Genomic DNA, 54981 nt, shown 5'->3' with positions numbered 1-54981 from the left:
CGGATCTCGGCGAGCTCCCGCGCGTTGGCCAGCCGAACCGCTCCAACACTGTCGTCGCGCGCCAATAGGGTCTCGAATTCGTCCGCCGTTTCGCCGCTGAGCTCACCTCGATGCCTTGCCCACGCCTCGTCCCGGGCGCGGCGAATGGCGGAGGCCGCTTCATCGTCGGTTACATCGACCGAGGCACGAAGTGCATCCAGGCGCGCCGAGAGCAGATCGTGACTGTCTTGGTGTTCGACGAGACGTTCGCAAAGGACAGTCCTGCCCTTTCCCAGCTCGGCTGCCCGCACCTTCCATGCACCAACCTGCCTGACACTCGGGACGGGCAGCCTGGCCAGTGCCCGGGCATCTCCGGACCAGGGATGCAGGCGAGCGATTGCGGCCTCCCATCGAACCGTGCTCGCGTCCTCCGCCTCGCGCGCCATCTTGACGTCTTTCAGGTGCCCGCTGGCTCGCGCTTTCGACAAAGCCGAGGCCAGCCTTGCCCTGGCAGGTTCGGGTACAGCCCTCTCTTGCCCAACCCGCTCGCGTGCCGCCTGCAGTGCTTCGAGCGCCGCCGCGGCTTCGTTGCGGGCAACGCGCACGCTGGTGGCGATTCCCGATCGCTCCTCGAGCATGGCGCGGACAGCGCCGACGGTGGCAGCAGGCAAAAGCAGCGCAGTCGGATTTGCCTCGGACGACCTCCCAAGGGCGGCAAGGGAAGCCGCCACGGCTTTGTCGAGTATCTGCAGCTCGGTCCTGCGACTTGGCAGGTCCAGCCCTGCGGAGACATAGCGCACTTTGCGGTCCGCCAGCGCCCGAACCCGCTCGGAGATTGCCAGGATCGCCTCGTCCACATCGACTGAGGCGATTCTCATTGTCACGCGCTCGGCGTCGTCGATGTTCCCGGACAGCCGCGTTCTGAGGCTCGCGTCCTCATCGATCAGTTCGGCGACGCTGCCTGTCCAGGTCCGCAGTGGTGAGGCGGTGTCAGGCAACTCGGCAAGCTGGGCCACCTTGCGCCGGATGTCGGCGAGGATCGGGATCGCGCGAAGATAGCTGGTAATCGTGTCGAGCCGAGCCGACAACAACGACCGTTCGGCGATACTGCGGTCATACTTTTCCGCCGCGTCGAGACATTCGGCCTCAAGGCTCTCAAAAGTAGAGGCCAAGGTGTCGATCGCGTCCCTGCGTGACTTGAGTTCCGCAAGGCGTTTCTTGAGCAGCGCAAGTTCGGTTCCGTGCGCCTGCTTGCGATAGAGCCTGTCCGCTTCTGCCTCCAGTGCGCTTAATGTGTCGCTCGCATGCCCAAGACCGGCGCTGGCCGTGAACAGGAGCTTGCCCAGGTCGCCGCGCGACTCCAGGATCGATTTTCCGCCTGCCTCCAACGTTTCGTCGTCCAACGAGAACATGGTCTCGTATGCATCACGCGACAGACCTGCGAGATGCGCCGTTATCGCCACCTCGCTCACCGGTTGGTCGATTGCGTTCAGCAGCGAATTGGTGCGCTGTTTCGTGCGCGTGAATGTGTGCTCAGTGCCGGCGAGTTCGAGCACCCCGCCGATACGCATCGCGCTATATTCGTGCAGGAAATTATAGCGGCTGCGTTCCTCGATACCGAACAGCAGGTCCAGGTAACCGGAAAGCGCGGTTGACTTGCCGGCCTCGTTCAGCCCGAACACAATATGGAAGTCGGGGCCGGCCTGCGGCCTTGGGCCGAAGTCGATCGTTCCATCGGTGAACTTGCCATAGCGAATGAGATCAAGGCGCCGGAGCCTCATTGCGCCTCACCTGCCTTGAGGCGGGCCGTGACCAGGTCGGCACCGCTGGCAAGCACCCTGTCGAGGAACAGTTCCAGCCCGGCTTCGTCCCGTCCGGCGAAGTCGCGCCCGTCCGGCGGCAGATCGGCAATCATCTTCTGGACAAGCGCCCTCGCCTCGGCGCGGAACGCCTCTGACTTGGCGTCGGCACGCATGGACTCGGCGAGTTCGAAAATCGGATCAGCGATGCCGTCGGGTGTTTCCGCGCTCTGTGGAACGAGATCAAGCTCAAGCTTTTCCACCCATGTGTCGCCCGTCTGTTCCGCCGCCTGCTCGGCTTCGGCCAGCAGCAAGTCCCTATCGCGGATCAGCGCCCAGGACAAAGGCGTCGCCCCGGCCAGTCCGAGACGGACCACAGCATGGCGGGACCTGACGGAAGCCCGGATCTCTTCGAGCGCGGATCGGACACGGCCGACGACCTCGGACCATTCCACCGTCCCGGTCAGATCGACGCTCGCCCGCTCGAACTGCGCGACACTGGTCAGTCTTTCCTCTATTTCGACGGACCGGTCATCTCGTATTGTGACCAGAGTGACGGATTTCTCTCCTGCCTCGTTGATGTCCCTGCCCTGCGGGATACCCGGCATCACCACCGTGCTTGCTCCAGCATGGACTTGGCGGACGTGGATATGTCCGAGTGCCCAATAGTCAAAACCATGGCTGTGCAGGTCTGCGACGCTGCAAGGGGCATAGACGTCGTGACCGGGCGATCCAGCAAGGCTCGTATGCATGATGCCCACATTGACCGCCCCTTCCCGGGCGGCCGGATATTTGGGCAGCAGGCTTTCCGGCGCCTTGGGGTTCGCGAAGCTCAATCCGTGAAATAGGACGTCCAGCCCGCCGGCTGTTTGCAGCAGAGACTGGGGGCGGCCGCCGAAGATCGTCACAGTGTCGGGAAAGACGAGCTGTTTCGATATCCGCGACAAGGCGTCGTGATTGCCGCGAATCTTGAAAACCCTGATGCCGGCCTGGTGGAGGCGTGTCATTTGCGAGGCAAGGAACCGGGCGGTTTTCATCGAAGTCTGATCGCCGTCGTAAAGATCGCCGGCAATGAGGAGCGCATCGACACGCTCGGCAAGGCAGAGATCTACTATCGAGACAAACGCCTGGCGGCTGGCGTCCCCGACGAGTTCGGCAAGGTCAGGGTTTCGCAGCGCCAGCGAACGCAGCGGCGAGTCGAGGTGAATGTCGGCCGTGTGTACGAATCGAAATGCCATTCGGGTCTCCGGCCACTGAGCATAGAGGGGTTCGGCCGCGGCTCGATGCAAAAAGTACAGGATACGCGTTGTTGGTTGTCCAGAACGTGCGCGATCGCTTACGCTTCTTTTCGCCGCTATCTGCGTCGCGTCTATAAGTGCGGTCCACGCTCAGTCGTCGTCTGATCGTTTGTCCTCGGCGTTGGTCGGTTCTTTGGAGACAGCGCGCCGCAGGGTGTCGTTGATCCGATCCTGCCAGCCCGGTCCATCTTCCTGGAAGTGGTCCAGCACGGCCCTATCGATCCTGAGCGAAACAAGCTCTCTGATATTTGGAGCAGCCGCCGGTTCGCGAACCGGCGCCGCCGGCCTTTTGATCGGCTTGAAGGCGGCTTCGGCGGCTGCCATCGGATTTGGGGGTCGGCGTGGAGGATTTGCCATTTGATGGTCCTGACTGGTCATAATGCTTGTCGAGCGGGACTGTGCGAATGCACACCATAACTCATGTCGCCCGCAGGCCACCGAAAGATGGTGCAAAAAGAAAAGGCCGGACTGTTGAGCCCGGCCAGGTGTGAAGGCTTAAACCTCCAAAGGGGAACGCGACGGACGAATGGGAGGAGACATCCGACGCGATGTCCATGTGGGCCAACTTAGGCTATCTTTCAATGACATTGCTGTGGGCCACCTGTAGCCACTCCATCGAGCCAAGCATGCAACAAGCTCAAGGCGGTCGTCGGGCAATGCCGCGCGGCCAACCATCCTGCGGGAGGATAGGCAAGCCCGAAAAAGGCAGGGAACTTCCCGCCTTCTGTGCCAGACAATTTGGCTCACACGATCGTTTCTGAAGGTTTGCAGCAATCTGCCGCCCAGGTCTCCACATCACGCACACGCTTTCGCGCGCTCTTTTTACGCGGCGGCCAGTACATTCGTGACTTGCCGCCCTGTTGCAGCTTTCGCCACGGCGCGCGAGAGAAATCAACCTGCTTTGCGGAGATTGGCAGCAGAAGACTTGCCGGTACGTCGGTCCTGCTCGATGTCGTAGTTGATCTTTTGGCCCTCAACGAGGTTCGACAAGCCAGCGCGTTCGACGGCGGAGATGTGGACAAAAACGTCCTGACTGCCATCGTCGGGCTGGATAAATCCAAACCCTTTAGTGCTGTTGAACCACTTCACGGTCCCAGTTGCCATTTGCATATTCCTTGTAACTTCCCAGCGTGTTTGATCCGACGAAGAGGCCAGATCGGTTCGTATATAGACGCAGCAAAAGCGCGAGATCGCAAGGCCCGGGTGCATCGATCAGAATACCAACTTCTCTCCGATGGGCCCACGTCTCACAACGCGAATTTACAGGAATGTTCTCCTTGCCGGCGTGAACCCCCTCCAGCCATCCTGCATCAGCAGGGCGGAGTAGTGCGCCGTGCCCGCCCGTCCATAGCTGTCCTGGGTTTCTCTCGGCACGCTCATTTGCCCGGTACTCAACTACGGAGACGGGATGGTGGCAACAGCCATTGAATGGTTCGCGGCGAAACGTGGGGCCCGATGCCCATGAAGTGCGAGATAGCCGGCTGCGACTTGCTGGTGCTCAGCGCCGGCCCCGTCGCCGCCATGGCGACTACTAGTTTCCCCTGGCGGCCTTCGCCACTGGCGCGCTGATCAGCAGCGCCATCATCAACAACAACCAGAACCGTGTCCACCGAGGCGATTCCCATGTGGAGTGGTGCTACGACCGGTACCGGAGCTATCGCGCTTCGGACAACACGTTCCAGCCCACGTACGGCCCTCGTCAGCAGTGCAATTCGCCCCACTGATAAAGCATGAGCCGGTGACGTCTCAGCCAAAGCCTGCTACCGCAAGGTGGCAGGTTTTTCTGCACATTGCGTAGATCGAGCCATTCTGGCGGTGTGGTGGTGCAGGATTTCGGGCCCGACACGGCGCGGCGCGCAATGTACTTAAATGCCGGCCCTCTTCCAGCCGAATTATAAATCCATCACGGCGGAACAAGAACGGCGCACAATCGTTTTCTTCAAAAGCGATAGTTTTTCTTTATAGAGAACTTAAGATAAAGGGTGCCGTTATGAACAGCATTATTTGGATAGTCGGAGCCGTAGTTATCGTACTAGCGGCACTCAGCTTTTTTGGCTTGCGTTAAACCGCTCGCCTGACGGCAGGCACAAGAACACAAATCATCAAAAGGGCGGCAAGCGGCGAACATGGCCGGGAGCACTCATAGGAGGCGCATATGGATATCACGACAATTCTGGTCATTGTTCTTATTGTCATTCTGCTAGGCGGCGGCGGCTTCTATGGCCGTGGGCGCTGGTACTAAACCGCGAAGATCACTGTCGGGACCTCGGTCCGACACCCAGCTTAGTCAGCCCGCGTCCTCAGCCAGGGGCGCGGCTTCCTGGAACAATCTTGAGCCATTTGGTTTCGCGACGGGAATCCAGCCAACCCGGTCGCCCGCGAAGCATTCAAAAGCGAAGCCCATCACGGTAGTTCATAGTGAAGAATTATCTTATCGCTGCCGCCGCCGGTCTGTCCTGGTCGCCGGTATTGGTGCGGCCATCGCAGAGGACGTCATCGTGGTTGCTCCCGAACAGCAGACCGGCCTACGCGAATACGTGCACAAGCAGCATCTTCCGTCGGTCAGCCTGCTAGGCGTCGAACTCAATGTCGGTTCGGCTCTGCCCGACACCGTCGAACTGCATGCGATCGACGTGCCCAACGTGAGATACAAGTACCTCGCCGTCGCAGATCACTCGATTCTGGTTGATCCGGATACCCGCAGGATCGTGCAGGTGATCGATTGACCAGCCCTCGAATGGAACAAACGCCTTGCTGATGTGTTGATAGAGACATCGAACACCTTGAGTGTTTGGTCGCTAAAGAGCCCGCTTCCAAAGTCCCCCTCTGGAATGCGGGTTTTTTGCGCCTTCCACCCTACCCGGGCCGGTGTGCCTTTCCGAACTGGTGCCTTGGGAGGTTTTCCGGAAACCTTGGCCAAGGGGCTGAAGCGCTCCGATTGCGCCAGGGGCGGCCGGCCGCCCTTTGATGCGATGATGATGTTCACGGTCCTGGTTCTGCAGGCGCTCTACAGTCTCTCGGACGACCAGGCCGAGTTCCAGATCCATGACCGACTTTCCTTCATGCGCTGACGCCAGGGACATGCCGGATTTCGAGCATTGGGACGCCGAATTCCATCACCGAGTATTCGCGTGCTGCCGCAACGACTTCCTTAAAGAGATCCGCAACCGCATGCACGCCATTCGGAATCAATCGCCCTGGTTCGAAATGAAGAAGTGCTCGTTCTCGGAGGAACGCCGCCGGAGGTATTGCGACGAGCACCAGGCAATCCTGGATTGTCTGGTTCGCCGCGATCCGGAAGGTGCGAAAAATGCGATGCTGGCGCAGCTGAAAACCGTCGAACGAAATCTACTGGGGCGGTAAGCCGGCGCCTCGCCGCAGAGCTGCAGCAAGAGGCCGCTGAGCCCGCAGCGCGGACGGCTCGCGCTGTAGTAGGGCGGCTGGACGACCGCCCCCGCCCCTCGGGGCTAATGGCAGGCGAGAGCGGTGCCGATTGTAGGCCCCCTATCAGGCGACGGCGGCCAACTTCGCGTAATCCTGCGCCTAGTCCCACTACCGAAGCTGCTCCTTACCTTCCGATTTGCGACGCTACCGACATCATCGCCTCAGAGTTCGGGTGGGCGCCCAAGCCGCCATCGAAAACCTCGGAGAACGTCCAGCGAACGACGCCGTTGCGGTCGAGCAGGAACTGACCCATGAGCTGGCCCACGCCGGTCGCCATCATTTGCTGGTCCGCTTCAGCGATATCGTAATTGTCTTTTCTATTCAGATATTCGAGCGCGGCAAACGGATCCATCGGCTCAGGCATTTCGCCCGGCACGTTGAGCCGCATCGCCTTCACATCGCTCATTGAGACCTTGTGCGGCCATGCGCTCTCGCCCTCGGTGATCTGCATATTGGGGAGCCCAAAAGCGCGGTGTGAGGCCCGCTCAGGATCAGACGCCGCGAGCAGAGCCGGCATCGGATGATAACGGAGATAAAGGCGTGCCCGTTCGATGGGCGTGTTCACCACCGTCAGGGTTTCGATGCCCTTTGCGTTAAGGGCTGGTGTGAGCAGCGAAACCGTCGCGATATGACGCCTGCAAAAAGGACAATGGAGACCTCGATACAATCCGACCAGCACTGGCTTCTCGCCGCGGAAATCGTCGATAGCTATCTTGCCCTCGCGAGTAATCGCGTCGAGCACGAAATTGGGCGCCGTTTCGCCAAGTTGCAGCGGGCCTATGTCGAGACGTTCTGACATGCTGATCTCTCCTCGCGGGCCAATCGACAACAGATGTGCGGGCGGGTGGCTTGAGCCCATGTTGCGGCACATACGTCCTTGGGCATGCTCAAATGGCGGTCGGCCTAGGACGGCGTCGCCAGTCCATTCATAGCACGGAGGGCACCGCTTTTACACTAGATGGGGCCCCACGACGCTGCACCTTCTCGGGCAGACGATCCCACAGCCAACTGCTGGGCCTCGTCACTCCATAACTCGTTGCAAGTGCGCACCCGGCCGATACATTCTCACGGCCGCTCTCGCCCCAAAACGCAAATCGCTCCGAAAGGCAAAGTTCGACGACAACGATGACCTCATTGTCCGCATCGCGAATGGCAGCAAACGGTACTAGAGGGCCTGTCAGTTTTGCGCTCATCTCGGTTATTCCGCTGGCCCCTCTCATCCACCGGAAGCAGACATAGGGATGTCAACGCCACGGGCGAGATTGCGCCACAACCAATCGTTCACCGGTTTTGATGGCGGACATCTCCTGATGGTGAGCCGACTATTCTATCGCCCGAAGCCCGCATTTGTCGGCAGCCAGAGCGACAGTTCCGGGAACAGCCAGACCACGAACAGGCTGATGATCAGCAAGAACACGAAGGGTACGATGCCGCGGATGACGTCGGCCAGCGGCGCATTGCTGATGGCCTTGATGACGAACAGGTTCATGCCGACGGGCGGCGTGATCAGCGCCAGCTCCAGGTTGATCATCAGCATGACGCCCTACCAGATCGGATTGATGTCGAGCGCCTTCAGCAGGATGATCGGCGTGGTGATCAGGATGATGGCGATGGTCTCAAGGAACATGCCGAGGATGAAGATGGCGAACATGACGGCGAAGATGAAGCCCGCCTGCGACAGGCCCATGGCGGTAACGCTCTCCATGATCTCGGCCGGCAGCCGCACGATGGTGACAGCGTGACCGAAAAGGCCGGCGGCGATGATCATGAACAGCATGGCGCTTGTGCGCATGGTCTCCAGGGTGACGTCGACGAGGTCGCGAAAGCTCACATTGCGGTAGACGAAAAGCGCCACGGCAAGCGCGTAGGCGGCGCCGACGGCCGCTGCCTCGCAGGCGGTGAAGATGCCGAGATAGATGCCGGCGAGGATGATCGGCGGCATACCAAGGAGGCGGAACCGATCAAATCCGCCGAGAGAGAATTGCTTTGGAAAGCGGGTGTCGGAAAATTGTATGACACTGTCATGCCATCTGCTATAAGGGGAGGAAGGAAAGGCCAGACCATGAGAACCAGCAAACCCATCACCGTCACCCTCGGCAAGCAGCAGCAGAGCGTTGACGCGCGGTTGGCATCCGGCGCCTACGATTCCGCCAGCGAAGTCATGCGCGCCGCGTTGCGCGCCCTCGATCGCGAAGAGCAGGCCGTCAACGAGGTGCTACGTGCCCGCATCCGGGCGTCCATTGACGATCCCCGCCCCAGCCTTACGGCGGACGAGGCGGAAGCGGAAATGACCCGCTTCATGAAGAACGAAAGCAAAGCGCCGCGCAGTGCGGCGCGCTAACGTCACCTACCGGCCGCAGGCCATTGCCGACCTGCAGGGAATTTACCGTGTCATTGCCGAGGCCAGCCAGAGTGATGGTGTGGCGGCCGGGTTTGTGCAGCGGATCATGGCGCGGTGCCGCAAAATCGGTGACGCGCCGAACGGCGGCCGGCCCCGCGATGACCTGGAGCCGGGTTTACGCACCGTGCCGTTCGAACGCACGGCCATCATCGCTTACCGCGCGACCGACAACGTCGAGATCACCAACGTGTTTTACGGCGGCCGCGACTACGAGGCCCTGTACCATGCCGGCGAACCCGACTGACAGCGCGCCTGGTCAGATGCCGCCGGCTTTGGTGCATAGAATGGGGCTCAGAAATCGGGCAAGCGGATAGCCCCATGGGCTGGGTCAGAAATACGCCGCAGCAACCGCCATGGTTGCGGGGGTCGCGAAACTGCCTATTGTGGGACGATGCAAAAATCAGACGCAAAACTGTCGCTTTAATCCGAGACTTTTGCGAAAACCAGGCCGCCGGAATCGACGTTAAGCGGAAGCTCGTTTGCTCCGGGTCAATTCACCGCCATGACCCGATGCAGACCTTTGCGTCGATGACTCGGTCCGGCCGCACGGCAAACTCGAAGTGGCTATTCACAACCGCGCAAACAGTCTCCCTGACAGCGAGGCGCTGGCGGGACGTTTGGCGTAGTAAGTTTCGCGCTCGCTACCTACGCAAATTGGGCGTATCGTGGCATATCGTCGGTTGCTAATAAATGAGCCGGCGATTGAGAGCGCAAGACTCTCGCACCGGACTAGGCGCGCTAGGTTCCACAACTACTCGTCGCGCTCACCAGACCATCTGCCTCTGCCGAAACCTGTTTTGCTCGGTTCCGGCCAGTATTGCTTTTTGCCAATCGGAAGAGGAGCGTTCTGATGCAGATCATCCAAACCCGCCGCCGATTCTTGGCCGGCGCTGCAATGGTAGGCGCTGCCGGTATCGTCGGTCTTCCGCAGCCACTCCACGCGGAACCGCCGCTATGGCAGGAACAACGAAATGCCGTCGCCAAATCCTAAATGCTTTTTGCGGACGTTCGAGAACTGCCCTGCACGGCGAAAACGGCAGGTTGGCATAGGAACCCTGTCCGTGACCGCACCGCCCGTCTTGCGGCACTGCGCCGCGATAGCCTTCTACGAGGCGCGTTCGCGGTAGCGGGCTTCGATGGTTTCAGCCTGCCCTTGAGCCCGCTTCTGACATAGCCGGCAATGACTCTGCTCACGAATTCCCCAGGCAGGAGGGCCGGTGCCGGATCGGCATGAATGCCGAGCAAGCTTGCGATAGCCGGTTTGGCTCAAGAACGGCTTGTCCAGATCGACAGCGTGGGCGGCGAAGCCGGCCAGAACCCGACGCTGCTGCCGATGCCGAAGATCTCGTTCAGATCGATGCGCACGCGCCGCTCCTCGTGCTCGATGATGAATTCGCCGGTCTGTCCCTAGCGCGAGCAGGCCGGCAATCAGCCTCAGGCACCTTCGAAGCCTAAGCCGCCTGCCGGGCCTCGCTAAACCTGGCCGCGCCCCCGGAAAAGCGGGGGGGGGGGAAAATCCGGGTTTCCCCCCGGGGCGCCCCCGGCGCCGAACGCCCGCCCAAATCCCGCGCCCGCCGGTGTCGCCGGCGGCCGCGGCAAAATTTCTCGCATCGCTCATCGCTGGCGATCCTGCATCAGCACAAGCAGGCTCGGTCCCTGATAGCGCCGTGCGGCGCTTCGCTCCGCTTCCGGGCTGGTCCTGCTTCAGGTCAAAGAGCGGGCCGCTCGGGCTGGGCAGCCTTCCATGCGTCAAGCTGTTGTCGCCGCATATCGAGGATGACGCGCCAGCTATAGGTGCGTCCCCCGATGATGATGGTCTCGGGCCGCTTCATTCCGCGGCCTCCAGCAAACGGGCTTCTTCCTGCAAGCCGTGAAGAAAATCCGCGGCACGCTGCGCGTGGCTCGCTGCGGTGAAGATCGCCCGCTTGTCGTTCTTAAGCACCTTCAGCCATGAGCCAATATAGACGGCATGGTCGGGCCGCGTTTCGGGCGTCAGGTCGAGATCGGCGGACAGGAAGGCCGAAGCAAGTTCAGCAACGAGTTCTTCCATCGCGTAGCCTTCATCGCCCCAGCGCTTGCGGCCAAAATCCCGCTCCAGTCGCGAGGGGTGGCGCGTCCAGTGCGTGCACTCGTGCGCCAGCGTTGCGTAATAGCTTTCGGCATTGCGGAAGGTCTCGAACGGCGGCATCTGCACATGGTCGCTGCCCATGCTGTAATAGGCATGATTGCCGCCGTGGCGGATATCCGCGCGCAGCCCGGCGAAGAAAGTTTCTGCATGCTCGATGCGTGCTACCGCATCGAGGCGCTGTTCCGCCGGGGCATAGAATTGCGCCGGTAGGCCTTCGATCTGCTCGACATTAAAGACAGTGTAGCCCTTCATAAACGGGATATCCCGCTCCTGCTCCTCGCCGGTCGCTTCGTCCTTCTGTGTCCTCCAGATACGGTCGGCATAAACGACAAGATTGCCCTTCTCGCCCTTGCGGGCATGCGCGCCCATCTCCTGCGCTTGTTTGAAGGTCATCCAGATCGGCGCGGCAAAGCCCTGCGCCATGGCTGCCGACCACAGCATGATGACGTTGATACCCTGATAGGGCACGCCGTTATGGCGCAAGGGCCGCGAAATCCGCCCCGCGGCGTGCTCCGCGTTCCACGGCTTCAGCCACGGGCGCACGCCCTTCTCCAGCTCATCAATAATCGTCGCCGTAACTCTCTCATAAACGTCTGCTTTCATTGGTCTTTCCTCCTAGTTTGCGGTTGCGCAGCAGCTGCTGCTGCAACCGGACTAGGCCCCGCGCCAATGAGCGGGTGGAATGCGGTCAAGGCTGAAAATCAAAGGGTGGTGCGGCCCGCAGCGGAGTGAGCACGCGGCCTTTGATTTTCACGCGAATAGCGCCCCGGCCTTGACGGCAGGGGGCGGCAGCCCCGGATCAAAAGAGAAAAGGTTGCACGGGCCTGTGGCCCGTTCAGGTCACGGCCTGAAAGAGCGTGCTTGCGCGAGGGATTGAAGCCGGATGGCCGAAATCCCGGCGTAGCGTAGCGAAGCCCGGAGTTCGGTTTATGAGAACCCGGTCCTGCGTAGCTTCAGCGAAGCAGTACGCGCCCAGAATCCGGCGCCGTAATCGGGTTCGGTCGCTGTTCCGGTTTTTGCTGCGCCGCATGCGCCTTCCCTGAGGCCATGCGAGGTCACTGCGTACGGGAAAGCTGGCATTGGTGTAGCTGAGGAAGTGCGGCGCAATCGGTGGAAGTTTAAGATAACTGCCAAGGCCGGCGGGCGCCGGCGATGTCCATTGCGGTTCCTTCGCGGCTTAATCGAGATAGGCTGACCGCGATTTCGGCGACCAGAGTAGTGTGCGAGCCTACAACGTGAGGAACCAATCTGGGCCAACCCAGTTCCGAGCGGCACAGACTGCTTAGACAGGATGGGAATCACAATGAAACTCGAAGATGAAGTCCGACACAGCTCCGAAGATATCGACGACGCGGTGCTCGGCGATGTTGTCCTGGCCTTGCACCGGCGGGTGGAAGTCAACCACGGCTTCGACATCCCATACATTGCAGGCTACAGCAAAGACGGAGGCACGATCTACATCGACCGGCATCTGCCACGAACAATCCCTTGGAAAGGCCGTACGGTGCGGCTCGCACCATTTTTGCTGACGCATGAGGTCGTGGAAAAGGCCCTTCTGGACAAGCTTGGGCTTCATTACCTTCATGCGCATCAAATAGCAGTTCGCGCTGAACGCGATGCCGTCAAAGCCGCCGGCGTTTCGTGGAAAACATACCAATCGTTGATGAAACGGAACGAAAAACCAATTGATGAAGAGAAGCTTAGCAAGGTACCGGCAGACCTTGATGTGACGCCCTACCGAGAGCTTAAGGACTTCGCTACTCTGGAGCGCCTCATTAATGCTAATACGGCGGGTGAGTAACTTCCGGCACACTATGCGAGGTTCAGACGGATGCCCGCCTTCCTTTCGAGTAAGCGGTTATAAGATTCTGATGCTGAAAGGCTGTCTCCAGACGCTGCTTAGAGGTCGGTTTGAATCGCCCTGATCTGCCCCGGAACTGTCATCCAGCGTCGATCAGAGCCTCGGCAGTTTCTGTTACGCCGTGGGGCCGGGAAGCAACCGACGGAGGCGCGAAGCCTTCAATAGCCGAGCGGAGGCGTTGGAATGCGGTGCCGGTTACACGTCTTCTTCCCAAAGGGGATCTCGGCCGAGGCGTAGCCACCGCCGGCGGCCAACCGTTTCGGGATCGACGCCGAAGCGATCCTGGTGCGCTCGATCGTCGTGCCGGCCGCGCCTGCCTCCGCATGACGGATTGCGCGGCTTGGCAAAGCGCACATGATTTCGTCACGTGAGATGCCGATGTCGCCAAGAACGTCATCAGGTAAACGGCTCAACTGGTCCGTTGCCGACAAGAGAGCTTTTCGCTCGGCGCGGAGGCGTAACCACCTGCGAAATGGACCGATGGCGGCAGCATGAATTATAACCATGATCACATCGTCCCTTCATTGATCTGAATTGACCGGTACGGAACGGCGCGAACGGCACTCCGGCCGAGAGCGTCAGCCGTCCGCGAGGCGTAGTGGTCGATGGATCGGTTTTGCCGCGGCGTGCCCATACGGCGGGCGGTGGCTGGCCCCGGGCCACGCATGTAATAAAGCTCCGGGCGGTAGCGCGGCGCGACGAATTTGCGAAACCCCGCAGCAAGTTTTGTGACGGGAGCCAAGAATTTCATGACTGTTCCCTTTCCCTTCGCCGGCTTGCACACGAGCCGGCGGGCCTGACGTGCAACAAAGATATGACAGTCGAACCAGGCTCGGCTGTGGGAATTCCCACACCGGGGAAAACATTGGCGAAATCCGCTCCCAGTTTGCATCCCGGAAAGCGGGGCCTGCGGCCATCAAATTTCCTTGGATAGGGAGTAAGGTGAAGTTCACTTGATTGAACAAGGACCTTCACTTGATTGAACAAGGACCGTTGTGACAGGCTCTCTGGCCTTCATCTCAAGACTTTGCGATGCCGACCTCGCCGCGCTGACCAAACGGTGGCACGAGCGCAGCTATCGACACAACGAGCTAATCATTTCCCACGGCGACACTGGTCGCGATGTCTTCTTCCTGCTGGAAGGACGGGCTCGCGTGACACTGGTTTCAGCGGACGGCAGGGAGATAGCGTATCGCGATGTCGAACCAGGTGACATTTTCGGGGAGCTCGGAGGCATTGACGGGATTGCACGCTCTGCCAGCGTAGTCGCGCTGGAGGCAACCCGCGCTGCACGGCTGTCCGGCACAGCATTCCGGGATATCGTGATGACCCACCCGACTTTTGCCTGGATGCTGCTTGAGCATCTGTCTGCCCAGCTCCGGCGCATGACCGAGCGGGTATTCGAATACAGCACTCTGGTCGTGCGAAAACGGCTGATCGTCGAGCTCCTGCATCGGGCGGAGAAAGCCGCACTCGTGGACGGAGAGGTGTCCATAAGCCCGGCACCGACGCATTCCGAGCTGGCGGCAACGATGAGCACGCACAGGGAAGCGGTCTCGCGCGAAATGAGCGACCTCGCCAAGAGAGGCCTGATCGAAAAGCGCGGCAGCAGGTTATTGCTGCATGACGTCTCGGCACTACGGGCGCTGGTCGACAAGAAGGAATAGCGAAGGCTGTCGCTGCGGCGGGGGGCACCGCACGTTTCATACTCCTCGGCCGCAAGTTATTATTCCTTCCGGCAAACCGGGCAACCTAGCGTGCCAGCGCGCGGGTCGGCCTTTGATCGCTTCACCCCTTGCAAGAATCATGACTCGGCTTCTTGATGCGGGCCCGGAACGTTATCCCCAGCCTGCTTGCAGACTTACAAGGGCGGATCGAAGGGTGAAGCTGCATGGACGTTAAATACCAAATCTTCGTCAGCTCGACCTACGCCGATTTGGTGGACGAAAGACGGTCGGTCATCGAGGCCGTTCTTAACCTCGGGCATATTCCTGTGGGGAGGGAAGCACCAGCAGGGCGCGACGGCAAACAGGGGCGGTCGAGATCATTGTCTCGGCCGATCTCGAGGCGGGCTGACAACCAAAATCCATGCTCTTGTGGACGCCAAAGGCAGGGCCGATCAAGCTAACGCTCACGGGAGGCCAGAAGAGCGACATCGCCTCCGCAGCGGATCTGATCACATTTGCCGCCGGGTGCGATGCTGCTCGCCGACAAGGGCTATGACGCTAACGCCTTGCGCACTGCCATCACCGATCAGAACGCTTGGGCCAGTGGTTCACCCACGGCGTTCGCGCGAGCCGATATTTGCCAACGATCTGTGCGTGGAGCTGGAGCGCGGCGCCAGTATCGTGCCACGGCAGATAGGGGATATCGGGCCACCGCTCATCCAGGTCTCACTCCGTTCGCTTCGCCAACCACGAACGGATGACCTAACGTCATTTTGCGTCAAATTAACAGGTCCCGACCCAGTTGCATCGCTGGCATCAACCGCGGCGTGCGATCTTGCGCAGAGTGGGGCACCTGGATAGGCCCAAGCCTTGCGGTTGCTCCGTGTTCGGTCAACCCTTGAGTGTGTTTTGAAAAGCTTTGAAGGCACTCCCTGGCGGCTTGGCGGTCAGCTGCTCCTGGAACTTGGCGAACCTCCCAGTGCTCGGCGAGCTTTCCGTCGGCGATCCGGTAGAATTGAAAAGCAGCGCAATCGACGCGATTGCCGGTCGCCTTGATCTCACCGAAGTCATTCACCTGCCGCTGACGCGATTCATGACCGCCACCCGTTCGCCCTCACCGATGATCTGCTCGATGGTCCAAGTGAAATCGGGAAAGCTGGACTTCAGGCCCTCGAGATAGCCGCGGATGACGTCGATGCCGGAGGATTATCCATTCAGCTTGTCACCATAGTCCTGCGAAACAATGTCGGCGAGCTGGGTCAGATCACCGGAATTGAACATATCGAAATAGCGGCGGACGATGGCTTTATTGGCATCAGAATCGGACATGGCTGCTGTACCCGGTTCCATTCGCTGGCAGGCTGCATCGTCGGCAGTGACCGTGCTGAGCCGTCTGTGACTCGAAGAGTCGAGTAGATGAACGAGCGCTGGCCGTGCCGAGATGGCGGTCACTTGGAGTGCGGTAGGGTCTGGAAGGTTTGGCTTTTGTCTCGCTGGCCGAGAGGGACTTCATGCACGAGCGCAGCAACGGTTCAGGTGGAAAGCGTTTGGTCGTTGCCAAGACCATCGGCGACTTCTGAAATAGCGAGCGGGCGTGCTGGTCCGGTCAGGGGATAATTCCCCGAGGGCCCCGGCGTAGCTGAATCTGGCGGGTACCGCAGCATTTCTTGAACTTCATACCTGAACCGCAAGGACATTGATCATTGCCGCCGCGTTGCAGCCGGGCGACCAGGGGCAGCAGCGCTGCTGAAGGCAGGAGCGCTGCCGCGAGGGCAGCCAACTTGCCCGAGATTCCCGGTACGACGAGGCGACGACCGGATTTGAACCCTCGCCACGCCCGTTCGGCCACATACTCCGGATCCACCTTGGGCAAGATGTTGAAGAGCACCGTCTGATTGGCGCCTGATCTTGCGAGAAACTCCGTCGACACCGGGCCTGGTGCAACGCATGTGACCGTCACACCGGTTCGGCGCAATTCCTGGTGAAGCGCCTCTGAGAAGAAGCGCACGAAAGCTTTGCTAGCGAAGTACAGAGCCATATAAGGCCCGGGAACGAACCCGGCCACGGAACTGAGATTGAGCACCCCGCCCCGTCGGCGCGCCACCATTCCCGGCAGAAAATGGAGGGTCAGTTCTGTGAGGGAATGTATGTTGAGATCGATGATGCCCAGTTGACCATCCATAGGCAGCGCCGTCGCCGCGCCCCGCAGGCCATAGCCGGCGCTGTTGACCAGGACATCACAGACCAGGCCATGTGTGGACAGAAAGCCCTCCAGGCGCGTTGGCGCATCGCCTGCCACGAGATCCAACTCGAGCGTGAATGCCTCGCCGCCCGCCTCCCTAACCTCAGACGCCGCGGCGGCCAAACCCTCGGGCGAGCGGGCAACCAGCACAACCGCACCGCGCTCCCTTGCAGCGACGCACGCAATCGCCCGGCCAATTCCACCCGAGCCGCCAATCACGACGATAGCTGGCCGGAATTCACAGTGCGAAATCACGTCGCGTTCCTCTGTCTTGCAGGAGCGGAAACACCTTGACCGAGCAGCAAGACTTCATTGGCGACAGTGCCGTTCAGAATCTTTTCGAATCTCTCCAGTGCTCGTGCGACGTTCGCTCCATCCATAACCCGGTGATCGTAGTGGATGCGGACATTCACCGATCCGTCTTTGCCGATCGGACCGTAGTTCAGAAGCGTGGTCAGTGGTGTCAGCGGGTTGAGTGATTCCGCACCCAGACCAGAATAGACGGACAGTTGGAAGGTACCGAAGTAATTTGCCCTTTGCCGGGCGATGTTCAACCCTAGCCACATAAGCAGCCACCTGACTGGCGCGGGCGCACCTGCCACCCGCAAGGCACGCCGAAATTCCGGGACCTCCAGGATCGGCCGTGATCGAGCCGCATGGATGGATCCCTCAAGTTCCGTGATGGAGTAGCGCTCCGGGCACTTGATGCAGCTCAGCAGAACGGCCGGCTCGCCATCATATTCGCGCTCGTGGGCAATCGAGGCTACGCTTGCCGGATACTCGTAAAGCTGCGGCCAGGGCAACTTGACATAGGCGCGCCGCAGCTCCGGCATCTCTAGGGCAAGAAGCGCATATCCTTTCAGGAAGATCGCGGTCCAGGAGGGCCTGGTCTGCTGCGCCATTCTAGCCCTTACGAGTGGGCCGAGGTTCATCTGACGCTGCACCGCGACCCGTGGCACGCCGATCGAGAACCTCATCAGATCGCCAACAAGGCGCCGGGGCGCGGAAAGCTTGAGGGCTCGGCCTCGCATCAAACGTACCTCTAATAAAGATAAGGGACTATTCGCTTGGTCTTTTCCATATAGGCACGGTATTGCGGGCCGAAATTCTCCAGCATCATACGCTCTTCCTTATCCACTCTCAGCAGGAAAAGGACTGCGAACCCAATCAAACCCGATATGCCCGCAATCCAGTTCGCCAGCAGAAAGACCTGGCCGAGGCCCATGAGCAGGAACGAGGTATACATCGGGTGGCGGACCAAGGCGTATGGTCCGGCGCAGATGAGTTCATGCCGTTCGCGAATCTCCAGCGTAATCGACCAGTTCCGGCCAAGTTCCTTGTGGGATCTGCGAAAAACCCATAGCGCGGAGCAGAAGATGATTGTGCCGAGAGCCACGGCCCAAACGCTGGCCGGGTGGTCAGCCGCTGCGGGCATGCCGGTGACAACATAGAAGGCAGGCAGGATTGCGAGGCCAAACAGAGCAGATGCAAGCCCAACGATGTCGGAACGTGAGCGGTAGCCAGTTACAATTCGTACGCGCCTTGCCCGGCGCTCGAAGGGATACCGAATCACGTACCAAGCAACGATGCCGATCACCCAAATGACCTCGCCAAGTGAGGCTGCCGCAATGCTCACTTCAGGTCACCGGCGCCCTTTCTGCGATCGCGACTGTAGCCGCTGCCCCTGAGTATGGCCACTTCACCCATTGCCTCGATGTCGTCACCGGCCGACCTTCAGGCGCAGCGATCCTCTCCGAGTTAGTCCGCAGACGCGAAAGCCGGAGGGGCAGTACCGATCGCATTCGGTCCCATTCATCCCTCGAATCTTGGTTATGTATTCATCTCCCGAAGCTCGGTTATGAATTGTTGCGGCCGGAGCTGAATGGCGGGAGTCTTATATCCCATGGAATGAGCGATGTCCGCCACGAAGCCGTTGCAGTTCAAGACCGTCGCCTGCCAGACATGCGAGCTCGCCTGCAGCTTGCGGATGTAGGCAACGACTTTGTCGTATTCGGCCCGGGTCAATATGATTTGCCAGCTTGCGGATCTGTATGGTTCTTCCAGATCACCGTCGCTCCACCCGGTTTCGGCTGGCACCGGCACGATATGGCCCAGAACATAGGGAACCGCACTGTTCGAAGCCGGGTGAAGGCCCGCGACTTGGGGATCGATCATTCTCCCGGCCCGGTCCAGGCGCCCAAAAACTGCGTAGGTGTGGCCGTAGCTTAGGGCGTAGCGGGAGCGGAACTCGATGAAGTACCGCTCGTCCTTTTTTTGAGGCGCAGCTCCGCCATCGGCATAAGATACGAAATTCGGCTGGGGCGGCAGGTCTTTCGTCTGACATGCCGCTGCCGGGAGGGCCACCAACGCCACAAGCAAGAGACGGCTACTTAGAAGCGTCATCGCCGCGTCCATTCCCGAACTTCACAAAGCACAGACCTAATAACGGCCTATGCCCGCCAACCGCGCCGTACGCTATGAAGCCGGCCAAAGCCCCGGCTGCGTATGTATGGGGAAGGGCTTGGCACCCCTTCCCCATACAAGCCGGTCCTTACTTAATCACTGGTTGCTCTACCGGAGCGGGTGCCGGAGCCTTACCCTTTCCTTTGCCGATCCAGTCGTTCGCGCAGCCGCTCAGGCTGGCAACGGCGAGCACAGCAACCATTGCAATCAATATCCTGTTCATCAAGCAATCCTTTCCCCGGGGGCGGAATAGCCTATAGAATCGCCACAACTAAAACGATATGCAGCCCCACGAAGTTAGCTGCGATCTACACCAACGCCTAGTGCAGAAATGACACAGTTGGCACCCGGTTGCCGGCGACACCTTTGCGGTGACGTGCTGGCAGGGTTCACCATCCAACGGAGATCAGGCCTGCCCACCATCAAACGACCACCACAGTCGTGCCCAAAGGAGTACGGTCGTAGAGGTCAATGACGTCGTCATTTATCATACGGATGCACCCGTTCGATACCGCTGTGCCTATCGTCCATGGCTCGTTTGTACCATGTATCCGGAAGTGGGTGTCGCGCCCGTCTCGATAGAGATAAAGGGCACGCGCACCAAGCGGGTTGTTTGGTCCGCCAGGGACCCCCCCTGCATACTGCACCAGGCGCGGCTTGCGCTGCATCATGCTGGCGGTGGGTGTCCACGACGGCCAGTCCGCCTTGCGGCCGACGGTCGCTGTACCCTTGAACGAAAGTCCCTGCTCGCCGACGCCAACGCCGTAGCGCGTCGCCCACCCGTCAGACTCGACGGCATAGAGAAAACGGTGCGAAGTATCGACGACGATCGTTCCGGCCGGCTCGTTTCCGTCGTACCGCACATGCTGCCGTCGGTAACGAGGATTCAGGCCACGCCTTGGTCCGAACGCGGATGAAATCGACGTGCATCCGGAGATCATCAGAGCCAGACTACCCAGCACGAGCCCCCGGCGCGCAATGTGGTGTTCTTCCATTTGTACCTGCTAGGAAACTGGTCATCTACCGCCGCCCTCGTCTCTACCATTCCAAGGCCTGCGGGCCAAGTCTCGCTGTGTGGTGGCAAAAATGAATTCACAGGATTAAACAAGCGAATTGGAGCGAAACTTCTTGCGATGACCGTCTGCCTCTGTTCGGTTATGTCAGAAATGGCATAGGACAGAGCCGATGAAGCCTGACTTCCATGGTAAAGTCGCGATTGTGACCGGCGCAGGCTCCGGAATAGGTGCGGCTGTTTCACGGCAACTCGCGCAAGAAGGAGCCGAGATTGTTGTCGCCGACCTTGATGCCGAGGCCGCGCGCTGCACAGCCGCCGAAATAAGCTCGCAAGGAGGCAGGGCCTACGACTTTGCGGTAGATGTCACGGATGCGGCAGCAGTGGAAAAGCTGATCGAGTTTACTGTCCAGAAATGCGGCGGACTGGATATGGCGGTAAACAATGCAGGTATCGACGGCATTCGAAAAGCAACGGCAGACTATCCGCTCGACAACTGGCACAAACTGATAAACGTTAATCTCAATGGCGTTTTCTACAGCATGAAGTACGAAATCGCCGCGATGCTGGATCGAGGCGGAGGTGCCATCGTGAACATGTCCTCTGTTCTCGGTTCCGTCGGCTTGCCAACTGCGTCCGCTTACACGGCAGCGAAACACGGGGTCGTTGGATTAACCAAGGTTGCGGCGATTGAATATGCTAGGATGGGCATCCGGATCAATGTCGTCGGCCCCGGCTGGATCGAAACGCCTCTTTTAACGGAGCAAATGGAGGCATTAGCCAGCCGGCGCATGGCGGGTCTTCAGCCGATGGGCAGGCGCGGGAAACCGGAAGAGGTAGCGGCTCTTGTGTGCTTCCTGTTGTCCGACCAGGCCAGCTTTATCACTGGGAGCTACCATCTGGTCGACGGAGCTTACACCGCCCATTAGTGCAGCGGAGACCGGTAACTTCTCTGGGGTGAGCGCGGCCACGATTTGTTAGCGTCGACTGGGCCATCAGTGATGGGAATGGAGTGGACGATTTCGATCGAAGGGACGAACGAATTCGGCGACATCTGTCGCCGAGAGGTCCGGATCGACAAAAGCGATGAGCGTCTGCGTGAAGGAGACCTGGGCCTGTCGATCGACGACGGCAAGAAGATCATGGCCACCCTGCAAACAGCGGTTGTGACCCAGGGGGCGGAAGCCTACACCCTGTTTCGACGGGTCTGTCCGGATTGCCACAATTTTCGGCAACCGACAGCAAGTTCCACGTGCGGCTGTCGGCGGATGCGGCCGTCCCCGACACCGTGTCCTATCATCTCTCGTTCCGCGAGTTGACGCCACGAGGTCGAAACCCCGTGGCGTCGTTCTCTGTGGAACGAGCAACGGCACTCATCTTATGCACAGAGACTGAGTAACAAGTCAAGTAGCGGCTCACCGCTTGACTCAATAATCTGCCACTTAACAAAAATTTAAGCCAGTCTATACGTCAAACTGTTTGGTAATTATTGAATTTGCCCTATATCGCATTCTGCGAGTTCTTCCCACACCAAAAATCACACCCTGCATGGAACAAAGTTCCTGCGCGGCGCATTTCGTACGCCGGGGCCACAAAGCAGTAGACACTGAAAACGACCAGAACCGGCCGGAGCACAGCTTTGTCCGGATCCTGTATGCCCAAGGCCATGGCGCCCCGCAGGACTATGCCGAGGCGGCAAAGTGGTGTCGTCTGGCGGCCGAACAAGGCAATGCCAAGGCCCAATACTTGCTCGGTTATATGACCGCCAACGGCCAAGGCGTCCCGCAGGACCGTGCCGAGGCGGCAAAGTGGTATCGTCTGGCGGCCGAACAAGGCAATGCCGAGGCCCAATACTTCCTCGGTTACATGGTCGCCAACGGTCAAGCCGTCCCGCAGCCGAGGCGGCAAAGTTATATCGACTGGCGGCCGGACATGGCCATGTCTATGCTCAGTTCGAACTCGGATTTTTGTATGCTACCGGCCAAGGCGTCCCGCAGGACTACGTGCTTGCATACATGTGGTCCAATTTAGCGGCGGCGCAGGGGCACGAGGTTGCGGTTCTGAACAGGGATGGGGCCGCCAGAAAATGTCTCCCGACCAGATCGCCGAAGCACAGCGCCTGGCGCGACATTGGAAACCCACGAACTGACAAGGCCTCTCCCTTTCCACAAAGGCGTCGCATCGCAAGTCGATATGACAAGCTGGCAGAAAACACCCTCGTTGCCCTTAAACTCGTCTCCGTCCGTATCTGGTTACGCGGTAATGACTCTACCTCCCAGAATTCAGCGCCGCCTTTGGGAACAAAGCCCCGGTCAGAAACTTTGGGCTTGAAGGTGCTCAAATGGATGACGACGACACAGACCGACAAGTGCACGGCAGATCGGAATCTCGGAAACCGATGCACGGCAAAGCTTCCACGGATGCGAGGCGCTTCTGACTAGTGGATTGAATCCAACGTCTGGTGCCCTCGGCTTGCGGCTGCGATGATTTTGTCGGGGTCGGCTTTCCAGCGGAAGGGTTTGGGGTCGGTGTTGTGGTCGGCGAGGTATCGGTTGATGGCGGCCTGCAGATCGACGACGCCGACGAAGGCGCCGCGTCTGAGGCGTCGCTTGGTCAGCGCGGCGAAGAACCCCTCCACCGCGTTCAGCCATGAGGCGCTGGTCGGCGTGAAGTGGAAGGTGACGCGGGGATGACGGGAAGGCTTTCTTCGCCGGCACGGCTTTTTCGATGGCGTTGAGGAAGCGGATGAATTCCTGATGGCGATGGCGCTGCATGCACCGGCCGATCACCTTGCCCTCCAGCACGTCGAGAGCTGCAAAGAGGGTAGTGGTTCCGTGCCGCTTGTAATCGTGGGTCATGGTGCCGGCGCGGCCTTTCTTGATGGGCAATCCCGGCTGGGTGCGATCCAGCGCCTGGATTTGGCTCTTCTCGTCGATCGACAGGACCACGGCATGGGCCGGCGGGTCGACGTAGAGTCCAACGATGTCGCGCACCTTCGCCGCAAACTGCGGGTCGTTGGAGAGCTTGAAGGTTCGGATGCGGTGCGGCTGAAGCCCGTGCGAGCGCCAGACGCGCTGGACGTAGGAAAGGCTCACGCCTGCGGCCTTCGCCATCGCGCGGCCGGTCCAATGGGTCGTCTCGCCCGGCGGTTCGGCCAGCGTCAGGGCGACGATCCGTCCGGCCACTTCCGGCCCAAAGGGCTTGACGCGCGAGGGCCGGGTCTTGTCGCGCAGAAGGCCATCGACGCCTTCCTCGCAAAACCGCTCCTGCCAACGCCAGACCGCCGTCTTGCTCATCGCCGTGTTCTGCATGATCGCCATCGTGCCGAGCCCATCCGCTGTGGCCAGCACGATCCTGGCGCGCCAGACGTGCTTCTGAGGGCTGTTGCGGTCCGCAACAATGGCTTCCAGCCGGTCACGGTCCGCGGCGGTCACTGTGACAACGATCCCGGTGCGCATCCTCAAGACTCGCACGCAAAACCGCCGACGGGAATCCACATTCGGACTCGACCGTCACATTCATTCCACTAGGATGCTGCCCGATATGTGAACGGAACGCTTTCGGAGCGTTGGCTTTGGCTGTAGCCACCCGATACCATCGGTTCCCACGTGTTTCTTCCCGGTTTGTTCGCTGTGGGGAACGCTTGTAGCGGTCTAACGACTCGGCCCCCCACATTTGCAGCGGAATATTCTGTGGCATATCATTTGTCCGATTTACACGTCGGTGTTCGCTTTTGCCGAACGAACTACTTAGGCAGCTTCCGCACAAAACCACATCCTATTATGGCAGGACGATCTCGCCCTGTTGGGATGATATGGATATGCGGATCTGGTTGCACTCATGGCAACATGGCCCTGTTTCTTTGCCACGAAGCAGCCGAAGCAACTGCCTATTTTGGCTTCGCGCGGCTGCGGGTTTTGCGCGCCGATATCTCGGAGGCGGCGTCTATGAAGAGTGACGCGATCTCCTACCCGCCGAGAGGACTCTCTCGCGACGAAGCCGCACGCTACGTCGGTGTCGGATCGACGCTTTTCGAAGAGATGGTTGCTGACGGGCGCATGCCGAGACCTAAACACATCAACAGTCGGGCCGTCTGGGACCGTGTGGCGCTCGATATCGCGTTCACCTCGTTACCCGACAAAAACGACGGTCTGCGACAGCTTTTAGAGCGGAGCAAAAAGGAAGCTAGGAGATAAGATAGACACCTTGCGCATACGCTGCTGGCGTAGTAAAGTCGCAGGCTCGGACGGAACACGCGACGTGAACGATCGTGAAAAGCTTGCGCAAGAAGTGAAAACGTGGCGCGCCAAGGCAGGATTCACGGCCGAAGCCGCAGCCAAGGTGCTTGGAATACCCAAGCGCACATTTGAAGGCATTGAGCAAGGCAGGGGCTTCCCTTACCCGTTGCTCCTTCGGGTCGCTATGGAGCGCAAAACCCCTTCGCCTCCGGCGACGATCGAGGTGCCCCGGCGCTTGGAACAGCAGAAAGCTGGAAGGAGGGCTTAATGGGCCGGCCATTCAAGGATGACAAATATCCCGGAGTCTCGTCGCGCCTAAAAAGCGGTAAGCTCGTCTATCGTTACCGCGGCAAGGGAATGCCCGAAATTCGGCTTCCAGGCCGGCCAGGTGATCCAGAATTCGAGGCCGCCTATGAACGGGCAACTCAAGGCCAAGGTCAAAAGGGCGTCATCATCGACTTGCCTGGACGGGCGTTGCCGAAGACTTTCGGTCATGCTGCCCGCCGGCTTGAATCGACGATGGAATGGCTGGACTTCGACCAAGCCACCCAGCAGAAGAATGCTCGGCTTATTGAACGCTTCCTTGAGATGAAGGTCGATCCCGCCTATCCGCTCACCTGGCGCGACACGCCGGTCGAGCATCTCGATGCCGACCGTCTGCGAGCAATTATCGAGGGTGTCTTTGGCACCAGACGGACAGTCGCAAAGCATCTGCTGGTAGCGATCAAAAAGCTCCTTTGGGTGGCAATTGACGTTGAGAAGTGGATCAAGCCGCAGGACGATCCTTCGCTGTCAATTCGCGTTCGCATACCCAAATCGACGGCCAATCCCGGGTGGCCGATGGCCATTCGTGAAAAGTTCGAGTCGCGCCATGCGGTCGGCACGGCGGCGCGCACCTGCTACGCCCTCGGCTTCTGGCTCGGGAATAGACGCGGCGATATCGCCGCACTGGAATGGGACGATCTGGTCAGCGAGGAAATCGAACTGTTCGATGGCTCGCTGGTTTTGATCGAGGCCTTCGAGTTCCGGCAGAAAAAGAACCGAAACCGCCACGGCGGCAGGGAAGTGTTTATTCCCGTCGTGGACAAGCTGGCGCAGGCTCTGGAGCCGCTAGACCGTTCGAAAGGTGGACCGGTATTGAGGAATGCCTATGGGCGTCCGTTTGCGGAAAAAAGCCTCACCGGCATGATGGCACATTGGAACAAACAGGCCGGCATTCCGGAGGGCTACACCCTGCACGGGCTCCGGCGTACCTTCGGCACGTATCTCGCCGAATGCAACATCCAGGCACGGGCCATCATGGAAGCGATGGGACATTCCTCGATGACGGTGACGGACGCGTACGTACGGGAGGCCAACAAGAAGCGGATGGCCGTCGATATCGCCCGCGCGATCAACGCGCGGGAGGCGAAACGCGACGCCATAAAGCAGCGGACACCGCTACGCGTCATCAAATGAATGGTTTCAATCGGACCGGTGCAGGGGGGTTTATCGGCCGCCCTTTGTTGTTGGGCCCATAATGGCCCAAAACGTTTTGGGCCGAGGCCCTTTTTCCCAATAAAATCAAAAACTTTGGTGGGCCCGGAGGGTATTCAGAAAGCCATAAAAATCAATTGGTAAGAGATCAGTGGGACTTCAGAGCATTCAAATCTTTTCCAATGTTTTTCAATGTTGTTGTCCCACTCAGAAGTGCCTCAGTCCACCAAGCCGACGCACTGAACGCCTCACTCGGAAGGGAGGTTTGCGCAAGGCGAAAGGAAGATCGCGTCGGTGTGCAGCCTTCCTGAGAAGGGTCGCGGTAGCGCCAACTGCTGACGCTCAGCGCGAAGACATCAATGTCCTGTTATGGGGCCGTCAGAGGACCGGCCGCTTCTCGCGCCCAGAAAGCGATAGCAGACATGCAACTAGGTGGTACAAAGTCTCTAGCGTGACCCTTTCGAGACATTTGCGTGCGGCGTTTGCGTCTCGAAAGCGGTTCTTTAGTGCTACCAGCACCAACGACCGTCTGCGGTCGTTCAGAACACGGGTTACCGTCTCTAAACCGGATATTGGACCGGGCAGCCGCCGGAAATTGCGAATGGAGGTGATCGCCTGTCAGGAGGCGTTCAAAAACGACCTACGACCGCGATCTTCATCCGGCCGTTTTCATGGTGTCATTCCCGGCTATGCTGACAAGTTCTTTATGATCGGCAGCTTGCGGATCGTCTTGCCCGTCGCCGCCCGTAGCGCGTTGGCGACGGCCGGGCCGATCGGCGGCACACCCGGCTCGCCAACGCCCGTGGGCGGCTCGTCGGACGGCACAATGTGCACCTCGACGCGCGGCATCTGCTCGATCCTGAGCGGCATATAGGTGTCGTAGTTCTCTTGGTCTACGACACCGCCCGTCAGGGTCAGCTCCTCCTGGAGGATCGCGCCTAGCCCGAAGCCGATACCGCCCTCCATCTGAGCGCGGATCTGGTCAGGATTTATCGCGGTGCCGCAATCTACCGCGCAGACGACGCGGTCGACTTTGAAATCATTTCCATCGTTGAAGGTGATCTCGACCACCTCGGCGACATAAGTCGAGAGGCTTTCATGCAGGGCCACGCCGCGGAAACGGCCTTCCGGCAGAGGCTTGTCCCAGCCTGCCTTCTCAGCAGCCAATTTCAGCACGCCGGCATGCCGTGGATGGTGACCGAGCATCGACAAGCGGAAGTCGACCGGATCACGGTTCGCAGCGGCGGCGAGCTCATCGATCAGGGTTTCCATTGCGTAAGCGGTGTGGGTGGAGCCTACCGAACGCCACCACAGCACTGGGATGTTCACGTCCGTGGTGGTCAGCTCGACCTTCAGGTTCGGGATCGCATAGGGCAGGTTGGTGGCGCCCTCTACGGAGGTCGGATCGATGCCGTTCTCGATCATCGCCGCAAAGGGCGAACCGCCCGCGATCGATTGGCCCACGATGTGGTCATGGAGAGCGACGACATTGCCTTCCTTGTCGAGCCCCGCCTCGACTGCGTGCACATAGGCCGGCCGGTACCGCCCACCCCGCATGTCGTTCTCGCGGGTCCACTGCACCTTCACTGGCTTGCCGGGTCCCAGTGCACGCGCTGTGGAAACAGCTTCGATAATGAGATCTGCGTCCGAGACCGCTCGGCGGCCGAAGCTGCCGCCGGTCTTCATCACGTGCAGCCTCACCTTGTCCGGCGTGGTGCCGCCTACTTGAGCGGCAGCCGCCTGATAAAGGTCGGGCATCTGGTGTCCGCCCCAGACGTCGATGGTGCCGTCTTCGTTGATTCGGGCGGCCGCGTTGAGTGGCTCGATCGAAGCATGGACAAGATAGGGGAATTCGTAGTGCCCTTGGATGACTTTCTCAGCACTGGCCAACGCTGCGGGAGTGTTACCGTCGTCGCGCGCGGTGGCCGCGCCCGGATCGTCTGCTGCCTTAGTGTATTCGGCCATGATCTCGGCCGTGCCGCGCCTTTCGGCCTTCTCTTCGTTCCAGGTCACCTCCACGAGATCGCGGCCCTTGAGCGCCGTCCACATGTCCCTGCCGACCACGGCAATGCCGCGCGGCGTCTGGACGACATCGACAATGCCGTCGAGTGCCTTGGCCTTGGAGGCGTCGAAGCTCTCGATCTCAGCGCCGAACTTCGGCGGATGGATCATAACGGCCGTATTGAGTCCATCCATCTTGAGGTCGATCGTGTAGGTCTGCGCGCCATTGGTCTTGCCGGCGGAATCGTAGCGCTTGAGGCTGTCCGATCCGATCTGGGCCCACTTGTCGCGCGGCTTTAGCGGCACGTCGTCGGGAACCGGCATTCCCGCTGCGGCTTCAGCCAGGTCACCGAAGCGCGCCTGCATCCCTGAGGCGTGCGACACGACCCCGGAAGCCACTGTGATCTCGCCGGCTGGCACGTCCCACCGCTGCGCCGCGGCCGCCACCAGCATGGCCCGTGCGGCAGCACCCGCCTTGCGGTAGCGCTCCCACGACGAGCTCATCGACGTGGAGCCACCGGTTCCCTGCGCGGCCCCGCCCCAGGCGAGATTGCCGTAGAGCGCGGTATTGCCATATCCGCCGACCACGTGGACCTGCGCCCAGGCGCCGTCGAGCTCTTCCATAACCAGGGTGGCGATGCCGAAATAGGAGCCTTGTCCCATCTCGAACTGCGACGAGTGGATGACGATTCGGTTCTCCGGTGTGATCTCGACATAGGTTTGGAAGGGGTTCGCCTGGACCGCTGCAGGCGTCGTTTGTGCGTTGGCGGGCGCGGCCATCATTAGCCGGTAGCCCACGGCGAGGCCCGCGGTGGTGACGGCCGTGCCGAGGAGGAACTGGCGGCGCGTGGGCCCCACGGCATTATGCTTCGGGAGAAACTGCAACATGCCTCAAGTCTCCAGCCGGTTGGCGGTCTCGTGGATGGCCGCGCGGATGCGATGATAGGTGGCGCAGCGGCAGAGATTGCCGCTCATCGCCGAATCAATATCATCGTCCGTCGGCTTCGGCGTCTCTGTCAGGAGGGCCACGGCCGACATGATCTGGCCAGACTGGCAATAGCCGCATTGAGGTACGTCGAACTCGGCCCACACGGCCTGGACCGTTTCGCCGATCTTGCCCGACACGCCCTCAATGGTGGTGATCGAGGCTCCTTCGATGTCGCCGACTGCGGTCTGGCACGAGCGCGTCGGCATGCCGTTAACGTGAACCGTGCAAGCGCCGCACTGGGCAAGGCCGCAACCGAATTTCGTTCCTGTGAGTCCGATGCCGTCACGGATCGCCCAGAGCAGCGGCATCTCTGGATCGACGTCGAGTGTTCGCGCCTCGCCATTGAGGGTAAAAGCGACCATGGCTTGCTCTCCTTGTCCTGAGCTGGCTATCTCGTTGCGCCTCCGCCCGGCTAGGAACCGGACTCTTCTTGCTGAGGCATAGCGACCACAGACTAGGATCGCGCAGCTCGAGCAACAAGCCGCTAGCTGGCAATCGCGAGATCGTGAAGTGGCTCGTGTCGAAAGGCTGGAGGCAACTGAATGTCATTTTTGGGCCGACCGGCCGGTCAGTTTCCGGCTCGATGACCTGGTTGGCAGTCATTCCGCTTCTAAGCCTAAACCCCAGACATGAACTGTAGCAGCATCATAAAAGACGACATCAAGCGGCCGTTTTTCGTTGCGCTGCACCGCTAGCTCGTTCGCGTGGTTCATGATCCGCTGGTTATCCGCGGATGCTCGTTCACCATAGATGCCAGAAACTTGCCACGCGCTATGCGGTTAAGGATGTGGTCGTCATTCGTAGCGAGCGAATGGCCGAAAATGAAGAAGCAATGGCTGGCGGTCTTCACATTCGCGGTGAACTGCTTGAAGCCTTGGTACAGGTAGGCATTGTGACGGATCTTCGCCTTCTTCTGGGCGCTGGTGGGCTGATGAAGGGCGGCTTAGGGTCATGATTTCCCGCTGCAATGACCGATGAGTCACAGACGCTGCATTTCGCGCTAGACCGCAACTGCGGTATTCTCGATCATACGCTCAGCCATCCTATTCGCACCTCGTTGCCGCCGTTCGCCGCACCTATCGATCGGAGGCCTTCCAGCCTCGCGATAGCCGCGCTATGTGGCTGCACACAACCTGACGACGAACAGGAGCAAGATTGGACATAGAAGCCAGCACAAGATCGCCCTCCCCCGGTCCTTGCTCGTTTTCATGAGAAAACAATCGAACTGAGTGCTGCGGGGATAGCGAGGTCGATTTGGCCCACTTCAGAGCGAAGTCGGCCATAAGCCATTGATATAATTTTGGTGGGCCCTGAGGGTGCTTGGAAAGTCAGAAATATCAAAGGCTATTCGACAGTGGGACTGTGTTGCGTTACTATGCTCTCCGGTCTTTTCCGGTTGATTTGTCCCACCCTGATGCCGATTGCGGTCATTCGCCGCTGCCTTGGTCAATTCCCGATTCCACAAGCATCCGGTCCTGAGTGGGCAGACGGCCTTCCTAGTGGTAATTAGTCAGCGACACGTTGACCGTTCTCGTCATGCGGTGAAATCTACGTTCGACCATATACGTCGTCGAAGCGAACGATATCATCCTCGCCGAGATAATCGCCGCTCTGCACTTCAATGATCACCAGGTCAATTCTGCCTGGGTTCTCCAGCCGATGCTTATGGCCGCAGGGGATGTAGGCTGATTGGTTTGTCGCCAGGAACAACTCCTGCTCGCCATTGACGATTTTCGCGGAGCCGCTGACCACGACCCAGTGCTCCGAACGATGATAGTGCATCTGCAGGCTCAGCCGCCGACCGGGCTTCACCTCGATGCGTTTGATCTTGAAGCGCTCGCCTTCCTCAAGAACCGTGTAGGTACCCCACGGCCGGTGTACCGTGCTATGGACCAGGTGAGCTTCATGTCCTGAAGCCTTGAGGCCCTCGAACAGCTTCTTGACGTCCTGAACGCGGTCGCGGGATGCGACAAGCAAAGCGTCCGGGGAATCGACGATCACCAGATCGCTGACACCGACCGTGCCGATGACGCGCTTGTCGGAGCTCACATAGCTGCCGGTCGTGTCGACCATATGCACATCGCCGCGTATCCTGTTCCCGCTTTCGTCGGGGGCGATCAAATCGGCCATTGCGTTCCAGGATCCGATGTCGTTCCAATCCATGTCGCAGGCAACCACGGCAAGTTTGTTCGTCTTCTCCATGACAGCGTGGTCGAGCGAGATTCGCGGGGCGGAGCCGAAATGCTCAGGCGCGAGTTCGATTTTGGCAAAGCCTTCGCCTTGACTGAAGCGCCCGTTCTCGTAGCTGTCGGAGGCGGCCTGGATCACCGCGGGGCAATGCGATGCCATCTCGTCGAGCATGGTTTGTGCGCTAAAGCAGAAAATGCCGGCGTTCCAGAAGAAGCGCTTGGACGCGACATAGGCTTTGGCTGTGTCCAGATCCGGTTTTTCAACGAAACGGACGACTTTCTCACCATCCGCTTCGATATAGCCGAATGCCGTGTCCGGTCTGGTTGGGGTGATGCCCAATGTGGCGATCCGCCCGAGCTTCGCATGTTCGATGGCCCGGCACATGACGTCTAAAAATGCAGGCAGGTTGCCAACCATGTGATCGGCTGGGAAGACGCATAGAATCGCGTCAGGGCCTTGCGTTGCCTTGGCATGGATGGCGGCTGCCGCAACGGCTGCGGCCGTATCCCGGCCTTCAGGCTCGAGCAAAAAGGTGCGTGGCAGGACCACGGAATCTAGTTCGTCGAACTCGTCCTTGGTAAGGAAGAGGTGTTCCCCAGATGTCACGGCGACGAGTTCCACTACGCCCTTTATCGAACCGACGCGCAGCACAGTGTGCTGAATGAGAGAATGTCCATCTGCTACTTTAAGGAAAGGTTTGGGGTGCGATTGCCTCGAAGCGGGCCATAGCCGCGATCCGGCTCCACCGCTGATGATGACGGGAACCACTTTCATTAAACAACCTCGATTTCGTCTCTGGACGTCATTGCCCGCGCCCTTAGCGTCAGCGTCACGACCGCCGTCGCTCTAGGATGGTCTTGCGGCGCTCCGAGTAACAGCGAAGTTCTGGCGCGTTGCCGGACGGCCGCAGATGAATGATCTCGTCATTCTGTATTCGTGCCCTAAGGCCGTTGGTTTCATCGACGTCGGCAACAGTCCCGAATGGAGCCAAGAACTGCTGCAGTGTGTCCGGATCCTCAAGCCTGCGGATCAAGCTGAGCAGCTGCGGGACATTTAGCGTATGCCATGGCCCGCCTCTCGTGGATTGCGGTCGATGTCTCTATGCCTGTTCGTTCCATTTGCCGAATTGCCCAGGTAGCGGTCTTAATCAAGATGAGAGACTCTTTGGCTGCCTTCTATCAAAATCAAACGACTTGGGTCCTTCAGATCGAACTCAATTACCCGCGGTACGAAAAGGCGTGCATATCGTGTAAAGGCGCTCGTCGGAGGAAACCGAACTACAGTATCGCAGCGCCCGAGAAGATACATCTCAACGAGGGCGGAAATTGCGCCGTCCATCCCAAGTGCTGCAGTGTGTAAGGGGCCGTCTTGATCGGATCGGAAATGCTTGGGGACGGTGAGAAGATCGGGAAACTTGGCCGACAGATGATCAAGGATTTGCGCGCTGTCCGTGCACAAGAACAGCCGCACAGGCTTGGGGTGCGGCAACGCTTTAGCCTTATCAACCGCAGTGCACACTTGTCGAACGGCGAACTCCGGATCGGCCCAGTAGGGCGCATGGTCCATGATGTCTTCACCGTTACCATGTCGAACATGAACCCCGATGATGCTGTGCCCCTCAAAACATTCTTGGTAAATGGCATCTATGCGTGTTTGAATTTCAGACCGAGGCTTGACACTCTGGAAGACCTGCCGCTCGGCATCCTCATCGCAGCGCCACATCAAGCAAGCGTCACACACTACTGTGTTCGCTTCGACATCGTGTTCGGCCTGAAAGAGCTCGCCCAACTCGTCGCGCTCTTGGAAAATCTGCTCATCTGGGCGGTAAAGGCAGTCGATCGCTGGCCTATTCCACCACTCCGGGAAGAATGGACCCGGGAAGGAAAAGTCGTTGATCCGGTCGTCGCAAATAGCCGGTACGCCAGCGATGTCATTGATCGGTTGGAAGAACACCGGAAAGGCATTTGTGAAGGGTTGGTCGAGATAGCAGGACCCGCGCCAGTCGACGGCTAGCGTTCGTCCCGACCGCTGAGCGTAGCGCCAAGCGGCCGCCAGCGACCACAGACAATCACCGAACCCCGTACGCCTCTGAGAGACGACGAACCTGCGCTTTACCAATCCACTGACCTGCATTTTCGGAAATCTCGTTTCAGAGACGAGGTTGCATCTGACTTGGGATCTCTTAATCGATACTAGTCGACCGTTACGCCGGGCGATTTGGTAGAGGCTGCGCGTGGGGCAGAAGAGCTCCTCAGCACTGCCTATCCTTATCTCTGTGACGCTCGCAAATCTTGACGCCGGGTACACTCGCTTCCGGTTTAAATTCAGCGTTCTCTAATGCGCCCGGCGACATGTGTAAAATTGATTGCGTGAATGTGGCCCATCCATGTGATGGATACTAAGGCGTTCCTTGACCATGAGCCTCTGCTGACGTGGGGCCGCGCTTTGCTAAGCGAAACAGCCGGTCGAGGCAGTCCACAAAGTCCCTTTTTCAAGTCCAATTCTTAACTGCCTCAACGTAACATGTCATTTGCGGGCGTTTCCTGAAGGACGGATGTGCAGGACCCGCCAGCCGTCGAATGTCAGGCGCAGGCCATCCACGTCATTTATGGCCATCATGGCGTCCGGTCCCATCGAAAGATGCGACACAGCGCCCTCTGACGCTTTCAAGTGCGCCAACATGGCGCAACTCGTGTCGACCGGATAGCTTTCGATCCGGCCGGACTGAGCGACTGGCACGCGATGCTGTGCGACGACGGCCGAGAGAGGAATTTTGGCGTCTGCAGCCATGTGGAGGATCGTTCCGACGGTTCTGCGGGTTCTCGGTGTCGGAGCCGACACCTGTGCGAACCCGCTCTCGTCCGTTTTCGACAGGCCCTTGAGGTTCATGACCCTGTTGTTCGCCGAGATCACCCGCCAGTTCAGCGATCCAGGTGAAGATCGGCACGCCTGTCGATGCGGCGATCATCGCCTCGGCCAGCGAAGATGATGAAGAGGGCCATTGGGTCAAGTACAAGCGCCGACCAGCGTTTCATTGCTTCAAAGCCCATTTCGGTGCCTACGCCGATACGGCCCTTGTCGAGGAGATCGCCGTCACGGCGCCCACACCGAGGACGGCAACGCCGTTCCTGATGTTCTGCCCGACAATCCCGGCGAAGTGTTTGCCGACAGCGCCTACCGAGGCAATCATCTCGGCGACGCGGTGCGCGCCAAGGGTGGAAGGCCGCGCATCGTCGCAACCGCTGTGGGGGCGCGACGAGGCCGAAAGCTCGACGCCTGGAACCAACCGATCCACAGAATTTGTACTCGGATCGAGAAGATCTTCGGCACCTGTAGCCGGATGCGATGGCGAGGGCTGGCAAAGGCGGCCGTTCAAATTCGCCGCACTGCGATCGCCTACAGTATGAAACACAGTTTGATGGTCGCCTCGTCCCCCCCATCGTTGAAGCCCAGCTACCGTTTTCGGGCTAGCGCGCCCGAAATTCCTTGGAGGTCAATACGTAATGCCCTACCCGGCTTTTCGCCGCCGTCTCAAATGTGCGGTTCGCCCAAAGCCCCCGACTGCCACGAACTTTGTCTTCGCGCGGAGCGAAACCTCGCGCCCACGACTTTGTGCCGCCGATGTGCCGCGCTGCCCTGTCAAACAATCCATTTTATGGATGCACCTCATCCAAACAATCGATTTCACTGATCAAAACAATTTCCATTAGAAGACGCTGAAGCAGGCAATGATTAAGATTACTTGGTTAGCGCAAGAGAGCGGTAAGGTGGAGTTGTCGGCTTGGACCCACATGCCCGCCATTTTATCTGGGAATGGCTACGTGCCCTGTTGGCGCAGGGCAAGACGATTCTACTGGCCACCCACTTCGTGGAAGAAGCGGAGCGGCTATGCAACCGACCTGCGTGCTTGAGAACGGACGTGCGTCCTCACTCGCTGATTGATGAGCAAATCGGGTGCGACGTGATTGAAATCTATGTCGCTCACCCCGTGAGCTGAGTTCGGCACTCAGGCCGCATGTGCGACTTAGGCAGGTTAGCGGCGAGACTCTGTTTTGCTATGCCTCCAAGCAGGAGCAGGTGTGCTCGCTGGCTGACACTGTCAATGACGAGCTCCGCGCCGCATCTGTCGAAATCCTACCATAGGGTATGGGGCGGGCCGCAGTTTGCTGGCGGTGTGGCGAGCCGGAGTCGAAACTTCAACTATAATAGAGCAGGAAGAAAATGGGCGAGAACAGGAAAGTTGCTCTGGTTACGGGCATAACGGGACAGGATGGTGCCTATCTTACCCGTCTTCTGCTGGAAAAAGGCTACGTCGTTCATGGGATTAAGCGACGTTCCTCTTCCTTCAACACGGGTCGCATCGAAGACATCTACCAAGACCCGCACGATCCCGATCCGCGCCTAATTTTGCATTACGGTGACCTCACTGATGCGACTAATCTCATCCGAGTAGTTCAGGAATCCCAGCCAGACGAGATTTACAACTTGGCCGCTCAGAGCCATGTCCAGGTGTCGTTCGAAACGCCGGAATACACAGCAAACGCCGACGGTATCGGAACATTGCGACTTCTTGAGGCGATCCGCCTCCTCGGTCTGAAGGACAAGACCCGCTTCTATCAGGCCTCGACTTCAGAGCTCTACGGCCTCGTGCAATCCGTACCGCAGAACGAAACAACGCCCTTTTATCCGCGCAGCCCTTACGCCGCCGCCAAGCTCTACGCCTACTGGATCGTGGTCAACTATCGCGAGGCCTATGGTATCCATGCTTCCAACGGCATTCTCTTCAATCATGAAAGCCCACTGCGCGGCGAAACTTTTGTGACGCGCAAGATCACCCGCGCCGCCGCTGCTATCTGCCTCGGCAAGCAGGACAAGCTTTATCTCGGCAATCTGGATGCTCAACGCGATTGGGGCCATGCGCGTGAGTACGTGCGTGGTATGTGGATGATGATGCAGCAGGATCAACCGGATGATTACGTGCTGGCGACGGGCAAGACGACCCCTGTCCGCCAATTCGTCGAATGGGTTTTCGAAGATGTCGGCGTCGCGCTCGAATGGCGTGGTGAGGGAGTCGACGAAAAGGGCTATGATGTCGAGACCGGCAGATGCCTAGTCCAGGTAGACCCACGCTACTTCCGCCCCACGGAAGTCGATCTTCTCCTGGGCGATGCCACCAAGGCGAAGGAGAAGCTCGGCTGGGTGCATGAGACATCCGTGCGCGAGCTCGCCGCGGAAATGGTGCGGGAAGACCTCAAGGTCATGCAGACATCGGTAATCATGAAGGAAGCATAATGTACGATCTGAAGGGAAAAGCCGTGTGGGTCGCGGGCCACAAGCATGGTGGGCAGCGCTGTTGTAGGCCGCCTCGCGTCTGAAGACTGCAAAGTTATGGCCGCCCTGACGTTTCCCCCAATTCTATCCAGTCGTGAGTTCGTTTCCGGGGGTGGATTTGCCCTGATGGCCGGTGGACGCGACGGGTGCTGGCGCGGAGCGTTTCACGTTGCGCAGCGCGAGCGACCGTCGCGGGTTGAAGGTCGATGCACATTCGTTGGGTGTCTGCCATCCGATGTGCGAGTGCGGACGCGCGCCGTTGTAATCGGCGCGCCATACATTGAGCCTCGCGCGGGCCTGGGCCAGGGACGTGAACCGCGTCTCGTTGAGGAGTTCATCGCGAAGGGGGCCGTTGAAGCTCTCGCGTTAGGGTCCTAGCCAACCTCCGACTGTGAACTCGCGGAAGCGATTTACGGCAAGCGCACACAGCAGCTCGTCCACGGCGTTCGTACATGAAGTTTGGAAACTTATAATACTGGTACACACCTCCATGGGGGAACATTATCTCCAATATCTCAGCGATTACCGGATAGCTATCTGCCTTCACCTACCTCGGCCTAGTGCAGAATCTTGGCCGAATGAACTCGGCGCTCTTGCTGCACACCAATGGTCCGTCCCGCGCGAAGTGCGATCATACCGCCGCAGCTTACCTTCAATCCGGCACTGGCGAGGATCTAGATCCAAGCCGACGGCGCCGGGCATCAAATAAAAAGCCGCCGACCGAAGCCAGCGGGCTTGATTGGGATGGCCCGCGCGGACGGTCAAGGCTGCGCCGGCCGACCATGGCGGAGGGACCACCTCGGTCAACGGCACGGCCCGATGACGGCGTGCCGATGTACCACAACATACGGCGAGATAGAGCCTTCCGGCGTCGCGGAAAAAAAGCCCGCCGGTTTTGAGCCAGCGGGCAAGTTCTGGAGTGGCTGAGATCAACCCAGCATCAGTCAACGACCGGCGGAAGGGTTGGTTGCAGTGGATGCCAGCTAGCCGCAGCATGCTGTGAATCGTAGCAAAGTGAAAAACAAAACTCTGGACTTCTAGGTCGGACTCGCCCCAATATTTGTTTGGGGGATTCACATGAAAATTGGAGCACTCATCGCAAGTGCAGCCCTGTGCGTCAGCGGCTGCTCTACGACCGCTGTCGTGTCGGACAGCGATCTCACGGCAATGAATACCGTTGCGCTATGTCACGTTCTCGCCAGCAGCACGGACGAACAGTATCGTAGCAGGGTAGCGGCCCTTCTAGTGCGCAGGGGCGCAACAGCAGAGAGGTGCACCAGGCTTGTGCAAACCGACAATGCTGTCGCGACAGGCATAGCGATCGCGGCTGTCGGCGGCGCAGCTGTGGGTGTCGCTGCCAACAACGGCTATGGAGGCGGAACATATTACCGGCCACCGCCACCACAAACCTATGGCGTCGCGTGGGACCAATTCTATGGCCAGAACTACAGCGTTATCTGGCGCCGCGACCGGTCCACCGGGCGGTTCGTTGACGATTACTATTGCGCCGGCCTGCCCATGGTCGACAGCGCATGGCCGGGCTGGTCGGCGTAGCGGATGAGCAGGCCATACCGCAAATATCGATCCAATCGGTGGCAGAGACCCACCGGTGCCAAGCTGTGGCGGCGCCAACTTGCGAGCGTGCCGGCAATGCTCGGTCTTACGGCAGCGGCGGCGGTGGCCGCCTTCCTGGCGCCGTCGGGCGCGCAACGTAGCGACGATGCATCAAAGGCCAGCCCACAAAGGGCGGCGCCCGCCTCGCTTACCGGTGTCGCTTCCGTCATTGACGGCGATACGATCGAAATCCACGGCCAGCGCGTCCGCTTCAACGGCATCGACGCGCCAGAGGGCCGGCAGCTGTGCCGCGATGCGAATGGCGCCGAGTATCCTTGCGGCCGGCGATCGGCCGAAGCGCTGGACACTTTCCTGGCCGCGTCGAGGCCGCTCGAATGCACATTCGTGACGTGGGACCGCTACCACCGCTTTGTCGGCGATTGTCGGCGCGCCGACGGCGCGGGCGTGGCCGCCTGGATGGTCAAGCACGGCCAGGCGCTGGATTGGCCTCACTACAGCCAGGGCGCCTATGGGGGGCAGCAGGCGCAAGCCCAAGCCTCAAAGATCGGCCTGTGGGCCGGGACGTTTCAGGCACCCTGGGAATGGCGCGCTGCGCACGCCGACGGCGCGGCGCCGTCGAGTCGCCCGCTGGGCATCATCAGCCGTAAGCTGGTCGCGCAGAGCGGCTATTCTTGCGAGCCGCGGAGAACGTGCAAGCAGATCGGTTCCTGCGACGAAGCCAACTGGTACCTGCAAAACTGCTCATGGGGCGGAAAACTCGATCGCGACAAGGATGGGATCGCATGCGAAACACTCTGCTAGCTGAAATGTAACGGAGTAAGCGCGCTACGGCCTGTTCGGCTTTCCGCTTACACCGATCCAACGAAAACCATGCATGGGCGACGCGGTCTGCTAACCCCATTTTTTTGACGAGGTATTCTATATCTGAAGGGCAGAAAAAGTTATTGCGACAATAGAGAGAAGAGACGCCTTAACTAAGACTTTCAAAACCGTTAAATGTATGCTGGCAGGCGATCAAGGCGTGATGTTGCCCTGTCGGGGGGGCGAGTAAAATGCAGACTGTGATGAGTCAAAAGCTGGCAAGCTATGGCCAGTGGACCTACCGTGGTGCCTGGGCCCTAGAGATTGCGGCCGCAGCGATTGGTCTTACGACAGGTGTAGCATTAGGCGTACAAGCGTTTTCTGCAAGCGAGTCTGTCACTGCAATGGATTTGACGCTCGCCAGTGCACCCTTTCTCATGGTGGCAATCGCGGAGCTCACCAAGATACCGATAGCTACACTGCTTTTCAGCGCGTCTTGGCTCTGGAAGCCCATAATCTTGGTCTTCCTCCTGGTTCTTGCAGGCATCACTTTCGAAACTGTCTTTATGGGGATGGAGAGGGCAGGCGCATTGCGTCAGCTGCGTTATGAGGAGCTCGTAAACAAGATTGATGCCCTTGAGCAGGAAGCGACAAAGCTCGCCTCTGCTGACGAACTTGGTCGAAGAGCCGATCAGGTCGATCAAGCCCGTTCCGAAATTGAGCAGCTGACCTCTCTTGCAGAAAAATCGCGTGCGACCTCTCAGTCGCAAATTGCCGAGGCCAATGCGGAATTGGAGGGAACGACAGCCCTTACTCCAGAGGCCTCGCGTGTTCGCGATCAAGTGGATGAGAAAAATGCTGTTCGATCGGCGCTGATTCAACAGCGTGATCGCGAAGTTAAAGACGCTGTCGATCAGTTTGAGCGCCAACGCGACAGCTTTGTTGAACGTATCAAGATGGCGCGCGATTCAGGCGACAGCGACTCGGCACGCAGGCTAGAATCGGAAGTGGCTAAACTTGCCAACCCCCGCACGAAAATTATCACCAAGTTCGACACTCGGATTGAGCCGCTCGATCAAGAGATTGCTGCGCTGCGCGAAAATTTCGATCGTTTGCGGGCAAATAGCCCTCCTATGACTACTGACCAGAGGCAGAAGCTTGTCGATAGGCGTTCGTCTCTGGAGCAAACGCGCGATAGTGATGCCGCGGCTTGGCAGCGTCGATTGGATGAAGCGGGCAAACGGCTCGCAGATGCCCAGGCGGCAGAAGCCAACAAGGCAAACACCTCGGCGCAAAACCAGGTCAGACAGGACCAGATTGCCAAAGCCCTCAGCGCCTTGGCCAAGGAGCGGATCCCAATGGCGCGGACAGATCAGGTCCGCCGTATTGCCTCACGGTGGTACGGCAGCAAACCTGAACTGGTGACTGAGGCACAGGCCGGAATAATCTCTGTGATTTGGTTCGGCTCGCTCGCGCTCATCGCCGCGCTCGCGGGACCAATTACGGCAATGGTCGCTCTAGCGCTCCAGCGCATTGCCGCCCGAGAAGAGGACAATTCAGACAGCAAGACTTCCAGGCTGCTCCGCAGAATGCTTCTGAGTTGGCGGTGGCGCCGAATTCGAACGATTAAGGTACCAGTCGAAGTTATGGTCGAGAAAGAGGTTGAGAAGCGGGTTGAGGTGCCTGTGGAAAAGGTGGTCAAAGAGATCCTCTATGTTCCGCTCTTCACCGATGATCCCGAAGTCCTTCGCAAGGCCCTCGACCAGGATTTGCCGCCTGAGGTCTCAGACCTCGTGACGGTATCAATGAAGGGTCGCAAAAGTGCTCGTCCGGCATAATACCACCCTGCTTGAGCAAGCCGTCGATCTCGCCGTCAAAAGGTCAGCGATTCCAACCTTGCAGGCTCAAGCCGCGGCCCAAGAGAAGACAGCCCGAGCGACCGCCTTTCGCCGAATGGCGACTGGCGGAGCCATTGCAGTGGCGGCGGTCGGGATTGGGCTGGGCATCAATCTTGGTCTATGGGACAAAACCTTGCCGGAGCCGGCGGCTTTGCCGACCATAGAGCAGCCAAGCGATCTCACCTCCCCAAAAGATGAGCCGCCTATTCCTGTTCCAACTCCAAAGCCAACTCAGGAGCAGGCGCCCCAGGCTGACGTCCCTACCAAGCCTGACGTGGTGACCGTCGACTTCAACAAGTTCGCCACCAAGAACGTCGAGTTCCAAGGCACCACTTGGGAGTTAATCACAGGTCACCACTTCAAGGATGAGAACGACCAAACCTGGGACCGAGCGTGGTGTTACTCTCGGCGGAGTGTGAACGGCGTAGACGTAAATGTATCATTGGCAGCTCGTTCTGCACCGACAGCGCCACCAGCCGGGCCTGGCGCTGCTGCTCAGACGCTTCAGTTGGTCGGCCTTAATGATTCATCCGCCGTCGATCTTGCAACAAGATGCGCGTGGCTGGATGGTCGCACATTTGCGTCTTCAGACATCATTCCTGACTCGTCACGAGAGCAGGCCGCAACTGTCCCCGCAGAAACTCCTGCGACAGAGGTCGATCCAGATAGTGGATTTGTTGTCGTGTCCGGGTGGGACGCGATCGGAAACGACCTGCCGGATATGCCAATTAGGAACGTGAGTTCTGAGCAGTGTCAAACCGCCTGCGACACCGACTTCAGGTGTCTAGCGGTTACTTATAACACAAAATTTCGAGCTTGTTTCATGAAAGGGGACGCATCGCTACTGGTCAAAAGCGAAGAGTCGATCATGGCCGCAAAAAAAGTGGTCGAGAGCAATTTGCGCTACTCGAATTTGGTGTTCGCCACAAAAACGGAAATTTCTGGCAACGCCTATTGGACCTCTCCGCTCCGATATCCAGACTGCATACTGCAATGTGCAAACGACAAATCCTGCTTAGGGTTCAATTTCCGCAAAAAAGAAAGTGCGTGTGTCCTTTTCAACAGCATAACCCAATCCGCTGATAACGCAGCGGTCGCATCTGGCATCAAGAGCGTCGCCAACTAAAGTTGAAGCGAAGAACCTATCCTCAAGGAGCGATTGAAACCAAGCCGCTTGTCAAAGAAAGTGGCTAGCAAAATTCCACGATAACCTTTGGGTTAGCGGCAGGAATGTTCTTCGACGAAGCTCCAGCAGAATGCAAAGTGGAGCCAACTGAGGCATCTCAGAGAAAGAATTGTCGTCGGCGCATTGCGGGACCGTCTGACTGAATGTCAAAATGGGGCCGTGACCCGACGGACCGCTTTTTCTCTCGAAAGAAAGATATCGGCCGCTCGATTGGGAGCGCAAAAAGTCTGGGAATGATCCTGCCCGGACGCTGAAAAGGTCTGCATATTGGGCGATCGATCCGCTGGCCTAGCAAACTCAGGTCTCCACCTATCGCCGCTTCCTGCCGCCCGGCCAGGGCAGATTGCCGTCAAGCTCACGCAGGCCGTAGGTCTGTTCCTCCCATTGCTTGCGCTCGAGACGCGCGGGCGGGGCGTCGTCCTCTTCGTACCACAGCAGCGTCATGGTCTGATCCCATTGACCAACATGCAAGACGTCTTCGAATAGGCCGCCATCGCGGTCCCAGTCTTCGAACCACTCATCGGCCTCCGCTTCTTCAGGCCCTGATGGCTTCTCGCCCGCTCGTGCTCGTGCGCTGTAGGAACCCTCGGGCAGGAGCGCCCCGGGCCTGACCCAGCCCTTTGCCTGACGTAGACTTGCCGAGCGGGCGCTGTAGCGAACCTTGCCGCCTTCGGAGACGACGAACGCGCAGAGATTTTTCGAGAAGGTTGCGAAACGCGAGCCGGCGGCAAGAAGCGAGGCATCGAAATCATCGGCCAGCGTGCCGACGGCCGCCATGCCCATTTCCGACATGTCAACCTGCGGCTTGAAGAGCTTGTATGGTAGGAGTAGCTCGGCGGCGAAAATGTCGCAGAAAATCTCGCCTTGGGGCCGCTTGCTGAGACTCCAGCTTGGCTGGCTATGATCGGGGGCGATGTCTAAAACCGCGTGGGCAACCTCGTGGCAGACGGTAAACCTCTGACGCCTGTTGTTCTGATTGCAGTTCACGCAGATCTTGTATTTGCCCTTGGGCGTCTTGAACGACCAGCCATCTTCGCCGTCGTTCAAGGCTTCCTTTTTGATCGTGCCGTCGATTGCTGCCGCATAGATATCGACTGAGACCGGCTGCGCAAGCGGCCCGCATTTGCTGATAAACGCCCGTGCAGATGAAACGACTGACAACTCATCCATCATCGTCTTCCATCATCATGCGCCTGATGCGCGCGAGCGAGGTCGCGTAATCCGCGCGCGTGCCGCGATTCACAACGGTGGAAAGCATCTGCAGCTCCTCGGCGCTGATACTCTGATCCTGACGGACAAATTCCAAGATATTCGGATTAACGTTCTCCTGGCGCGCGAGGTGGCGCAGAACTTCGCGATCGCGCTTTGAGGCTGACAGCGCAGTCGCTAGCTTGTCCAAAACGTCTTCGGATGGGGCTTCCTTTACGCCCGTTTCAAGCCGGTGAATGTAGGCGTGATCGACCTCGCTGCGCTGGCCGAGATCCCTTAGGCTCAGCTTTCTTTCTTCCCTTAGGCCTTTCAACCACACACCCAGTGCTGTTTCCGGCATTCGCCCTCCTTGACAAATTTTTTTCAATCGCTATTTGTTGTCTGTGTGGACAACAGGCTCTGATCTGATGTGAATTAGACCAGGGCTTTTTTCGAACCCCTTCTGTTGTCTGGCCGGACACCAAAATGCCACCGGTCGGGGCGAAACGCAAGCGCCGCCAGAGGCGGGAAAGGATATAAGTCATGCTGGACATTGCTGCGTCGCACATCGTGCGCATCCACATCAATCGAGTGGCGATCAATTCGCCCAACCCAACGACCGGTGAAGCGCTCTATGCGCTGGCCGACATTAAGCAGCACGAGAGGCTCTACCGCGAGGTCGCGGGCGACGAGGAAGATGAGCGCATTCCGCGCGATGACACGCCGATCCATCTGACGCAGGATCAGCATTTCTACAGCCAGAAGGTCTTCGACATTCTGGTTAATGGCGATGACCACGAGATCGACACCAAACAGATCACTTACGCCCGCGTGGTCGATCTCTATCTCGGGCAGGGCGGAAAGCCCTCGAACGAATATCTCGTCAAATACTCCCACGGTCCGGTCGAGAACCCGAGCGGCACGCTCGCACCGGGTCAGAAGGTGAAGGTGAAGGATGGAATGCGCTTTCGAGTTGCCGGAACTGGTGAATCATAACCCCTTCCTTCGTGATCTGGACGAGACGGGATACCTGATCGACTTCGTGGGCGGTTATTTCGTTATATACGGTCTGCCCTACCTCGACAGCGAGGCCGGCTTGCAGCACGGCGATTGGGCCTGCCCACTTGGTCTGACCGGCCCGGTCATCGGCCCCCCCGCCGATCACCAAGCCTGGTGGCGCGGCAGCCGACCCCACGACCAGCAGGGACGCGAGCTCAGGCTTGGCGGCGGTCCCAATCCCGTTGAGGTGACGCCTGATCTCGTCATGAGCTGCTCCTTCTCTTACAAGTTGATGGATGAGCAGGGCGCGCTGCGCGCGTACCAGTCGTTCGAGGAAAAGGTACAGACATACATCGATACGATCACGACGCCGGCGGTCAATGCTTATCCTCAGGCTACACCCCTACGTGGGATCGCCGTCAAGGCGGCCGCGCAGGGTTCGCCGCTGCGCTTTCCCGACACCATGTCCGCGCGCTATCACCTCAATGATCTCTCAGCGCTCATGCGCGGCAAGAAGGTCGCCATCGTCGGCCTTGGCGGAACTGGCTCCTTCATTCTCGATTCAGTGGCTCGTACGCATCTTGAGCAGATTGCGCTGTTCGATGATGACAAGGTCCATCTCCACACGATCTTCAGATGGCCGGGCTTTATCCCCGGCGCCATCGGCAAGCTGAAAGTCGAGGCGCTTGCCATGCACTATGATCAATGGCATGCGGGCATTGTGCCGGTCGCCGAACGCATCACGGCCGACAATGTTATTCGCCTCCGCGAGTTCGATTTCGTCTTCGTCTCGGTTGATGAGGGGCCGGCGCGCCTGTTGATCGTGGACTGGCTGAGTGCGAACAACATTCCCTTTGTCGATTGCGGCATGGGCCTGAACCGCTCGGCCGTCGGGCTCAGCGGCTTCGTGCGCATTACGGGCACCGACCGTGCCGCCTTCGACAACAATCGGGGTACGGTGCGTCTGCCGGTCGAAAACGCGAAGGCTGACGAATATCGCAAGCAGGCGCAGATTCCCGAGCTCAATGCGCTGAATGCCAACATGGCCGTGATCCGGTTCAAGCAGCATTTCGGGTTGCTGGACCGGGAGAGTGATGCGACCTCGATAATCTTCGATACCGTAACCTTCGAAATGGACCGGGCGGGGGGAGTCTAGATGAGATTTCGCTATGAAGCGGTCGAGCGCATGCCCAAGCCTTTGGTGCCGGGCGTCGTCTATCACAGCGAGGAGTTCGAGATCGGGGCCCTGCTGTGCGCTTGCGGCTGTGGTCATCGTGTTTCGTTGCTGGTGCCCGACAGCCACCAGGTCACTGAACAAGGCGGTATGGCGACGGTGCGCCCTTCGATTGCCGTCTGCGATGCACCCTGCAATTCGCATTACTTCATTACGGTCGGCGAGGTTGAGTGGCTGCGCGCCTTCGATCCAGCCACGTCGCAAGCGGTGATGCGCAAGCAGATCGAACGCCACGCGCACGGCGACCCCGCGCGTCTGTCCTTCCTGAAGCGTGTGCTGTCTGCGCTGGGCCGTGTCTGGACCCGGTTCACTTCCTTTGGGCCGCCGCAGTAGCCCTCGTAACAGGCAGGCTGATCCCGGCCTGCCTGTTTTGTTGGTGTCAGTAGGCGACAGACAAAGCGAGCACGCCATGAGGCGCAAATGCCTCGATCTGTGGTTGATGAAGGCAAGCGCGACGGGCCGCAAGCGGCAGTTCTGGCCCTGCCAACCAATGCCCGCTTCCAACAAGAAGCCAACGTCGGGAAGTGGGCATGGTCGACTTCGAGGGCATCGCCAGCGATGTCTTCTGTGGATGGCTCCCGTATTGCAAGAGGTAATTCGTCGTTCTGGCGCATTGGTCGGGTGCAGTCTTCTGTCCGGCCTGTTCATGCAGCCGTTTGAAGCTGCTGGCCCTGATGGGGTCGGCGAACAAGGTCCCAATCTGCTTTGCAGGCTATGATGCCTCCGACATCGCATGGGTTATCCCTGTTCCCGGCCTGACCGGTCTCGCCATCACATCGCGTCGCTCTTACAACCTCATGGAGCCGATTGATCGGCTCGATCTGATTTCTGCTTCAATGTCTCGTCTTCTGCGCAACTTACGCTGCAAGGTTCGGAGCATGACGCGCTTGATAGGTTTCGCCGCGCGCCATGATAGCCCACACCACGCGGGCCATCTTGTTTGCCATCGCTACGCTCGCCACGCGCGCTGGCTTCCTGGCGAGCAACGCGAGGAGGCGCGGATCCGCAGCCTCGGGCTTATGCCTCGCCCGTCGGATCAGAGAGGTCGCGCCGATCACAAGGAGCTTTCTCAGGTACCGGTCGCCCATCTTGGTGATGTGCCCGAGACGGTCCTTTCCGCCGCTCGAGTTTTGCGAAGGTGTCAGCCCGAGCCAGGCGGCAAACTCTCGACCCGAGCGGAACTGACCCGGATCGGCAACCGAGGCCGCCAACGCTGTGGCACCGATCGGGCCAATGCCAGGTATGGTCGATAGACGCCGTGCCACTTCATTCGTTCTTTGTTGGGCAAGGATCGACCGGTCGATGGTCTGGAGCCGGGCATGGGTGTCGAGCACCTGGTCGCACAGGAGATCGAGAACCTGCGTTGCCATTGCCGGCACTTCCGGCTCCACTTCCTTCGCGGCGATCTGGCGCGCCAGCCTGAGCGCCCGCTCCAAACCTTGGGGAATGTCGATGCCGAACTCGGCCAACAGGCCGCGGATCATGTTCACCAGTTGCGTGCGCTGCTTGACCAGAAGATTGCGTGTGCGGTGAAGCGAAAGGGCCGCCTGTTGCTCGGCCGACTTCATCGCCACGAAGCGCATGGTCGGGCGTGTCACCGCTTCGCAGATCGCTTCCGCGTCCACCGCGTCATTCTTGCCGCGCTTCACATAAGGCTTCACGTAGCTCGGCGGCATCAAGCGGACCTCATGGCCGAGCTCCGTCAGTTCTCGAGCCCAGTGATGTGACGTCCCGCAGGCCTCGATTCCGATCAGGCAGCGCGGCAGCTTGGCGAAGAACGGCAGGACTTGCGACCGCCGCAGGGCCTTGCCCACGACAACGCCCCCAGACGCGTCGACGGCATGAACCTGAAAAATGCGCTTGGCCAGATCAAGGCCCACGGTAGTAATCTGCATGGCGGATGGCTCCTTTGCTCGGGTTGCCTGACAGCAAACCCACTGTGGCACTCAGATGCCTAGAGCGGGAGCCATCCACCTCATCTGCTTTTAAGAAGCTGTGAAGTGGACCTTTACGGCCGTCAAAGGCGCAGAGCCGGCATTGGTTCGGGGCAGATCAGCTCGTCTTTTGTGCCCTATGTTTCGGCTTGCCGCCGGCAAGTTGCTTGAATGCATTCGCCCGCCTAGAAAGGTGCCCCCTCGGACTCACTGGTCGCTGTGACTTATTCGGACCCTGAAATTGCCTTCCGCCGCGATTTCTCTGACTTGTCGACGACAGGGAGCCCTTCCTTTCTGGCCTTGGCAAACGCTCGATCGCTCTCCAGGAACTCCGCCAGCATGAACGGGATCAGTTCCGCTACCGATTCGGACTCGCCATAGGTCTGACGATAAAGCGCCGCATAGTCCTTCAGTGCTTGGTTCAGGTCTGCACTTACGCTTATGGTGATCTTCGAAGGTGTCCGATCCGGAAGTTTGCCGAGTTTCAGATTGGTCATGATGACTCCAGTCAATTCGGGTACGGCCGTAGCACAAGATCCTTGTGCACGATGACGCGCAGTGGCCAACCAGGGCGGACGGTGATCGTGGGCTGAATATTGAGGTTCTTCTCGGTGATGCGCTGGCCAGCTTGACTGACGTTCTGCTGAGCGGATTCGCGGATTGCTTTGACCAGGTCGCTTTCGTCTTCCCCGAGGCTCAGCTCGGTGCCGACCCCTAGCAACGTGGCCAGCGCAACGCCTTTCATCAGCTGCCAGGTGTGGAAATCCACCTTGTCCTCAAGCCCGGCATAGCCGGCGGTGTCCGTCGCCGGCAGATTGTCGATTTCGATCGAAGAGCCGTCGGGCAGCAGTATCCGTTGCCAGACCAGCAGCGCGCGCCTTTGTCCAAAGGCAACAACGCTGTCATAGGTGCCAATCAGGCGAGAGCCTTGCGGAATGAGCAAGGTGCTGCCGGTGACTGTGTCGTGCACATTCTCGGTGACCTGTGCGACGACGAGGCCGGGCAAGTCGGAATTGATGCCAGTGATCAGGCTCGCTGCGATGACGCTGCCGGCCATCAGCTGATACGGCGAAGCCGGCGTCTGCAGTGCATGCAGATTGTAGATTCCACTTGTGTTCCGCTGGCTGACAAAATCGAGCTTGCGCTGTTGATTGTTTTGGTCGCCCTCGGCCGGTGCAACGGAAGCTGAATCGCGTGCGGCATCGGATTGTGGAGCCGTTCCATCAAAGGGTGGACGCCCGCCCTGCCCGTTGCCGGCGGCATCCGCTTGCCGGGGTCGATTTTCGATCCGGAAGAAGACTTGCGATTCGCGCGCCTCGATCGCCTGCTGTGCAAGGCGCTGCTCCTCCGCCGAAACCTCCTGGCCCGGCGCGATGCCCAGCTGGCGTTGGTGCTCAAGGATGGGGCGGCCGAGGTCGCCGGGCAGCGGTGGTCCAAGCACCGGAGGCTTGGGCTTGATCCCGGAATAGTCCTTAGGCAGCCTTTCAATTGCCTCCGCGGTTGGCTTCCGCTCGGTGTTGTAAAGCTCTTCAGCCTGCTCTTTGATGCGCAGTGCCGGTCCTTGCAGCGCCATCATGGTGACGGCTAGAACGGTCCCGGAACCAACAGCAGCAATGGCGACAATAATGCCGCGCTTGAAGCGCACAGCGCGGCGAGGCGAGGCCCGCAGCTGCAGCTGTTCTGGATCGAGTTTCGGTGGAGCATCGGAGCGGGAAGTATCCGTCATGGGCCGTCCCTCACCTGCTGGAACGCGAAAAGAGCAATATCCGCCGCGGCGCTTGCCTGCCGTCGGTCCTCCTGATGCGCACCACCTGCTGCTGCTTGGCGCCGAGGCGCAGTTCGGCCGCGGCGAAGAGGCGATCGACGATGTAATAGTTGCCCCGTACGCGGTAGTTGACGAGCTGGTTGTCCCCGTCAGCACCGACGATGAAGAGCGGCGGGGCCTCGCCCTGATCGATGCGGCGCGGAAACTCGATGTAGACCTTGCTGCCATCATCGAACGCGCGCGTCGGCCTCCAGGGCGGCATGTCGCCGGTAATCGAATAGCGGAAGCGAATATTTTCGAGAGCCACATTCGACGCCACTGGCATAGCGGCGTCGGCCTGCGCATTGCGCCGGCGTAGCGCGATGATCTGGTCCTCGCTGTAAGTCCAGGAGATGGCCGCCATGGCGGTCTTATCCGTGCTTTGAAGCTGCAGGTGATAGCTTCGCCGGTCCGTGGTGATCACCAGATTGGTGGCAAGTCCTGGCGCGAAGGGCTTCACCAGCACATGGGTGCGCTGGTCATCGCCGGAGCCACTGACGGTGTCGCCAATTACCCAGCGCACTGTGTCGCCGGCCGACACGGATTGGAGTTTCTCGCCTGACTGCAGAGCGATATCGCTGACGCGCTCCGGTGCGGCATAGAGCTGGTAGAGCGCGCCTTCGGCAAAAGGGTAAACCTGCACCGCATTCACATAGCCATATTTGGTGGGTTGCTGCGTCGCCGCCTTGTTGGCATCGGCGACACGTTCTTCAGGCGAGCGCCTGTCTTCAGCAGCCTTGCCCGGCTCGGGCTGCAACTGGCCGGGCAGCGGCAGCGGTGTCGGCACTTCCACGACCTTGACGGGCTTCTCCGGCGCCTTCTCGATTGCCGCCGGTTGGAACTTGGCAGCATCATAGGAAATCTGAGGTGGCGGCACCGGCTTCGAGGCACAGGCGGAGATGACCGCAGCCGACGTCGACAGGACCAGCGCAGTGCGGAGCGACGAGAGTCTATTTATCATTGGCGGACTCCTTTGGGGGAACGGAAGTCTGCGCGGCACTGTCGAGCTCGCGCGACCAGTCGATGGCATTGATGAAGACGCCGAGCGGGTTTTTGCGCAGCTGATCGGTATTGTTCGGCGGCCGGATCACAATGGTGAGGATCCCGGTCCAACGCGTTGTGCTGGCGAGGCTGCCGCGCTCAAAGACCTGCTCGGTCCATTTGACTTGAAAGGAGCTCTCGGACGCTCGAACCACGCTCGTCACCTGCACCGAGACGCTGCGCGTGCCGATCTTGCCGAACGGATCATTGGCCTTAGCGTACTCGTTGAGAAAGAGGGCTGCACGGTCGGTGGCAAAGTCGTAGGCCGAGAGCCAATTCTGCCGCACCAACACCGCATCGGTGGAGACGGAGCGGACATTCTGGATGAAGCGGCCGAGATGCCAGGCAATCTGGGCATCGTCGGGCTCGTAGGTTTGGATTGCCGGCGCGACAGCCCGTGTCTCACCGAAGCGGTCGACCTCGACGACATAGGGCACGACGCGGCCCTGCATCGACTGCCACAAGAGTCCACCAGAGAGCCCGATGGCCAGAGCGAGGCAGCCAAAGGCGATCAGGCGCCAGTTCCTTGCCTGCACGCGCGCAGTGCCGATGCGCTCGTCCCAAAGTTGGGCGGCCTTCTGGTATGGTGTGACGGGGTGGGGCGTCTTCCCGTAACGCTGAACAGGTCGCTTGAAGAGCATCTAGTCTTCCTTATCGTTGAGAGAGGGGTTGGCGCCGCTTCCACCCCGATCGCCATCGCGGACGGCCTGCGTGGCGGCGTGGCGATGGGCGCGCGCGGTCTGTTCGGAACGCAAGCGCCTCGCCCACGCCGGCGCGGCATTGGCACCTGACGCGGCAGGGTTTCCGGTCATTGATGCGGTCGGCGTGCCGCCCGTCGCGGTCCAGGCGGCATCGCGGCCGGCATCGGCGCTGCGCCGGAATGGTTCTGTTGCAGATCGCATTCCCCGAATCGCGGCGCCGCCAGCTGCGCCGGCAACGCCCTGCAGTCCAGCAGCTACGCCGGAGAGGCCGGACTCGGGCGATGTTGCACGCCTCATCTGCCAAGCTGTGGAAGCAGCCGATCCCATGGCCGTGCCGGCTCGAACGGCGGCGAGACCGCCGCCGGTTGCCATGCGCGCGCCGGCAAGCGCCGCACCTCCGGCAACGAGCGTTGATCCGGCGGCCGCCGCGGTGGTTCCGAGTGCGGCTCCCGCGCCAAGCTGCGGCGCGCCGGAAACAAGACCCGAGGCAATTCCCGGTCCGAAAATGCCGAGCCCAAGCAGCGCCAACGCGCCCAGTACCTGTGACATGGCCGCGGCCAAGTCCGGCTCCTTGCCTTGCAGGGCGGAAGCGAACTCGCCGAAGAGCGTGGAGCCGATGCCGACGATGACGGCAAGCACCATCACCTTAATGCCCGACGAGATCACATTGCCGAGCACGCGCTCGGCCAGAAACGCCGAGCGGTTCCAGAGCGCGAAGGGCACCAGAACAAAGCCGGCCAATGTGGTGAGTTTGAACTCCAGGATGGTGATGAAAAGCTGGATGGAAAGGATGAAGAAGGCGATGAGGACCAGGAACCAGGCGAGAAGCAGCACGAAGATGGTCAGCGCGTTGCCAAAGATCTCGGGGAAGCCGACTAGCTGGCTCGCTTGATTGAGCAGCGGCCAGGCGCCCTCGAAGCCGGCCGCGGCAATGCGGCCTGGCCGCAGGAGACTGTCGGCGGACAAATTGCCGGACGAAGCGTTGATGCCGAGCCCGGCAAAGGAGCGGTAGATGATGTCGGCAAGGCTTCTGAAATTGTTCAGGATGAATGCGAAGGCGCCGACATAGAGCACCTTTCGGACGAGCCGACCGAGAATATTGGGTTCGCCGCCGAACGCCCAGACCAGGCCCGCCAGCGCGATGTCAATGCCGATCAGGATGGTAGTGAGAAAGGCGACGTCGCCCGAAAGCAGACCGAACCCGCTGTCGATATAGCGGATGAAGGTCTGCATAAAGCGATCGATGACGCCGAGGTCATTCATGTCGCCGTCTTCCTCGTTGTCTTGAAGACTGCTGATCAGTTGCCGGGATAGGCCGTACCGGTGCCCAGGAAACGCTTCGTCGTCTCGCGGGCGGCTTCCTCGGACTGCGCCTTGCGGGCAGCATCTTCGGCTTCAGCCCGGAACTGGGTCGCGAGCAGCGTCTGGATCTGCATCTGCTGCTTGGTCGAAAGCGCGATCAGCTGATTGGTGGCCTGGCTTGCCTCAAGGGCACCTGCCGCGCCCTGACTGCGGTTGACGAGATCGGTAAGCAGGTCGCCGTCGGCCCGCACGTTCTCCACGATCTGCGACTGCGCGCTCATGGTTTGGCGGAACGCCTGCATGGCGTTTTGCCAGCGCTCGCGCGCGGCGCTCGCCACATCGTTGACCTCGATTGTGGCGTCGTAGCTTTCCGGATATTGCACACGCCACTGGTTCTGAAGCTTGTCGAGATCGAAGCTCAGGCCGCTGGCCTGGGTCATCAGGCCGTCGATCCGTTGGAGCGAACCTGTGAGCTGGCCCACGGAAGAAAAATCCAGGCGCTGAAGGTGCCGCGCCATGTTCTGCAGCATCGTCGCCTGGTTCTGAAGCGACTGGATCTGGTTGTTTATCTGCTCCAGGGAACGTGCCGCTGTCAGCACGTTCTGCGCATAATTCGACGGATCGAACACGATCAGGGCGTGGGCCGGCTGGACGTAGTCGGCCATTGGTTTTGCGATCAGGGAAACGGTGATCAGGCTGGTGAGAAGGCGGCGCCGCATCATGACGATTGCTCCTTGTCTGGTTGAGGGAATTGCTGGAGAAGCTCGGCAGCCCAATCGAGGCCGCGCGCAATCAGAAACCGGGCGGCAAAGCCCTCCTGTCCGTGCTCTGACAGCACCTTGTCGATTAGGGTCTGCGTGGCCGGATCAGAGGCGCCGCAGAGCGCAAGAGCGATCGGGCCGAGCCCGAGCTCGAAGAGGCGGTTGCCGCGGCGCGACTGCAGATAATACTGGCGCTTCGGTGTGGCACGGGCGACCAATTCGATTTGCCGCTCGTTCAGGCCGAAGCACTCATAGGCTGCCCGCACCTGCGGTTCCACGGCACGGTCATTGGGAAGAAAAATGCGTTGTGGGCAGCTCTCGATGATTGCCGGCGCGATCGACGAGGCAGCGATGTCTGCAAGTGACTGCGTGGCGAAAATGACGGAGACGTTCTTCTTTCGCAGCACCTTCAGCCATTCGCGGATGCGGGCGGCAAAGAGAGGGTTGTCGAGATAGACCCACGCCTCGTCGAGCATCAGCAGCGTCGGCCGTCCGTCGAACCGCTCCTCGAGACGATGGAACAGATAGGTGAGCACCGGGAGCACAGCGCCTTGGCTGTGCATCAGCTCTTCGGTCTCGAAACACTGCACATCCGACAAAGCCAGCCGATCTTCATCGGCATCGAGCAGCCGGCCGAAGGGACCGTCGAGCGTGTAGGGCATCAACGCGGCCTTGAGCCCATTGGACTGAAGCAGAACCGACAGGCCCGTCAGCGTGCGTTCCTGCACCGGCGCAGTCGCAAGGCTGATGAGTGCCGACCAGATCGCCTCCTTTACCTCCGGCGTAACGCTGACATTCTCATGGGCAACGAGGCCGGCGATCCATTCCGCCGCCCAGCTGCGAGTAGTCTGGTCGCCGATATTGCTCAGTGGCTGGAAGGCAAGCGCACCATCCGCGCCCAGCGCGTGGTGTTCTCCGCCCATGGCCAGTGTTGCCGCACGAGCCGAATTGCCCTTGTCGAAGACATAGACCTGCGCCCCGGCATAGCGTCGAAACTGCAGAGCGACTAGCGCGAGCAGAACCGACTTGCCGGCACCGGTCGGCCCAACGACCAGCATGTGGCCGACATCGCCGACGTGGGTGGAAAGCCGAAACGGTGTCGACCCGTTGGTCTCTGCGAAGAGAAGCGGCGGGGATTCGGTCCCAGTCACGTTGGCGAGATGCTCGTTGTCCACCGGACCGGCCCACGCCGACGACAGCGGCATGACATGGGCAAGATTCAGCGTGTGAACGAGCGGCTGGCGAACGTTAGCGTAGACATGACCGGGCAACGAGCCGAGCCACGCCTCGACCGCGTTGATGCTTTCACGGATCGTGGTGAAGCCGAGCCCATTGACTATGCGCTCAACCGCTCGGAGCTCTTCCGCGGCGGCCTGCCGGTCCTGGTCCCATACCGTCACCGTTGTGGTGAGATAGCCGAAGCCGACGTGATCGCCGCCCAATGCCTGAAGGGCGGCATCCGCATCGAGCGCCTTGTTGTCGGCGTCACTATCGACGAGAGGGACGGGTTCGTTGGTCACGACCTCGCGCAGGATGGCTGCGACCGATTTGCGCTTGGCAAACCACTGACGGCGCAACCGGGTCAGTGTCTTTGTGGCTTCCGTCTTGTCGAGCGGGATGAAGCGCGTCATCCAGCGGTAGGCGAAATCCTGATGGTTGAGCGCGTCGAGGATCCCTGGCCGGGTGACGTTCGGGAAACCAAGAACGGTGAGGGTGCACAGATGCTGCTCACCCAGCATCGGCTCCAGGCCGCCGGTAAGCGGCGCGTCAACCAGAACACCGTCGAGATACATTGGCGTTTCCGGCATGGCGACCGGATGGCGGTAGGTCGAGATTGTGCCGTGCAGATAGGTTAGCGTCTCGGCATCATCGAGGGCGCGCACTTCCGGCATGAAGCCGGACAGCAAATCCAGGACGCGGTCGGTCTCGTCGCGAAACCACGCCAGCTCCTGGCGCCAGTCTCTAGCCCCTCCCGAGTGATGCGAGTCGACCAGTGCGCTTTCCGCCCGCGCCTGGCCATCTGGCGCCGGCATGAAGAC

General features: G+C 59.8%; 60 protein-coding genes and 6 pseudogenes (2 of these 66 cut by a window edge). 28 read left to right on the top strand and 38 right to left on the bottom strand.

Annotation, left to right across the window (positions count from 1 at the left end):
* From NKH21_RS11195 to NKH21_RS11180, 4 genes are all read right to left on the bottom strand, one after another.
* Positions 1-1760 carry the 5' portion of an ATP-binding protein gene (locus NKH21_RS11195; protein ID WP_352864919.1) on the bottom strand. It extends 1711 nt beyond the left edge of the window, so the window shows 1760 of its 3471 coding nt (coding positions 1-1760); it begins with the start codon at positions 1758-1760; its stop codon lies off the left edge, out of view.
* Complete coding sequence (locus NKH21_RS11190) at positions 1757-3016, bottom strand: metallophosphoesterase family protein (RefSeq protein WP_352864917.1); 1260 nt, start codon at positions 3014-3016, stop codon at positions 1757-1759. Before NKH21_RS11190 ends, NKH21_RS11195 begins: the two co-directional genes overlap by 4 nt.
* Before the next feature lie 150 nt (positions 3017-3166).
* Positions 3167-3433, bottom strand: coding sequence for a BrnA antitoxin family protein (locus tag NKH21_RS11185; RefSeq protein ID WP_352864915.1), 267 nt, complete (start codon positions 3431-3433; stop codon positions 3167-3169).
* A gap of 534 nt (positions 3434-3967) precedes the next feature.
* On the bottom strand, positions 3968-4180 hold the full coding sequence (locus NKH21_RS11180; RefSeq protein WP_352864913.1) for a cold-shock protein: 213 nt from the start codon (positions 4178-4180) through the stop codon (positions 3968-3970).
* Positions 4181-4578: 398 nt separating this feature from the next.
* Here NKH21_RS11180 and NKH21_RS11175 point away from each other — a divergent pair.
* From NKH21_RS11175 to NKH21_RS11160, 4 genes and pseudogenes are all read left to right on the top strand, one after another.
* A pseudogene (locus NKH21_RS11175) lies at positions 4579-4800 on the top strand (BA14K family protein); the annotation flags it as partial.
* 774 nt (positions 4801-5574) lie between these two features.
* Positions 5575-5802: a DUF1236 domain-containing protein gene (locus NKH21_RS11170; protein ID WP_352864911.1), complete on the top strand. Its 228-nt coding sequence runs from the start codon at positions 5575-5577 to the stop codon at positions 5800-5802.
* 219 nt (positions 5803-6021) lie between these two features.
* Positions 6022-6144 (top strand): annotated as a pseudogene (locus tag NKH21_RS11165) (transposase); the annotation flags it as partial.
* A complete protein-coding gene (locus NKH21_RS11160; RefSeq protein WP_352864909.1) occupies positions 6122-6439 on the top strand; it encodes a FadR/GntR family transcriptional regulator in 318 nt (105 codons plus the stop codon). The pseudogene NKH21_RS11165 and the gene NKH21_RS11160, both read left to right, overlap by 23 nt.
* Before the next feature lie 205 nt (positions 6440-6644).
* Here the strand turns inward: NKH21_RS11160 and NKH21_RS11155 are convergent, their stop codons facing one another.
* Together NKH21_RS11155 and NKH21_RS11150 are read right to left on the bottom strand one after the other, a co-directional pair.
* Positions 6645-7319: a peroxiredoxin-like family protein gene (locus NKH21_RS11155; protein ID WP_352864907.1), complete on the bottom strand. Its 675-nt coding sequence runs from the start codon at positions 7317-7319 to the stop codon at positions 6645-6647.
* Positions 7320-7847: 528 nt separating this feature from the next.
* Positions 7848-8462: pseudogene (locus NKH21_RS11150) on the bottom strand (TRAP transporter large permease subunit).
* Between the two features lie 120 nt (positions 8463-8582).
* Between NKH21_RS11150 and NKH21_RS11145 the strand changes: the two are divergent.
* The 4 genes from NKH21_RS11145 (at position 8583) to NKH21_RS11130 (ending at position 10332) form a co-directional block, all read left to right on the top strand.
* On the top strand, positions 8583-8861 hold the full coding sequence (locus NKH21_RS11145; protein ID WP_352864905.1) for a type II toxin-antitoxin system ParD family antitoxin: 279 nt from the start codon (positions 8583-8585) through the stop codon (positions 8859-8861).
* Positions 8848-9165, top strand: coding sequence for a type II toxin-antitoxin system RelE/ParE family toxin (locus NKH21_RS11140; protein ID WP_352864902.1), 318 nt, complete (start codon positions 8848-8850; stop codon positions 9163-9165). Before NKH21_RS11145 ends, NKH21_RS11140 begins: the two co-directional genes overlap by 14 nt.
* A gap of 606 nt (positions 9166-9771) precedes the next feature.
* Positions 9772-9912 (top strand): twin-arginine translocation signal domain-containing protein, encoded by a 141-nt coding sequence (locus NKH21_RS11135; RefSeq protein ID WP_352864901.1) that lies wholly within the window; start codon positions 9772-9774, stop codon positions 9910-9912.
* Between the two features lie 243 nt (positions 9913-10155).
* Positions 10156-10332, top strand: a complete 177-nt coding sequence (locus NKH21_RS11130) for a hypothetical protein (RefSeq protein ID WP_352864898.1) — start codon at positions 10156-10158, stop codon at positions 10330-10332.
* Positions 10333-10630: 298 nt separating this feature from the next.
* On the opposite strand, the gene NKH21_RS11125 is transcribed toward NKH21_RS11130, so the two are convergent.
* Both NKH21_RS11125 and NKH21_RS11120 read right to left on the bottom strand, forming a co-directional pair.
* Positions 10631-10753 carry a hypothetical protein gene (locus tag NKH21_RS11125; RefSeq protein ID WP_352864896.1) on the bottom strand — a complete coding sequence of 41 codons (123 nt, stop codon included), beginning with the start codon at positions 10751-10753 and terminating at the stop codon, positions 10631-10633.
* Positions 10750-11652: an ArdC family protein gene (locus NKH21_RS11120; protein ID WP_352864893.1), complete on the bottom strand. Its 903-nt coding sequence runs from the start codon at positions 11650-11652 to the stop codon at positions 10750-10752. Before NKH21_RS11120 ends, NKH21_RS11125 begins: the two co-directional genes overlap by 4 nt.
* Before the next feature lie 700 nt (positions 11653-12352).
* Here NKH21_RS11120 and NKH21_RS11115 point away from each other — a divergent pair.
* On the top strand, positions 12353-12850 hold the full coding sequence (locus NKH21_RS11115; RefSeq protein WP_352864891.1) for a hypothetical protein: 498 nt from the start codon (positions 12353-12355) through the stop codon (positions 12848-12850).
* Positions 12851-13068: 218 nt separating this feature from the next.
* Here NKH21_RS11115 and NKH21_RS11110 read toward each other — a convergent pair whose 3' ends face one another.
* Positions 13069-13323: a hypothetical protein gene (locus tag NKH21_RS11110; protein WP_352864889.1), complete on the bottom strand. Its 255-nt coding sequence runs from the start codon at positions 13321-13323 to the stop codon at positions 13069-13071.
* A gap of 582 nt (positions 13324-13905) precedes the next feature.
* Here NKH21_RS11110 and NKH21_RS11105 point away from each other — a divergent pair.
* Both NKH21_RS11105 and NKH21_RS32800 read left to right on the top strand, forming a co-directional pair.
* Positions 13906-14577 (top strand): Crp/Fnr family transcriptional regulator, encoded by a 672-nt coding sequence (locus tag NKH21_RS11105; protein ID WP_029356805.1) that lies wholly within the window; start codon positions 13906-13908, stop codon positions 14575-14577.
* Between the two features lie 224 nt (positions 14578-14801).
* A complete protein-coding gene (locus NKH21_RS32800) occupies positions 14802-15038 on the top strand; it encodes a DUF4062 domain-containing protein (protein WP_502911892.1) in 237 nt (78 codons plus the stop codon).
* A 118-nt stretch (positions 15039-15156) separates the two neighbouring features.
* On the opposite strand, the gene NKH21_RS11090 is transcribed toward NKH21_RS32800, so the two are convergent.
* Positions 15157-15279 carry a DUF5996 family protein gene (locus NKH21_RS11090; protein ID WP_352864952.1) on the bottom strand — a complete coding sequence of 41 codons (123 nt, stop codon included), beginning with the start codon at positions 15277-15279 and terminating at the stop codon, positions 15157-15159.
* 76 nt (positions 15280-15355) lie between these two features.
* Positions 15356-15652: an ester cyclase gene (locus NKH21_RS11085; protein ID WP_352864886.1), complete on the bottom strand. Its 297-nt coding sequence runs from the start codon at positions 15650-15652 to the stop codon at positions 15356-15358.
* Here NKH21_RS11085 and NKH21_RS32795 point away from each other — a divergent pair.
* Positions 15557-15757 (top strand): hypothetical protein, encoded by a 201-nt coding sequence (locus NKH21_RS32795; RefSeq protein WP_502911893.1) that lies wholly within the window; start codon positions 15557-15559, stop codon positions 15755-15757. The two genes, NKH21_RS11085 and NKH21_RS32795, sit on opposite strands and share 96 nt — an antisense overlap.
* 26 nt (positions 15758-15783) lie before the next feature.
* Here the strand turns inward: NKH21_RS32795 and NKH21_RS11075 are convergent, their stop codons facing one another.
* The 7 genes from NKH21_RS11075 to NKH21_RS11045 form a co-directional block, all read right to left on the bottom strand.
* Entirely contained in the window at positions 15784-15906 is a 123-nt protein-coding gene (locus tag NKH21_RS11075; protein ID WP_352864884.1) for a nuclear transport factor 2-like protein, read from the bottom strand.
* A gap of 277 nt (positions 15907-16183) precedes the next feature.
* Positions 16184-17074 (bottom strand): SDR family NAD(P)-dependent oxidoreductase, encoded by an 891-nt coding sequence (locus NKH21_RS11070; RefSeq protein ID WP_352864882.1) that lies wholly within the window; start codon positions 17072-17074, stop codon positions 16184-16186.
* On the bottom strand, positions 17071-17850 hold the full coding sequence (locus NKH21_RS11065) for a hypothetical protein (protein WP_352662200.1): 780 nt from the start codon (positions 17848-17850) through the stop codon (positions 17071-17073). Before NKH21_RS11065 ends, NKH21_RS11070 begins: the two co-directional genes overlap by 4 nt.
* Positions 17851-17861: 11 nt before the next feature.
* Positions 17862-18449 carry a protein-S-isoprenylcysteine O-methyltransferase gene (locus NKH21_RS11060; RefSeq protein WP_352864948.1) on the bottom strand — a complete coding sequence of 196 codons (588 nt, stop codon included), beginning with the start codon at positions 18447-18449 and terminating at the stop codon, positions 17862-17864.
* Positions 18450-18649: 200 nt separating this feature from the next.
* Positions 18650-19222 carry a hypothetical protein gene (locus NKH21_RS11055; RefSeq protein ID WP_352864946.1) on the bottom strand — a complete coding sequence of 191 codons (573 nt, stop codon included), beginning with the start codon at positions 19220-19222 and terminating at the stop codon, positions 18650-18652.
* 148 nt (positions 19223-19370) lie between these two features.
* A complete protein-coding gene (locus NKH21_RS11050; protein ID WP_352503875.1) occupies positions 19371-19505 on the bottom strand; it encodes an ABC transporter in 135 nt (44 codons plus the stop codon).
* Positions 19506-19704: 199 nt separating this feature from the next.
* Complete coding sequence (locus NKH21_RS11045; protein ID WP_352503876.1) at positions 19705-20277, bottom strand: L,D-transpeptidase; 573 nt, start codon at positions 20275-20277, stop codon at positions 19705-19707.
* Positions 20278-20467: 190 nt separating this feature from the next.
* Between NKH21_RS11045 and NKH21_RS11040 the strand changes: the two genes are divergently transcribed.
* From NKH21_RS11040 to NKH21_RS11030, 3 genes are all read left to right on the top strand, one after another.
* Positions 20468-21223, top strand: coding sequence for an SDR family NAD(P)-dependent oxidoreductase (locus NKH21_RS11040; RefSeq protein WP_352864878.1), 756 nt, complete (start codon positions 20468-20470; stop codon positions 21221-21223).
* 619 nt (positions 21224-21842) lie between these two features.
* Positions 21843-22325, top strand: a complete 483-nt coding sequence (locus NKH21_RS11035; protein WP_352864876.1) for a tetratricopeptide repeat protein — start codon at positions 21843-21845, stop codon at positions 22323-22325.
* Positions 22262-22735 carry a hypothetical protein gene (locus tag NKH21_RS11030; RefSeq protein ID WP_352864873.1) on the top strand — a complete coding sequence of 158 codons (474 nt, stop codon included), beginning with the start codon at positions 22262-22264 and terminating at the stop codon, positions 22733-22735. The genes NKH21_RS11035 and NKH21_RS11030 overlap by 64 nt, the downstream gene beginning before the upstream one ends.
* Here the strand turns inward: NKH21_RS11030 and NKH21_RS11025 are convergent.
* A pseudogene (locus NKH21_RS11025) lies at positions 22732-23752 on the bottom strand (IS630 family transposase). The gene NKH21_RS11030 and the pseudogene NKH21_RS11025 sit on opposite strands and share 4 nt — an antisense overlap.
* A gap of 489 nt (positions 23753-24241) precedes the next feature.
* On the opposite strand from NKH21_RS11025, the gene NKH21_RS11020 reads away from it, so the two are divergent.
* Positions 24242-24490, top strand: a complete 249-nt coding sequence (locus NKH21_RS11020; protein WP_352864943.1) for a helix-turn-helix transcriptional regulator — start codon at positions 24242-24244, stop codon at positions 24488-24490.
* Between the two features lie 64 nt (positions 24491-24554).
* Positions 24555-24800 (top strand): helix-turn-helix domain-containing protein, encoded by a 246-nt coding sequence (locus NKH21_RS11015; RefSeq protein WP_352864871.1) that lies wholly within the window; start codon positions 24555-24557, stop codon positions 24798-24800.
* A gap of 47 nt (positions 24801-24847) precedes the next feature.
* On the opposite strand, the gene NKH21_RS11010 is transcribed toward NKH21_RS11015, so the two are convergent.
* Positions 24848-25027, bottom strand: coding sequence for a hypothetical protein (locus NKH21_RS11010; protein ID WP_352864868.1), 180 nt, complete (start codon positions 25025-25027; stop codon positions 24848-24850).
* A gap of 24 nt (positions 25028-25051) precedes the next feature.
* Here NKH21_RS11010 and NKH21_RS11005 point away from each other — a divergent pair, with 24 nt between their 5' ends.
* Positions 25052-25990, top strand: coding sequence for a tyrosine-type recombinase/integrase (locus NKH21_RS11005; RefSeq protein ID WP_352864865.1), 939 nt, complete (start codon positions 25052-25054; stop codon positions 25988-25990).
* A 705-nt stretch (positions 25991-26695) separates the two neighbouring features.
* Here the strand turns inward: NKH21_RS11005 and NKH21_RS11000 are convergent.
* The 7 genes from NKH21_RS11000 to NKH21_RS10970 all read right to left on the bottom strand — a co-directional run bounded on the left by NKH21_RS11000 (position 26696) and on the right by NKH21_RS10970 (position 34076).
* On the bottom strand, positions 26696-28897 hold the full coding sequence (locus NKH21_RS11000; RefSeq protein WP_352855634.1) for a xanthine dehydrogenase family protein molybdopterin-binding subunit: 2202 nt from the start codon (positions 28895-28897) through the stop codon (positions 26696-26698).
* Between the two features lie 3 nt (positions 28898-28900).
* On the bottom strand, positions 28901-29359 hold the full coding sequence (locus tag NKH21_RS10995) for a (2Fe-2S)-binding protein (protein WP_352467057.1): 459 nt from the start codon (positions 29357-29359) through the stop codon (positions 28901-28903).
* Between the two features lie 347 nt (positions 29360-29706).
* Complete coding sequence (locus NKH21_RS10990; RefSeq protein ID WP_352864940.1) at positions 29707-29880, bottom strand: hypothetical protein; 174 nt, start codon at positions 29878-29880, stop codon at positions 29707-29709.
* Positions 29881-30545: 665 nt separating this feature from the next.
* Positions 30546-31961 carry a mannose-1-phosphate guanylyltransferase/mannose-6-phosphate isomerase gene (locus tag NKH21_RS10985; protein ID WP_352479100.1) on the bottom strand — a complete coding sequence of 472 codons (1416 nt, stop codon included), beginning with the start codon at positions 31959-31961 and terminating at the stop codon, positions 30546-30548.
* A gap of 55 nt (positions 31962-32016) precedes the next feature.
* Positions 32017-32178 (bottom strand): hypothetical protein, encoded by a 162-nt coding sequence (locus NKH21_RS10980; RefSeq protein WP_352479197.1) that lies wholly within the window; start codon positions 32176-32178, stop codon positions 32017-32019.
* Positions 32179-32330: 152 nt separating this feature from the next.
* Positions 32331-33320: a nodulation protein NodZ gene (locus NKH21_RS10975; RefSeq protein ID WP_352517223.1), complete on the bottom strand. Its 990-nt coding sequence runs from the start codon at positions 33318-33320 to the stop codon at positions 32331-32333.
* 393 nt (positions 33321-33713) lie between these two features.
* Complete coding sequence (locus NKH21_RS10970) at positions 33714-34076, bottom strand: hypothetical protein (RefSeq protein WP_156937465.1); 363 nt, start codon at positions 34074-34076, stop codon at positions 33714-33716.
* A gap of 44 nt (positions 34077-34120) precedes the next feature.
* On the opposite strand from NKH21_RS10970, the gene NKH21_RS10965 reads away from it, so the two are divergent.
* From NKH21_RS10965 to gmd, 3 genes and pseudogenes are all read left to right on the top strand, one after another.
* Entirely contained in the window at positions 34121-34594 is a 474-nt protein-coding gene (locus NKH21_RS10965; RefSeq protein WP_352864861.1) for a hypothetical protein, read from the top strand.
* 371 nt (positions 34595-34965) lie between these two features.
* Positions 34966-35267 (top strand): annotated as a pseudogene (locus NKH21_RS10960) (nodulation factor ABC transporter ATP-binding protein NodI); the annotation flags it as partial.
* Positions 35268-35408: 141 nt separating this feature from the next.
* Positions 35409-36479: a GDP-mannose 4,6-dehydratase gene (gmd, locus tag NKH21_RS10955; RefSeq protein ID WP_352864858.1), complete on the top strand. Its 1071-nt coding sequence runs from the start codon at positions 35409-35411 to the stop codon at positions 36477-36479.
* Between the two features lie 123 nt (positions 36480-36602).
* Here the strand turns inward: gmd and NKH21_RS10950 are convergent.
* Positions 36603-36881: pseudogene (locus NKH21_RS10950) on the bottom strand (integrase core domain-containing protein); the annotation flags it as partial.
* A gap of 921 nt (positions 36882-37802) precedes the next feature.
* On the opposite strand from NKH21_RS10950, the gene NKH21_RS10945 reads away from it, so the two are divergent.
* The 4 genes from NKH21_RS10945 to NKH21_RS10930 all read left to right on the top strand — a co-directional run bounded on the left by NKH21_RS10945 (position 37803) and on the right by NKH21_RS10930 (position 41918).
* Positions 37803-38072 carry a hypothetical protein gene (locus NKH21_RS10945; protein ID WP_352864856.1) on the top strand — a complete coding sequence of 90 codons (270 nt, stop codon included), beginning with the start codon at positions 37803-37805 and terminating at the stop codon, positions 38070-38072.
* 123 nt (positions 38073-38195) lie between these two features.
* Positions 38196-38894: a thermonuclease family protein gene (locus tag NKH21_RS10940; RefSeq protein ID WP_352467051.1), complete on the top strand. Its 699-nt coding sequence runs from the start codon at positions 38196-38198 to the stop codon at positions 38892-38894.
* Positions 38895-39145: 251 nt separating this feature from the next.
* Positions 39146-40732: a hypothetical protein gene (locus NKH21_RS10935; protein WP_352474457.1), complete on the top strand. Its 1587-nt coding sequence runs from the start codon at positions 39146-39148 to the stop codon at positions 40730-40732.
* Complete coding sequence (locus NKH21_RS10930; protein ID WP_023680065.1) at positions 40716-41918, top strand: PAN domain-containing protein; 1203 nt, start codon at positions 40716-40718, stop codon at positions 41916-41918. The genes NKH21_RS10935 and NKH21_RS10930 overlap by 17 nt, the downstream gene beginning before the upstream one ends.
* Before the next feature lie 369 nt (positions 41919-42287).
* Here NKH21_RS10930 and NKH21_RS10925 read toward each other — a convergent pair whose 3' ends face one another.
* Positions 42288-43151, bottom strand: a complete 864-nt coding sequence (locus NKH21_RS10925; protein ID WP_352473670.1) for an ImmA/IrrE family metallo-endopeptidase — start codon at positions 43149-43151, stop codon at positions 42288-42290.
* Positions 43141-43527 carry a helix-turn-helix domain-containing protein gene (locus NKH21_RS10920; protein ID WP_352467833.1) on the bottom strand — a complete coding sequence of 129 codons (387 nt, stop codon included), beginning with the start codon at positions 43525-43527 and terminating at the stop codon, positions 43141-43143. Before NKH21_RS10920 ends, NKH21_RS10925 begins: the two co-directional genes overlap by 11 nt.
* Positions 43528-43709: 182 nt before the next feature.
* Here NKH21_RS10920 and NKH21_RS10915 point away from each other — a divergent pair, with 182 nt between their 5' ends.
* Genes NKH21_RS10915 through NKH21_RS10905 form a run of 3 tightly spaced genes read left to right on the top strand, consistent with a single transcriptional unit; the run spans position 43710 to position 45732 of the window.
* Positions 43710-44162, top strand: a complete 453-nt coding sequence (locus NKH21_RS10915; RefSeq protein ID WP_352467834.1) for a multiubiquitin domain-containing protein — start codon at positions 43710-43712, stop codon at positions 44160-44162.
* Positions 44122-45321: a ThiF family adenylyltransferase gene (locus NKH21_RS10910; RefSeq protein ID WP_352473671.1), complete on the top strand. Its 1200-nt coding sequence runs from the start codon at positions 44122-44124 to the stop codon at positions 45319-45321. The genes NKH21_RS10915 and NKH21_RS10910 overlap by 41 nt, the downstream gene beginning before the upstream one ends.
* Positions 45322-45732, top strand: coding sequence for a ubiquitination-like system serine protease family protein (locus NKH21_RS10905; protein ID WP_352467836.1), 411 nt, complete (start codon positions 45322-45324; stop codon positions 45730-45732).
* Between the two features lie 524 nt (positions 45733-46256).
* Here NKH21_RS10905 and NKH21_RS10900 read toward each other — a convergent pair.
* The 8 genes from NKH21_RS10900 to trbE all read right to left on the bottom strand — a co-directional run.
* Positions 46257-47294 carry an IS110 family RNA-guided transposase gene (locus NKH21_RS10900; RefSeq protein WP_352864851.1) on the bottom strand — a complete coding sequence of 346 codons (1038 nt, stop codon included), beginning with the start codon at positions 47292-47294 and terminating at the stop codon, positions 46257-46259.
* A 263-nt stretch (positions 47295-47557) separates the two neighbouring features.
* Complete coding sequence (locus tag NKH21_RS10895) at positions 47558-47830, bottom strand: DUF2274 domain-containing protein (RefSeq protein ID WP_352473672.1); 273 nt, start codon at positions 47828-47830, stop codon at positions 47558-47560.
* Positions 47831-47841: 11 nt separating this feature from the next.
* On the bottom strand, positions 47842-49059 hold the full coding sequence (locus tag NKH21_RS10890) for a TraB/TrbI/VirB10 family type IV secretion system protein (RefSeq protein ID WP_352864849.1): 1218 nt from the start codon (positions 49057-49059) through the stop codon (positions 47842-47844).
* 10 nt (positions 49060-49069) lie between these two features.
* Positions 49070-50098 carry a P-type conjugative transfer protein TrbG gene (trbG, locus tag NKH21_RS10885; protein ID WP_352864846.1) on the bottom strand — a complete coding sequence of 343 codons (1029 nt, stop codon included), beginning with the start codon at positions 50096-50098 and terminating at the stop codon, positions 49070-49072.
* Positions 50088-50819, bottom strand: coding sequence for a conjugal transfer protein TrbF (gene trbF, locus NKH21_RS10880; RefSeq protein ID WP_352567553.1), 732 nt, complete (start codon positions 50817-50819; stop codon positions 50088-50090). The genes trbG and trbF overlap by 11 nt, the downstream gene beginning before the upstream one ends.
* Positions 50820-52142 (bottom strand): P-type conjugative transfer protein TrbL, encoded by a 1323-nt coding sequence (gene trbL / locus NKH21_RS10875; RefSeq protein ID WP_352567552.1) that lies wholly within the window; start codon positions 52140-52142, stop codon positions 50820-50822.
* Positions 52143-52177: 35 nt separating this feature from the next.
* A complete protein-coding gene (gene trbJ, locus NKH21_RS10870; protein WP_352473678.1) occupies positions 52178-52903 on the bottom strand; it encodes a P-type conjugative transfer protein TrbJ in 726 nt (241 codons plus the stop codon).
* On the bottom strand, positions 52900-54981 hold the 3' portion of the coding sequence (gene trbE, locus NKH21_RS10865) for a conjugal transfer protein TrbE (protein ID WP_352473680.1). 369 nt of this gene lie beyond the right edge of the window; only the last 2082 of its 2451 coding nucleotides appear in the window; its start codon lies off the right edge, out of view; it ends in the stop codon at positions 52900-52902. Before trbE ends, trbJ begins: the two co-directional genes overlap by 4 nt.

Origin of the sequence: Mesorhizobium sp. M1329 (assembly GCF_040318035.1) — a bacterium.
Classification (GTDB): domain Bacteria; phylum Pseudomonadota; class Alphaproteobacteria; order Rhizobiales; family Rhizobiaceae; genus Mesorhizobium.
This window is presented reverse-complemented; position numbering and strand designations above follow the sequence as displayed.

Excerpts from the sequence above, each read along its gene's own strand:
- NKH21_RS11190 (WP_352864917.1), bottom strand. The coding sequence starts at position 3,016 with ATGGCATTTCGATTCGTACACACGGCCGACATTCACCTCGACTCGCCG.
- NKH21_RS11185 (WP_352864915.1), bottom strand. The coding sequence starts at position 3,433 with ATGGCAAATCCTCCACGCCGACCCCCAAATCCGATGGCAGCCGCCGAA.
- NKH21_RS11180 (WP_352864913.1), bottom strand. The coding sequence starts at position 4,180 with ATGGCAACTGGGACCGTGAAGTGGTTCAACAGCACTAAAGGGTTTGGA.
- NKH21_RS11160 (WP_352864909.1), top strand. The coding sequence starts at position 6,122 with ATGACCGACTTTCCTTCATGCGCTGACGCCAGGGACATGCCGGATTTC.
- NKH21_RS11155 (WP_352864907.1), bottom strand. The coding sequence starts at position 7,319 with ATGTCAGAACGTCTCGACATAGGCCCGCTGCAACTTGGCGAAACGGCG.
- NKH21_RS11145 (WP_352864905.1), top strand. The coding sequence starts at position 8,583 with ATGAGAACCAGCAAACCCATCACCGTCACCCTCGGCAAGCAGCAGCAG.
- NKH21_RS11135 (WP_352864901.1), top strand. The coding sequence starts at position 9,772 with ATGCAGATCATCCAAACCCGCCGCCGATTCTTGGCCGGCGCTGCAATG.
- NKH21_RS11130 (WP_352864898.1), top strand. The coding sequence starts at position 10,156 with ATGCCGAGCAAGCTTGCGATAGCCGGTTTGGCTCAAGAACGGCTTGTC.
- NKH21_RS11125 (WP_352864896.1), bottom strand. The coding sequence starts at position 10,753 with ATGAAGCGGCCCGAGACCATCATCATCGGGGGACGCACCTATAGCTGG.
- NKH21_RS11120 (WP_352864893.1), bottom strand. The coding sequence starts at position 11,652 with ATGAAAGCAGACGTTTATGAGAGAGTTACGGCGACGATTATTGATGAG.
- NKH21_RS11115 (WP_352864891.1), top strand. The coding sequence starts at position 12,353 with ATGAAACTCGAAGATGAAGTCCGACACAGCTCCGAAGATATCGACGAC.
- NKH21_RS32800 (WP_502911892.1), top strand. The coding sequence starts at position 14,802 with ATGGACGTTAAATACCAAATCTTCGTCAGCTCGACCTACGCCGATTTG.
- NKH21_RS11075 (WP_352864884.1), bottom strand. The coding sequence starts at position 15,906 with ATGTCCGATTCTGATGCCAATAAAGCCATCGTCCGCCGCTATTTCGAT.
- NKH21_RS11065 (WP_352662200.1), bottom strand. The coding sequence starts at position 17,850 with ATGCGAGGCCGAGCCCTCAAGCTTTCCGCGCCCCGGCGCCTTGTTGGC.
- NKH21_RS11055 (WP_352864946.1), bottom strand. The coding sequence starts at position 19,222 with ATGACGCTTCTAAGTAGCCGTCTCTTGCTTGTGGCGTTGGTGGCCCTC.
- NKH21_RS11050 (WP_352503875.1), bottom strand. The coding sequence starts at position 19,505 with ATGAACAGGATATTGATTGCAATGGTTGCTGTGCTCGCCGTTGCCAGC.
- NKH21_RS11045 (WP_352503876.1), bottom strand. The coding sequence starts at position 20,277 with ATGGAAGAACACCACATTGCGCGCCGGGGGCTCGTGCTGGGTAGTCTG.
- NKH21_RS11040 (WP_352864878.1), top strand. The coding sequence starts at position 20,468 with ATGAAGCCTGACTTCCATGGTAAAGTCGCGATTGTGACCGGCGCAGGC.
- NKH21_RS11035 (WP_352864876.1), top strand. The coding sequence starts at position 21,843 with ATGGAACAAAGTTCCTGCGCGGCGCATTTCGTACGCCGGGGCCACAAA.
- NKH21_RS11020 (WP_352864943.1), top strand. The coding sequence starts at position 24,242 with ATGAAGAGTGACGCGATCTCCTACCCGCCGAGAGGACTCTCTCGCGAC.
- NKH21_RS11010 (WP_352864868.1), bottom strand. The coding sequence starts at position 25,027 with ATGACCGAAAGTCTTCGGCAACGCCCGTCCAGGCAAGTCGATGATGAC.
- NKH21_RS11005 (WP_352864865.1), top strand. The coding sequence starts at position 25,052 with ATGGAATGGCTGGACTTCGACCAAGCCACCCAGCAGAAGAATGCTCGG.
- NKH21_RS11000 (WP_352855634.1), bottom strand. The coding sequence starts at position 28,897 with ATGTTGCAGTTTCTCCCGAAGCATAATGCCGTGGGGCCCACGCGCCGC.
- NKH21_RS10995 (WP_352467057.1), bottom strand. The coding sequence starts at position 29,359 with ATGGTCGCTTTTACCCTCAATGGCGAGGCGCGAACACTCGACGTCGAT.
- NKH21_RS10985 (WP_352479100.1), bottom strand. The coding sequence starts at position 31,961 with ATGAAAGTGGTTCCCGTCATCATCAGCGGTGGAGCCGGATCGCGGCTA.
- NKH21_RS10975 (WP_352517223.1), bottom strand. The coding sequence starts at position 33,320 with ATGCAGGTCAGTGGATTGGTAAAGCGCAGGTTCGTCGTCTCTCAGAGG.
- NKH21_RS10970 (WP_156937465.1), bottom strand. The coding sequence starts at position 34,076 with ATGAACCTCAAGGGCCTGTCGAAAACGGACGAGAGCGGGTTCGCACAG.
- gmd (WP_352864858.1), top strand. The coding sequence starts at position 35,409 with ATGGGCGAGAACAGGAAAGTTGCTCTGGTTACGGGCATAACGGGACAG.
- NKH21_RS10935 (WP_352474457.1), top strand. The coding sequence starts at position 39,146 with ATGCAGACTGTGATGAGTCAAAAGCTGGCAAGCTATGGCCAGTGGACC.
- NKH21_RS10925 (WP_352473670.1), bottom strand. The coding sequence starts at position 43,151 with ATGATGGATGAGTTGTCAGTCGTTTCATCTGCACGGGCGTTTATCAGC.
- NKH21_RS10920 (WP_352467833.1), bottom strand. The coding sequence starts at position 43,527 with ATGCCGGAAACAGCACTGGGTGTGTGGTTGAAAGGCCTAAGGGAAGAA.
- NKH21_RS10915 (WP_352467834.1), top strand. The coding sequence starts at position 43,710 with ATGCTGGACATTGCTGCGTCGCACATCGTGCGCATCCACATCAATCGA.
- NKH21_RS10910 (WP_352473671.1), top strand. The coding sequence starts at position 44,122 with ATGGAATGCGCTTTCGAGTTGCCGGAACTGGTGAATCATAACCCCTTC.
- NKH21_RS10905 (WP_352467836.1), top strand. The coding sequence starts at position 45,322 with ATGAGATTTCGCTATGAAGCGGTCGAGCGCATGCCCAAGCCTTTGGTG.
- NKH21_RS10900 (WP_352864851.1), bottom strand. The coding sequence starts at position 47,294 with ATGCAGATTACTACCGTGGGCCTTGATCTGGCCAAGCGCATTTTTCAG.
- NKH21_RS10895 (WP_352473672.1), bottom strand. The coding sequence starts at position 47,830 with ATGACCAATCTGAAACTCGGCAAACTTCCGGATCGGACACCTTCGAAG.
- NKH21_RS10890 (WP_352864849.1), bottom strand. The coding sequence starts at position 49,059 with ATGACGGATACTTCCCGCTCCGATGCTCCACCGAAACTCGATCCAGAA.
- trbG (WP_352864846.1), bottom strand. The coding sequence starts at position 50,098 with ATGATAAATAGACTCTCGTCGCTCCGCACTGCGCTGGTCCTGTCGACG.
- trbF (WP_352567553.1), bottom strand. The coding sequence starts at position 50,819 with ATGCTCTTCAAGCGACCTGTTCAGCGTTACGGGAAGACGCCCCACCCC.
- trbL (WP_352567552.1), bottom strand. The coding sequence starts at position 52,142 with ATGAATGACCTCGGCGTCATCGATCGCTTTATGCAGACCTTCATCCGC.
- trbJ (WP_352473678.1), bottom strand. The coding sequence starts at position 52,903 with ATGATGCGGCGCCGCCTTCTCACCAGCCTGATCACCGTTTCCCTGATC.